Origin of the sequence: Micromonospora parva (genome assembly GCF_000718515.1) — a bacterium.
Lineage (GTDB): Bacteria > Actinomycetota > Actinomycetes > Mycobacteriales > Micromonosporaceae > Micromonospora > Micromonospora parva.
Genome location: NZ_JNZS01000033.1, coordinates 1 through 57,671 on the forward strand (window position 1 = coordinate 1; position 57,671 = coordinate 57,671).

47 protein-coding genes (1 of these 47 running past the window's edge) are annotated in these 57,671 nt (G+C 71.6%); 14 read left to right on the forward strand and 33 right to left on the reverse strand.

Features of this window, described 5'->3' with window-relative positions; all coding sequences use genetic code 11:
- Positions 1-183: 183 nt before the first annotated feature.
- Positions 184-1,125, reverse strand: a complete 942-nt coding sequence (locus tag IF22_RS0129675) for a hypothetical protein (protein ID WP_030337637.1) — start codon at positions 1,123-1,125, stop codon at positions 184-186.
- 285 nt (positions 1,126-1,410) lie between these two features.
- Between IF22_RS0129675 and IF22_RS0129680 the strand changes: the two genes are divergently transcribed.
- Both IF22_RS0129680 and IF22_RS0129685 read left to right on the forward strand, forming a co-directional pair.
- Complete coding sequence (locus IF22_RS0129680) at positions 1,411-2,391, forward strand: daunorubicin resistance protein DrrA family ABC transporter ATP-binding protein (protein WP_030337638.1); 981 nt, start codon at positions 1,411-1,413, stop codon at positions 2,389-2,391.
- A complete protein-coding gene (locus tag IF22_RS0129685; RefSeq protein ID WP_030337639.1) occupies positions 2,388-3,215 on the forward strand; it encodes an ABC transporter permease in 828 nt (275 codons plus the stop codon). The genes IF22_RS0129680 and IF22_RS0129685 overlap by 4 nt, the downstream gene beginning before the upstream one ends.
- Before the next feature lies 1 nt (position 3,216).
- Here the strand turns inward: IF22_RS0129685 and IF22_RS0129690 are convergent, their stop codons facing one another.
- The gene (locus tag IF22_RS0129690) at positions 3,217-6,396 is read right to left on the reverse strand and encodes an ATP-binding protein (RefSeq protein ID WP_030337640.1); all 3,180 of its coding nucleotides are present in this window, start codon (positions 6,394-6,396) and stop codon (positions 3,217-3,219) included.
- Between the two features lie 111 nt (positions 6,397-6,507).
- Here IF22_RS0129690 and IF22_RS0129695 point away from each other — a divergent pair, with 111 nt between their 5' ends.
- The 6 genes from IF22_RS0129695 (at position 6,508) to IF22_RS0129720 (ending at position 13,498) form a co-directional block, all read left to right on the forward strand.
- Positions 6,508-7,341 carry an ABC transporter ATP-binding protein gene (locus IF22_RS0129695; protein ID WP_030337641.1) on the forward strand — a complete coding sequence of 278 codons (834 nt, stop codon included), beginning with the start codon at positions 6,508-6,510 and terminating at the stop codon, positions 7,339-7,341.
- 32 nt (positions 7,342-7,373) lie between these two features.
- A complete protein-coding gene (locus IF22_RS0129700; RefSeq protein WP_030337642.1) occupies positions 7,374-8,357 on the forward strand; it encodes an ABC transporter substrate-binding protein in 984 nt (327 codons plus the stop codon).
- A gap of 5 nt (positions 8,358-8,362) precedes the next feature.
- Positions 8,363-10,462, forward strand: coding sequence for an iron ABC transporter permease (locus IF22_RS0129705; RefSeq protein WP_030337643.1), 2,100 nt, complete (start codon positions 8,363-8,365; stop codon positions 10,460-10,462).
- A 28-nt stretch (positions 10,463-10,490) separates the two neighbouring features.
- Positions 10,491-11,396: a siderophore-interacting protein gene (locus tag IF22_RS0129710; protein ID WP_030337644.1), complete on the forward strand. Its 906-nt coding sequence runs from the start codon at positions 10,491-10,493 to the stop codon at positions 11,394-11,396.
- A 125-nt stretch (positions 11,397-11,521) separates the two neighbouring features.
- On the forward strand, positions 11,522-12,982 hold the full coding sequence (locus tag IF22_RS0129715) for an SDR family oxidoreductase (RefSeq protein WP_030337645.1): 1,461 nt from the start codon (positions 11,522-11,524) through the stop codon (positions 12,980-12,982).
- A 39-nt stretch (positions 12,983-13,021) separates the two neighbouring features.
- The gene (locus IF22_RS0129720; protein WP_030337646.1) at positions 13,022-13,498 is read left to right on the forward strand and encodes a heme-degrading domain-containing protein; all 477 of its coding nucleotides are present in this window, start codon (positions 13,022-13,024) and stop codon (positions 13,496-13,498) included.
- A gap of 75 nt (positions 13,499-13,573) precedes the next feature.
- Here the strand turns inward: IF22_RS0129720 and IF22_RS0129725 are convergent, their stop codons facing one another.
- A complete protein-coding gene (locus tag IF22_RS0129725) occupies positions 13,574-14,950 on the reverse strand; it encodes an FAD-dependent oxidoreductase (RefSeq protein ID WP_030337647.1) in 1,377 nt (458 codons plus the stop codon).
- A gap of 302 nt (positions 14,951-15,252) precedes the next feature.
- On the opposite strand from IF22_RS0129725, the gene IF22_RS0129730 reads away from it, so the two are divergent.
- Positions 15,253-16,587: an alpha/beta hydrolase gene (locus tag IF22_RS0129730; protein WP_030337648.1), complete on the forward strand. Its 1,335-nt coding sequence runs from the start codon at positions 15,253-15,255 to the stop codon at positions 16,585-16,587.
- A gap of 67 nt (positions 16,588-16,654) precedes the next feature.
- Here IF22_RS0129730 and IF22_RS0129735 read toward each other — a convergent pair whose 3' ends face one another.
- Positions 16,655-17,875: an MFS transporter gene (locus IF22_RS0129735; protein WP_036412593.1), complete on the reverse strand. Its 1,221-nt coding sequence runs from the start codon at positions 17,873-17,875 to the stop codon at positions 16,655-16,657.
- A gap of 41 nt (positions 17,876-17,916) precedes the next feature.
- On the opposite strand from IF22_RS0129735, the gene IF22_RS0129740 reads away from it, so the two are divergent.
- Positions 17,917-19,011 (forward strand): ROK family transcriptional regulator, encoded by a 1,095-nt coding sequence (locus IF22_RS0129740; RefSeq protein WP_030337650.1) that lies wholly within the window; start codon positions 17,917-17,919, stop codon positions 19,009-19,011.
- A 19-nt stretch (positions 19,012-19,030) separates the two neighbouring features.
- On the opposite strand, the gene IF22_RS0129745 is transcribed toward IF22_RS0129740, so the two are convergent.
- From IF22_RS0129745 to IF22_RS0129755, 3 genes are all read right to left on the reverse strand, one after another.
- Positions 19,031-19,414 (reverse strand): MerR family transcriptional regulator, encoded by a 384-nt coding sequence (locus IF22_RS0129745; RefSeq protein ID WP_030337651.1) that lies wholly within the window; start codon positions 19,412-19,414, stop codon positions 19,031-19,033.
- A gap of 139 nt (positions 19,415-19,553) precedes the next feature.
- Positions 19,554-19,754 carry a nuclear transport factor 2 family protein gene (locus IF22_RS0129750; protein ID WP_030337652.1) on the reverse strand — a complete coding sequence of 67 codons (201 nt, stop codon included), beginning with the start codon at positions 19,752-19,754 and terminating at the stop codon, positions 19,554-19,556.
- 146 nt (positions 19,755-19,900) lie between these two features.
- A complete protein-coding gene (locus IF22_RS0129755) occupies positions 19,901-21,160 on the reverse strand; it encodes a L,D-transpeptidase (RefSeq protein WP_030337653.1) in 1,260 nt (419 codons plus the stop codon).
- A gap of 185 nt (positions 21,161-21,345) precedes the next feature.
- Between IF22_RS0129755 and IF22_RS0129765 the strand changes: the two genes are divergently transcribed.
- Positions 21,346-21,882: a hypothetical protein gene (locus IF22_RS0129765; RefSeq protein ID WP_156057978.1), complete on the forward strand. Its 537-nt coding sequence runs from the start codon at positions 21,346-21,348 to the stop codon at positions 21,880-21,882.
- Positions 21,883-22,110: 228 nt separating this feature from the next.
- On the forward strand, positions 22,111-23,244 hold the full coding sequence (locus tag IF22_RS33445) for a DUF1996 domain-containing protein (RefSeq protein ID WP_081884160.1): 1,134 nt from the start codon (positions 22,111-22,113) through the stop codon (positions 23,242-23,244).
- Between the two features lie 114 nt (positions 23,245-23,358).
- Here the strand turns inward: IF22_RS33445 and IF22_RS0129775 are convergent, their stop codons facing one another.
- The 16 genes from IF22_RS0129775 to IF22_RS0129855 all read right to left on the reverse strand — a co-directional run bounded on the left by IF22_RS0129775 (position 23,359) and on the right by IF22_RS0129855 (position 43,883).
- The gene (locus IF22_RS0129775; RefSeq protein ID WP_030337656.1) at positions 23,359-24,312 is read right to left on the reverse strand and encodes a cyclase family protein; all 954 of its coding nucleotides are present in this window, start codon (positions 24,310-24,312) and stop codon (positions 23,359-23,361) included.
- A 113-nt stretch (positions 24,313-24,425) separates the two neighbouring features.
- Complete coding sequence (locus IF22_RS0129780) at positions 24,426-24,704, reverse strand: hypothetical protein (RefSeq protein WP_030337657.1); 279 nt, start codon at positions 24,702-24,704, stop codon at positions 24,426-24,428.
- Complete coding sequence (locus IF22_RS0129785) at positions 24,701-24,880, reverse strand: hypothetical protein (RefSeq protein WP_030337658.1); 180 nt, start codon at positions 24,878-24,880, stop codon at positions 24,701-24,703. Before IF22_RS0129785 ends, IF22_RS0129780 begins: the two co-directional genes overlap by 4 nt.
- A gap of 582 nt (positions 24,881-25,462) precedes the next feature.
- Complete coding sequence (locus tag IF22_RS0129795) at positions 25,463-26,662, reverse strand: helix-turn-helix domain-containing protein (protein ID WP_036412600.1); 1,200 nt, start codon at positions 26,660-26,662, stop codon at positions 25,463-25,465.
- 40 nt (positions 26,663-26,702) lie between these two features.
- Complete coding sequence (gene fxsT, locus IF22_RS0129800; protein ID WP_156057981.1) at positions 26,703-29,126, reverse strand: FxSxx-COOH system tetratricopeptide repeat protein; 2,424 nt, start codon at positions 29,124-29,126, stop codon at positions 26,703-26,705.
- Between the two features lie 163 nt (positions 29,127-29,289).
- Positions 29,290-30,267, reverse strand: coding sequence for a hypothetical protein (locus tag IF22_RS0129805; RefSeq protein ID WP_030337662.1), 978 nt, complete (start codon positions 30,265-30,267; stop codon positions 29,290-29,292).
- Between the two features lie 32 nt (positions 30,268-30,299).
- On the reverse strand, positions 30,300-31,835 hold the full coding sequence (locus IF22_RS0129810; RefSeq protein WP_030337663.1) for an OmpL47-type beta-barrel domain-containing protein: 1,536 nt from the start codon (positions 31,833-31,835) through the stop codon (positions 30,300-30,302).
- Between the two features lie 8 nt (positions 31,836-31,843).
- Positions 31,844-35,788: a ThuA domain-containing protein gene (locus IF22_RS0129815; protein WP_030337664.1), complete on the reverse strand. Its 3,945-nt coding sequence runs from the start codon at positions 35,786-35,788 to the stop codon at positions 31,844-31,846.
- 23 nt (positions 35,789-35,811) lie between these two features.
- Positions 35,812-36,816 (reverse strand): multicopper oxidase domain-containing protein, encoded by a 1,005-nt coding sequence (locus IF22_RS0129820; protein WP_030337665.1) that lies wholly within the window; start codon positions 36,814-36,816, stop codon positions 35,812-35,814.
- Positions 36,817-37,109: 293 nt separating this feature from the next.
- Entirely contained in the window at positions 37,110-37,949 is an 840-nt protein-coding gene (locus IF22_RS0129825; protein ID WP_030337666.1) for an amino acid ABC transporter ATP-binding protein, read from the reverse strand.
- Positions 37,950-37,953: 4 nt separating this feature from the next.
- Entirely contained in the window at positions 37,954-38,748 is a 795-nt protein-coding gene (locus tag IF22_RS0129830; RefSeq protein ID WP_030337667.1) for an amino acid ABC transporter permease, read from the reverse strand.
- A gap of 102 nt (positions 38,749-38,850) precedes the next feature.
- On the reverse strand, positions 38,851-39,669 hold the full coding sequence (locus IF22_RS0129835; RefSeq protein ID WP_030337668.1) for a basic amino acid ABC transporter substrate-binding protein: 819 nt from the start codon (positions 39,667-39,669) through the stop codon (positions 38,851-38,853).
- A 176-nt stretch (positions 39,670-39,845) separates the two neighbouring features.
- The gene (locus IF22_RS0129840; protein ID WP_030337669.1) at positions 39,846-40,523 is read right to left on the reverse strand and encodes a hypothetical protein; all 678 of its coding nucleotides are present in this window, start codon (positions 40,521-40,523) and stop codon (positions 39,846-39,848) included.
- Positions 40,524-40,632: 109 nt separating this feature from the next.
- Positions 40,633-41,544, reverse strand: coding sequence for a sulfotransferase family protein (locus IF22_RS0129845; RefSeq protein ID WP_030337670.1), 912 nt, complete (start codon positions 41,542-41,544; stop codon positions 40,633-40,635).
- A gap of 3 nt (positions 41,545-41,547) precedes the next feature.
- Positions 41,548-42,603, reverse strand: a complete 1,056-nt coding sequence (locus IF22_RS0129850) for a sulfotransferase (protein WP_051708866.1) — start codon at positions 42,601-42,603, stop codon at positions 41,548-41,550.
- Positions 42,600-43,883 (reverse strand): glycosyltransferase, encoded by a 1,284-nt coding sequence (locus IF22_RS0129855; protein WP_156057984.1) that lies wholly within the window; start codon positions 43,881-43,883, stop codon positions 42,600-42,602. Before IF22_RS0129855 ends, IF22_RS0129850 begins: the two co-directional genes overlap by 4 nt.
- 260 nt (positions 43,884-44,143) lie before the next feature.
- Between IF22_RS0129855 and IF22_RS0129860 the strand changes: the two genes are divergently transcribed.
- Positions 44,144-45,106 (forward strand): sulfotransferase family protein, encoded by a 963-nt coding sequence (locus tag IF22_RS0129860; RefSeq protein ID WP_030337673.1) that lies wholly within the window; start codon positions 44,144-44,146, stop codon positions 45,104-45,106.
- Positions 45,099-45,878, forward strand: a complete 780-nt coding sequence (locus IF22_RS34060; protein ID WP_030337674.1) for a sulfotransferase family protein — start codon at positions 45,099-45,101, stop codon at positions 45,876-45,878. Before IF22_RS0129860 ends, IF22_RS34060 begins: the two co-directional genes overlap by 8 nt.
- Before the next feature lie 1,241 nt (positions 45,879-47,119).
- On the opposite strand, the gene IF22_RS35535 is transcribed toward IF22_RS34060, so the two are convergent.
- From IF22_RS35535 to katG, 10 genes are all read right to left on the reverse strand, one after another.
- Positions 47,120-48,253, reverse strand: a complete 1,134-nt coding sequence (locus tag IF22_RS35535) for a sulfotransferase family protein (RefSeq protein ID WP_167337353.1) — start codon at positions 48,251-48,253, stop codon at positions 47,120-47,122.
- Positions 48,250-49,845: an oligosaccharide flippase family protein gene (locus IF22_RS0129875; protein WP_156057987.1), complete on the reverse strand. Its 1,596-nt coding sequence runs from the start codon at positions 49,843-49,845 to the stop codon at positions 48,250-48,252. Before IF22_RS0129875 ends, IF22_RS35535 begins: the two co-directional genes overlap by 4 nt.
- 31 nt (positions 49,846-49,876) lie before the next feature.
- Complete coding sequence (locus tag IF22_RS0129880) at positions 49,877-50,884, reverse strand: Wzz/FepE/Etk N-terminal domain-containing protein (protein WP_030337677.1); 1,008 nt, start codon at positions 50,882-50,884, stop codon at positions 49,877-49,879.
- A gap of 24 nt (positions 50,885-50,908) precedes the next feature.
- Positions 50,909-52,366 carry an O-antigen ligase family protein gene (locus IF22_RS0129885; RefSeq protein WP_156057990.1) on the reverse strand — a complete coding sequence of 486 codons (1,458 nt, stop codon included), beginning with the start codon at positions 52,364-52,366 and terminating at the stop codon, positions 50,909-50,911.
- Between the two features lie 179 nt (positions 52,367-52,545).
- Positions 52,546-53,862, reverse strand: a complete 1,317-nt coding sequence (locus tag IF22_RS0129890) for a glycosyltransferase family 4 protein (protein ID WP_156057993.1) — start codon at positions 53,860-53,862, stop codon at positions 52,546-52,548.
- A 232-nt stretch (positions 53,863-54,094) separates the two neighbouring features.
- A complete protein-coding gene (locus IF22_RS0129895; protein ID WP_030337680.1) occupies positions 54,095-54,973 on the reverse strand; it encodes a sulfite exporter TauE/SafE family protein in 879 nt (292 codons plus the stop codon).
- Complete coding sequence (locus IF22_RS0129900; RefSeq protein ID WP_030337681.1) at positions 54,970-55,569, reverse strand: rhodanese-like domain-containing protein; 600 nt, start codon at positions 55,567-55,569, stop codon at positions 54,970-54,972. Before IF22_RS0129900 ends, IF22_RS0129895 begins: the two co-directional genes overlap by 4 nt.
- A 92-nt stretch (positions 55,570-55,661) precedes the next feature.
- Complete coding sequence (locus IF22_RS0129905) at positions 55,662-57,062, reverse strand: MBL fold metallo-hydrolase (protein ID WP_030337682.1); 1,401 nt, start codon at positions 57,060-57,062, stop codon at positions 55,662-55,664.
- A 192-nt stretch (positions 57,063-57,254) separates the two neighbouring features.
- Entirely contained in the window at positions 57,255-57,524 is a 270-nt protein-coding gene (locus tag IF22_RS0129910) for a metal-sensitive transcriptional regulator (protein ID WP_030337683.1), read from the reverse strand.
- A gap of 141 nt (positions 57,525-57,665) precedes the next feature.
- A protein-coding gene (katG, locus tag IF22_RS0129915) for a catalase/peroxidase HPI (RefSeq protein WP_030337684.1) crosses the window boundary here: on the reverse strand, positions 57,666-57,671 show its 3' portion. 2,271 nt of this gene lie beyond the right edge of the window; 6 of the gene's 2,277 nt are visible here — the last part of the coding sequence; its start codon lies beyond the right edge, outside the window — the gene reads right to left on this strand; the stop codon is at positions 57,666-57,668.

Sequence of the window (57,671 nt, forward strand, 5' to 3'; positions counted from 1 at the left end):
CCGCGCCCCCGCGCCCCCGCGCCCCCGCGCCCCCGCCCCCGCCCCCGCGCCCCGCGCCCCGCGCCCCCGCGATCTTGCAGTTTCGGTTGCCGAGAGGCGTGGAATGACCCCTATGTCGGGACAGAAAGTGCAAGATCGCGGCGTGGGGGTGGGGTGGCCTCGTGGGGCCGGGGCCTCGCTCGCTCAGCGGGGGATGATCTCCTGGTCGGCCAGGACAATCAGGTCGTCGGGGCTGGCCGACAGCGGCGCCGTCGCCCCGTCGAGCCACACGAGATAACCCACCGGCGGACCTGACCGACCCCACCGGGCACCGGTGATGGTGGCCGACTTCCCGTGATGTGGCTGCGGAAGCAGGCGTACCCGGGTGCCCGGCGCGTGTCCGTCGTCGGCGACGATGAGCAGCGCGTCGAGGATCTGCCGGGCACCGGCGACCGGCAGCCCCGGAACCCACGGCTCGCCCGCGTGTCCCAGACGCGGCGTCATCATCGTGCTCAACAGCGCGGTCTGCCGGACCGCCTCCTGGCGGACCTGCCCGTCCGCGCTCCGTTCGGCGATGGTCAGCGCCCTCTGGATGCGCGACCAGAGGGCCATCGGCTCCTGGTCGAGCAGGCGACGGGCCTCGCGGTCGATGTCGGCGCAGGCCGTGTCGAGCGCGGTGTCCTCGCCGAGTTCCGCGATCCAGGCGAGGTCCCCCACCTCGGGCAGCAACCCTGGCGACTCCGCCACGACCACTATGTACAGCATCGCGAGCAGTTCCTCGCGGCCCTCGCCGTGATAGAGCGGGCCGACTCCGCTGCCGGTACGCCCCCGGCTGGGCGGGAACCGCTCGACGAGATGCCGCGCCCGGCCGTGTGGCAGGATCGCGGCCCGCCTGCTGTCCGACAACCGCTCCGCGAACGACCGCCGCTCACGACGTTCGACGAGCAGTTGGCGATGCGGGTCGAACCCGATCGGATAGATCGTCCGCCCGTACCTGGAGAGGGTTTCGCCGGGCCGGAGGCCGACCGACTCCAGTTGCCGGGCGGCCTCCGAGTAGGCGACGCCGGCCCGGACGGCATGTTCGCGGATGGCGCGCTTGCGGGCGCGTCCCGGGGCTGGGGTCCGTCGGGGGATGGAATCAGACATGACGCCTCCGGTGCAGCCCCACGCACTCCACCGAACAGGCGGCGCGACCGGCACGCCGGGAGTCGACAGATCGGCGCGGAGTCGGAGACTCTTGGCCCCGGGCATGCGGTTGGGCGTGGGCCACCACATCGGGCGCTGGCAGGCGCTCTGCCGTCGTCAGCATATCGTGCCGCCGACCGTCGGCGTGGCGGTGCGGGCCCCGGCCGCCCTCACCCGCGCGCCCGATGTCAGCCCATGTCGGTGGCGTGTCAGGGCGGTGTCAGCCGGCCCGCGCAGACTCGGCGCATGACAGCTGACCTGGTGATCGAGGCCGAGGGCCTCGTGAAGACATTCGGGAAGACGAGGGCGCTTCAGGGCGTGGACCTCGCCGTACCCCGCGGGACGGTGCTCGGGGTGCTCGGCCCCAACGGCGCCGGCAAGACCACCGCCGTGCGCATCCTCTCCACCCTGCTCACCCCGGACGGCGGAACCGCCCGGATCAGCGGTTTCGACGTGGTCCGGGACGCCGAGCGCGTTCGGCAGAGCATCGGCCTCACCGGCCAGTACGCCTCGGTCGACGAGGACCTGACCGGCCGGCAGAACCTGGAGCTGTTCGGCACCCTGCTGGAGCTGGGCCGCTCGGGTGCCCGGCGACGGGCCGCCGAACTGCTCGACTGGTTCGACCTGACCGACGCCGCGAACCGGCCGGCGAAGACCTACTCCGGCGGCATGCGGCGGCGGCTGGACCTGGCCGCCAGCCTGGTCGGCTCCCCCGACGTGATCTTCCTGGACGAGCCGACGACCGGGCTCGACCCGGCCAAGCGCGAGGACATGTGGGACGTGGTCCGGTCGCTTGTCAACAACGGCTCGACGGTGCTGCTCACCACCCAGTACCTGGAGGAGGCCGACGCGCTCGCCGACGCGATCACGGTGATCGACCACGGCCGGGTCATCGCGCACGACACCCCGGAAGGGCTCAAGCGGGTGGTCGGCGGGCAGACCCTGGAGGTTCGCCCGTCCGACCCGGCGCACCTGCCCCGTACCGCGGAGATCCTGACCCGGGTCGGTTCCGGCGCGCAGGCCGACGAGATCCGCAAGGGCGTGCTCGCGGTGCCGGTCAGCGACGACGCGGCCCTGACCGAGAGCGTCGCGCGGTTCGCCACCGCCGGCATCGCCGTCACCGAACTCTCCCTGCACCTGCCGAGCCTTGACGAGGTGTTCTTCACCCTCACCGGGCGTACGGCGTCCGACGACGACACCACCCGCCCCACGGAGGTCGCGGCATGAGCACCCTCACCGACACAGCGCCCACGACCCGCCGCGGGCTGTCGACGACCGCCCCGAACCCACGGCCGTTGCGGCTGGTCCGGCACTCGTTGGCGCTCGCGAAGCGCAGCCTCATCAAGACCTGGCGTACGCCCGAGGCGCTCATCGACGTCACAGTGCAGCCGGTGCTGTTCCTCGTCATCTTCGTGTACATCTTCGGCGGCGCGGTCGCCGGCTCGACCCACGACTACCTGCAGTTCCTGCTGCCCGGCATTTTGGCGCAGACGATCGCCACCGGCGCCATCGCGATCGGCGTCAACCTCAACACCGACATCGCCAAGGGCATCTTCGACCGGTTCCGGTCGTTGCCGATCCCCCGCTCCGCGCCACTTGTCGGCGCGGTCCTCGGCGACGTCGTCAGGTACGTCATCGTCACCGTGTCGACCCTCGCGATCGGCTACGTGATGGGTTTCCGGATCGACACCGACCCGTTCCGGGCGGTCGCCGGATGTCTGCTCGCGGTGCTGTTCGCGCTCTGCCTGAGCTGGTTGCCGGTGCTGGTGTCGATGAAGGTGCGCACGCCGGGCGCCGTCCAGGGTCTGATGTTCGCGCTGATCATGCCGCTGAGCTTCGCGTCGAACGTGTTCGTCGACGCGGACACCCTGCCGGGCTGGATGCGGACGTTCGTGGACGTCAACCCGATGACCCACCTGGTGGCGTCGGTACGCGGGCTGTTCCTCGGCACCCCGCTCGGCTCACACGTGTGGTGGACGCTCGCCTGGTGCGCCGGCTTCGTGGCGCTGTTCATGCCGTTGGCGCTGCGGGCGTACCGCAAGAAGATCTGAGTCAGGCGAGCAGGTCGTCCATCAGTTCGCGGATCCGGTTGACGGCCGCGGCGGGCGGCCGCTCGCGCCACCCGGTCAGCAACGGCTCACGCTGCTCCTCGTCCCCGAGGATGGCGTTGAGCCGTTCGCTGATCCCGGTGGGGAAGAACATCTCGATGTGGGTGCCGATCCGCTTGGCGAGGACTGACAGTTCGCGGGCGGTGTCGGCGTCGCCCCGGTACGCCGCGAGTTCCGCGCCGCCCGACGCCCACGCCCCGATCACCGGCAGGTCCCGTGAGTTGAGCGCGTCGTCGCGGGTGAGCGACAGCATCGCGGTCGCCTGGACGGCCGGGTCGTCACCCGACGCCGGTCGCGCCTCGGCAACCCGCAGGCAGAGGACGGCCGCCGCGGCCCGGAGCATCGCCCGCGGCTGTGGCTGCGGCCCGGCCCAACCGGCGAGGATGCGGGTCATCTCGTCGACGTGGGTGAGCGCCTCGTCGTAGCGCCCGCGCTGCCAGGCGAGGTGCCCCAGGCCGAGCACCGCCTGCGCGGCGTCCATCTGGTCGGCCTGGCCCGGTGTGGCGGTCTCGCCCAGTCGCCGTTCCGCCTCCGCGTCGCCGGTGAGGGCGAGCTGCACGTCCAGTCGGAGCCGGATCGACCGCGCGTCCTGCGCGGCGCCGACCAGCTCCATGTGGTGCACGCTGCGCGTCAGCCACTCGGCCGACCGGGCGTCTCCGCCCGGGACCAGGAACTGCCCGACGGCACCTGCCGCCATCGCCATGCCCCAGTGGTCGCCGACCACCTCGAAGCGGTGGTACGCCTGCTCGGCGTCACTGATCGACGCTTCCGGCTGGCCGCCGTTCTCGCGTACCGCCGCGCGTGCGAACAACCCGAGCCCCTGCACGTACGGGTCCGGGTGGGCGACCAGCTCGGTCGCGTTCTTCAGGCTCTGCTCCAGGTCGGACGTGTCGAAGCCGGGCAGCGCCGCCGCGAGGGCGGTCAGCCGGGAAGACACCTCGGCGGGTCGTTCGGCCTGGACCAACCGCAGGGCCCGGCGGGCGAGCACGGCGGGCCGCAGGTCGGCGCTGATGCCGGCGTTCACGCTGATCACCACGCACGTCCAGGCCAGCCGGTCGGCGTTGGGCAGTGGCCGGCCGCTGGCCGCACCCCGCAGGATCGCCGACCGCAGCCGCCGCCGGGGGTCGTCGATGTGCAGCAGTCCGCGCGCCCAGCCCAGGACCTCAAGGTGCAGGCCGCGCACCGACCAGAGGTGGAACAGCGCGGTGGCGACGTCGACCGAGGCGGGCTCGTCGTCCTCCCGCATCGCCCAGCGCAGGCCCGCGACCAGGTTGTCCTGCTCGGCGGCGCACCGGTGCAGCGCCTCCACCTGGTCAGGTCCGATGAAGCGGCCGGCGAGCGCGACGGCCTGTTCCCGCGCCCAGCCGACCAGGCCGGCCATGGCCCGGCCCCGGTCGCCGGCCGCGTCCAGCCGGGCTTCGCCGTACTCACGGACCGTTTCGAGCATCCGGTAGCGGGGCGGACCGTCCCCCTCGACCAGGGTCAGCAGGGACTGCTCCACAAGGGTCGCCAGGCCGCGACGGACGTCCGGGACCTGCGCGACGGCGGCGGCGAGGTCCGCGGTGAACGGCGCGGGAATGACAGCTACCCGCTGGAGCAGGTCGCGGTCGTCCTCGGCGAGCAGTTCCCGGCTCCAGTCGACCAGCGCCCACAGGCTGGCGTGCCGCTCGGGTAGACCCCGCAGGGCGTCGTCGAGCAGCGCGAACCGGTTGGTCAGCCCGGCGAGCACGTCGTCGATCGGCATGTGCCGCAGTCGCGCGGCGGCCAGTTCGAGCGCCAGCGGCAGGTTGTCGAGCCGGTGGCACAGGACGAGCGCCCGTTCGGTATCCCAGGTGGGCACGGCGCCGCCGGCCCGTGCCCGCGACTCGACGAGCGCGAGCGCGTCGGGGTCCGGCAGCGCGGTCAGCCGGTGCACCAACTCGCCGACCAGGCCCAGTGGGGCGCGGCTCGTCGCGAGCACCGCGACCTCCGGCGAGGCCGCGGCCACCAGGTCCGCGACGACGACGGCCACCGCGTCGAGCACGTGCTCGCAGTTGTCCAGCACCAGCAACCCGTCCAGGTCCGGCGCGACGGCACGCAGCCGCTCCCCGGGGTTGAGGACCCGACGTTCCAGACCCAGGTTGCCGCCGGTCGCCGTGGTGTCCGCGCCACCGAGCGCGGCGAGCACAGTGGGCAGCACCTCGTCCGGCGAGCGCAGGCCGGCGAGTTCGATCACGCGCACCGCCCGTCCGGCCGCCGCCGTACGCCTGGCCACCTCGGCGGCGAGCCGGGTCTTGCCCGCCCCGCCGGTCGCCACGATCGTCACGACGGGTGCCTCGGTGAGAGCGCCGGTGATGGTCTCGACGTCCCCCTCCCGCCCGACGAGGGCTGCCATCGGACGACGCCACGCGGCGGGCAGCGTGATCCGCGCCGGTTGCCGGGGTGGCGTGGCGACGGGCGGGGCGGTGAGTTCCCCGCGCAGCAACGCCAGGTGGGCGGCGGTGATCACCGGTGACGGGTCGGTGCCGTACCGGTCGGCCAGGTCGGCGCGCAGCCGCTCAACCAGCTCCAGCGCCTCCGCCTCCCGCCCCTGGGCGGCCAGCACCCGCACGAGCAGGGCGGCGGACGGTTCGTCCGGTGGCGTACGCGCGACGAGCCGGCCCAGGTCGGCCTCGTCGAACGGGCCCACGCCGGCGAGTGCCGCCTCGGCGCGCAGCGCGGCGACGTCGGCGAACAGGCGGGTGTCCTCGGCGCCGACCAACTCCGGCACCTCGGGGAACAGGGCACGGGCCTGATCGGCCAGGCCCCGGGCGGCCCGGACGTCACCGCACCGGAGCACGGTGCGCGCCTGGTCGGTGAGCGCGCGCGCCTCGACCGCGTCGACGGTGATCTCCTCGGCGGGCAACCGGTATCCGCCCGGCACCGCGACCACTGGCAAGCCGAGGCGGCGTACCCGGGACACGAGCGCCTGGACGGCGCCTGTCGCGTCGTCGGGTGGCGCGCCGTCCCAGACGGCGTCCACGAGCAGGGTGACGGAGACCGCCCGCCCGCGCGCGTCGACGAGCTCGCGGAGCACCGCCGCGAGCCGTTCACCCCGAACGGGCTGGCCGTCGACGGCCAGGGGGCCGAGGGTCGCGATCTGCACAGACCCAGCATCCCCCACGTGCGCACGGACCCGATGACCACCGGTGCGCCCGGCTGGTCACGGCCACGACCGGCTTGACAGGTGATCGTTTGGTTAGGTTAGCCTAACCTCATGCAGAACGAGTTGGCGTCGGCCAACGGAGCTTGCCGCCTGTCCGGCGTCGACCTCCGTCTGGGTTATCACGGTGTGCCGGTGGTGCACGGTGCCGTGATCGACCTCCGCGAGGGCGCCGTCACCGCACTCGTGGGGCCCAACGGCAGCGGCAAGTCCACCCTGCTGCGGGCCCTGGCCCGGCTGCACCCGATCGAGGCCGGCACAGTGCACCTCGCCGACGGCGTCACCGCCGCCGGTCTCGCCGCCCGGGAGTTCGCCCGGCGGGTCACCCTGCTCGCCCAGAGCCGGCCGGTGCCCAGCGGGGTCACCGTCCGCGACGTCGTCGGCTACGGCCGCCACCCCTACCGGGGGCGCTGGCGCACTGAGGACCCGGACGGTCCCGCCGCCATCGCACGTGCCATGGACGTCACCGGCGTCGCCACGATGGCCGATCGCCCGGTCGACGAACTGTCCGGAGGCGAGTTGCAGCGGGTGTGGTTGGCCACCTGCCTCGCCCAGGACACCCCGGTCCTGCTCCTCGACGAGCCCACCACGTTCCTCGACCTGCGGTACCAGGTGGAGATCCTCGACCTGGTCCGTGACCTCGCGGACGATCACGGCGTCGCCGTCGGCGTCGTGCTGCACGACCTCAACCAGGCGGCGGCCGTGGCGGACGAGGTGGTCCTGTTGCACCAGGGCCGGGTCCGCGCCACCGGCACCCCGGCCACCGTGTTCACCGAGGACGCCCTCACCGAGACCTACGGCATCCGCATCGAGGTGACCACCGATCCGGTCAGCGGACTGGTCACCACCCGCCCCGTCGGGCGGCACCAGATCCGCGCCCTGGTCTGAACACCCCTCATCCCCAGCAGAGAAAGACCGTCATGACCCGTACCCGTTTCACCGCCCTCATCGCCGTCGTGGCCGCGCTGACACTCGGCGCCTGCGGCACCACCGAGAACGCCGCCGCCCCCGAGGCCTCCGCCCCGGCGTCCGGTGGCCCGGTCACCGTCACCGACAGCCGGGGTAAGGAGATCACCCTCAAGGCGCCGGCGACCAAGGTCGTCGGCCTTGAGTGGGGCGAGGTCGAGCTGCTGGTCAGCCTGGGCGTCATGCCCGTCGGTGTCGCCGATCCCAAGGGCTACGGCACCTGGGTCACCTCCGCGAAGCTCGACCCGACCGTCAAGGACGTCGGCGTCCGCGGCGAGCCCAGCGTCGACTCGATCGTCGCCCTCCAGCCCGACCTCGTCGTGATGGAGGACGACCGGGGCGGCGCCATCGTCAGTCAGCTGGAGAAGTTCGTGCCCGTCCTGGTCGCCAAGGGCAGTGACGCCACCGACAACCTCGGCCGGATGCGCACCGACCTCAACATGATCGCGAAGGCGGTCGGCAAGACCACCGAGGCGCAGAAGCTGCTCGCCGACTTCGACACGGCCATCGCCGACGGCAAGAAGAAGATCGCGGACGCGGGGGCCGCCGGCCGCCCGTTCGCCATCGCCGACGGCTGGAAGGAGGGCAGCACCGTCAGCATCCGGATGTTCGGCGAGGGCGCGCTGGTCTCCCAGATCGGCATCCAACTCGGCCTCACCAACGCCTGGACCGGCAAGACCGACGAGGTGTGGGGCCTGGGCCAGACCGACGTCGAGGGCATGACCGTCCTCAAGGACCCGAACACGCACCTGTTCTACAACGCCTCCGACGGCGAGGACGTGTTCGCCGACGGGCTCGCCGGCAACGCCATCTGGACGTCGCTGCCCTTCGTCAAGCAGGGCAACCTGCACAAGATGCCCAACGGCATCTGGACCTTCGGCGGTCCGCTCTCCGGCAAGCAGTACATCGACGAACTCGTCAAGACGTACGCGGTGTGAGCGTGCTGAACGCGCCCCCTCGCCCGGAGCCGGCCATCCGGCCGGCTCCGGGCGGGCGCCCCACCGCGCCCCGCGTCGCCGGTGTCTTCGTCGCCGCCATCCTGCTGCTGCTCGTGGTGACCGCGGTGCACCTCACCCAGGGCACCTCGAACGTCGGCGCACTCGACCTGCTGCGGCTCGCCACCGGCGCCGACGACGAGGCGGCCCGCGTCCTGGTCGCCTCCCGGTTGCCCCGGCTGCTCGCCGGGCTGACCATCGGGGTGGCGCTCGGTTTCGCCGGGGCGGCGTTGCAGTCGATCGCCCGCAACCCGCTGGCCTCACCGGACACCCTCGCTGTCAACGCGGGCGCCCACCTGGCGATCGTCGCCTTCGCCGCGTTCGGCGTCTCGCTGCCCGCGCTGCCCGCCGGCGGCCTCGCCTTCTGCGGCGGACTGGCCGCCGCCGGCCTGGTGATGGCCATGTCCTCCGGTGGGCAGGCCGGCACCACCCGGCTGATCCTCGCCGGCTCGGCGACCGCGCTGGCACTCGGGTCGGTGACGACACTGCTGCTGCTCCTGTTCGAGCAGGCCACCATCGGGCTGTTCGCCTGGGGGAACGGCTCGCTGGTGCAGAGCGACCTGACCTCGCTGACCCAACTCGCCCCGGTGATCGTCGGTGCCGTCGTCGTGCTCGTACTGCTCGGGCACCGCCTCGACATCCTCGCCCTCGGTGACGACACCGCCACAGTGCTCGGCCTCGACGTGCGGCGCACCCGAGTCACCGTGCTGGTCCTCGCTGTGCTGCTCTCCGCCGCGGCCGTCACCCTCACCGGCCCGGTCGGCTTCGTCGGCCTGTGCGCCCCGGTGATCGTCCGGCTGCTCGCGCCAGTGGTGCCGGGGGTGCACCGGCACCGCGTCCTGCTGCCGCTGTCCGGCATCGCCGGGGTCATCATCGTGCTCGGCTCCGACGTGCTGCTGCGGGCCGTGCTGGGCGGGCAGGCCGGTGTCGACATCCCCACCGGCGTGGTCACCACAATGCTCGGCGCGGCGATCCTCATCTGGCTGGCCCGCCGGCACCGCGACGCGGGTCCCACCCGTCGTCCGCCCGGTGGGCACGCGGCGGTCCGCTCCGCCGCCTTCCACCGCGGCGTCGTCGCCGTCGCCGCCGTCCTGACCGTCGCCGCCGTCACCGTCGGCATGCTCGCCGGGGACACCTGGGTGCTGCTCGGCGACGTGCTCAACTGGGTCAACGGCAGCACCGGGCCGGCGTACACCTTCGTGCTGGACCAGCGGTGGCCGCGCGTCGCCGCGGCGGTCCTGGCCGGCGCGGCGCTCGCGGTCGCCGGCACCACGGTGCAGGCGGTCTGCCGCAACCCGCTGGCCGAGCCGGGCATCCTCGGCATCACCGCCGGGGCCGGGCTCGGGGCGGTCGGGCTGCTCACCTTCGTGCCGTTGGCCGGTGTGTGGGCCGTCTCCGGCGTCGCCGGGCTCGGCGCGATGGTGGCGTTCGCGCTGGTCTACGGCCTGGCCTGGCGCGGCGGGCTGAGCTCCGACCGGCTGGTGCTGATCGGCTTCGGCGCCTGGCAGGGCGGCCTGGCGGTCATCACGTACCTGGTCGTCGCCTTCGACCCGTGGAACACCGGGAAGGCGTTGACCTGGCTGTCCGGCTCCACCTACGGCCGGATGCCCGCCCAGGTGCTGCCGGTGCTGATAGCCCTGCTGGTGTTCACCCCGGCCGTGGTCGCCGCCCGCCGGGAACTCGACCTGATGGCACTGGACGACGACACCCCCCGGGTGCTGGGTGTCCGCCTGGAACGCACCCGGTTGATCGCGCTCGGCGCGGCGGCACTGCTCACCTCCACCGCCGTCTCGGCCGTCGGGGTCATCGGCTTCGTCGGCCTGGTCGCCCCGCACGCCGCACGGGCACTCGTCGGCGGCCGACACTCCCGGGTGCTCCCGGTGGCCGCCCTGCTCGGCGCGGCGCTGGTCAGCATCGCCGACACCCTCGGCCGGACGGTCATCGCTCCGGCCCAGATCCCCGCCGGCCTGGTCACCGCCATGATCGGCACCCCGTACTTCATCTGGCTGCTGTGGCGCTCCCGCGCCGTGGCGAGCACCACCCGGTAGCACGCCCACCCGAGTCGAGAGAGGCACCATGACCGAGACCCTGCCCATCGCCCCGTGGCGCGTGTTCACCGTCACCGTCCGCGCGGTACGCCGACTCAGCCCGTCCTTCACCCGGGTGACCTTCACCGGGGCGGACCTGGACCGTTTCGCCGACAACGGCTACGACCAGCGGATCAAGTTGGCGCTGCCGCTGGCCGGTCAGCGCGCGGCGACCCTGCCCCACGGAGCGGACTGGTACGCGCAGTGGCGGGCCCTGCCGGAGCACCTGCGCAATCCGATCCGTACCTACACGGTGCGGGCGGTCCGACCACACCTGGCCGAGGTCGACGTCGACCTGGTGCTGCACGGCGACGGTGGCCCGGCGACGCGCTGGGCCCGGCGGGCCACCGTCGGCGACGAGATCGCACTCGTCGGGCCGGACGCCGGCTACGACGGCAACCACGGCGGGGTCGAGTTCCGACAGTCGGCCGGCAGCACCCTGCTGTTGGCCGGGGACGAGACCGCCGTGCCGGCGATCAGCGGCATCTGTGCCCGGCTCCCGGTGGACGCCCGCGGCACTGTCGTGCTGGAGGTGCCGGAAGCGGCCGACGTGTTGCCGCTGGTCGCGCCGCCCGGCGTCGAGGTCCGCTGGCTACCTCGGGGCACCGGCGGGTACGGCAGCCGGCTGGTGCCCGCCGTCACCGCCGCGGCCGGGGAGCTGCTGGCCAGCGAGGCGTCGAGGGCCGCCCAGCCCGTGCCGGACGTGGACGTGGACACGGAGATCCTGTGGGAGGTGCCGGAGGAGGTGCCCCCGGTGCCGCTGTACGCGTGGCTGGCCGGGGAGGCCGGCGTCATCCGTACCCTGCGCCGGCACCTGGTCGCCGAGCGGGGGCTGGACCGGCGGGCGGTGGCCTTCATGGGCTACTGGCGTCTCGGCCAGGCCGACGTCAGCTGACCGCGCCGCGCACCGGCCGGGCAGGCGCGAGGTGCGTCGGAGGCCGTGAGGCGCGTACCGTTTCGGGTCGGACTTGGGGCGGGCCGGCTGGAGCCGGCCCGGGATACGGGACGAGACAACGACGCATGACGGTGGACAACATTACCGAAAACGGTCAGCACGGTATTGACCGGAGCCGGCTGGAGGCCTGCCTCAGCGTCTTCGATGAGTTGGAGGCACTTCCCTCCGACCATCCCGACGTGGTGCGGGTGCAGCGGGCCACCGCCCGGCTCTACAAGGTGATCAAGCAGCGGCGGCGGGAGGAGCGGCGCGACGCCATCCTCGCCGCCGACCGGGCGGTGACGGAGGCCACCGCCACCGGCGCTCCCGGGCGGATCGACGACGAGACGCAGGGCATTCCGTTGGCGTCCTCGGTGGCGGGCGAGACGGCGGGCTTCCTGCACAACCCGCGCGGGTGCTACGTCTGCAAACAGCGCTACCGCCAGGTGGACGCGTTCTACCACCAGCTCTGCCCGTCCTGCGCCGCGCTCAACCGGGAGCGCCGCGACGCCCGTACCGACCTGACCGGCCGGCGCGCGCTGCTCACCGGCGGACGCGCCAAGATCGGCATGTACATCGCGCTGCGGCTGCTGCGCGACGGCGCGCACACGACGGTGACGACCCGGTTCCCGCACGACGCGGTCCGCCGCTTCACCGCGATGCCGGACAGCGGGGACTGGCTGCACCGGCTGCGCATCGTCGGGATCGACCTGCGTGACCCCGCCCAGGTGATCGCCCTCGCCGACGACGTCAGCAGCCAGGGCCCTCTCGACATCCTGATCAACAACGCGGCGCAGACCGTCCGCCGGTCCCCCGGGGCGTACGCGCAGCTGATCGCCGCGGAGGCGGCGGCCCTGCCGGACGGTCCGCTGCCGGAGCTGATCACGTTCGCCAAGCCGGACGGCCCGGGCGGCCCGGTGGGCAGCCTGACCGCCGGGCCCCAGTCGACAGCGCTCACCCCGCACGCGTTGACCGCGCTGGCACTGACCAGCGGCTCGGCCTCACCGGACCGGATCGCGGCGTCCACCGCCATCGACGCCGGCGGGCTGGTGCCCGACCTCGACTCGGTCAACAGCTGGGTCCAGCGCGTGCAGGAGGTCGATCCGGTCGAGCTGCTCGAGGTGCAGCTGTGCAACGTCACCGCGCCGTTCGTGCTGGTCAGCCGGCTGCGCCCGGCGATGGCCGCCGCGTCGGCCCGGCGCAAGTACGTGGTGAACGTGTCGGCCATGGAGGGCCAGTTCGGCCGCGGTTACAAGGGGCCGGGGCATCCGCACACCAACATGGCCAAGGCGGCGTTGAACATGCTGACCCGCACCAGCGCCGAGGAGATGTTGACCGACGGCATCCTGATGACCAGCGTCGACACCGGCTGGATCACCGACGAACGCCCGCACCCGACGAAGATGCGGCTGGCCGACGAGGGCTTCCACGCCCCGCTGGACCTGGTCGACGGCGCGGCCCGGGTGTACGACCCGATCGTCCGCGGCGAGCAGGGCGAGGACCTGTACGGCTGTTTCCTGAAGGACTACGCGCCCTGCGCCTGGTGATCGACCGATGATCGCCTCTGCACCATGAGGAGAAGAGACATGTCAGCTGACAGTGCATCGTGGCCGACGCTTGACGAGCTGCTGCGCGAGGAGAGCGAGCTGGAGCTCGCGGGCCTGTCCGAGACCGACGCGTACGAGCTGGGGATGCTCGCCGTCACCGCCGCCACCGAGCAGCGGCTGCCGGTCTCGGTGGGCGTGTGGCGGGCCGGACGGCAGCTGTTCCACTGTGGTCTGCCGGGGTCGACGGCGGACAACGACGCGTGGCTGCGCCGCAAGGGCCGGGTGGTGATGCGGTTCGAGCACTCGTCGCTCTACATGGCCCGACTGTGCCAGGACAAGCAGGTGACGCTGGCCGAGCGGTTCGGCCTGCCGGCCTCGCGGTACGCGGCGGCCGGGGGCGCGCTGCCCCTGCGGGTGCGCGGCACCGGCGTCGTGGGCTGGGTCGGTGTCTCCGGGCTGCCGCAGCTGGACGACCACCGCTTCGTGGTCGACATCCTCCGCAAGCTCCCCCGCTAGGGCCGTCCCGGCGGCCTCGCGACGAGGCCGCCGGGCACCGATCAGCGGCCTCGCGACGAGGCCGCGGGGCACCGCTCAGTGGGCGCGACGGTTGGCCCGCAGTGCGCCCAGCAGCACGCTCGGCCGGGCCAGTGAGCTGGGGTGCTCGCGCATGGAGACGACGTCGTTGAACCGTCGCGCGGTCGGCACGTCGGTGACTGTCGCGGCGATGACCTGCCGGCTGGCCCAGCTGGAGAGCCGGTGGCCGCGCGGGTAGGGCCCGTCGACGTGGGGCAACGCCAGGTCCGCCGAGGTCGACAGTGACCAGGCGGCGTCGACCACGACCTTCTGGAGCGCGAGGTAGTGGCGCGCGGGCGCCCGCAGGTCCGGGTGGGACCGGAGGTACGTCGACAGGCACGCTGCGTGCAGGGCCGCCGCCGTCATGCCCTGCCCGTACACCGGGTTGAACGACGCGACCGCGTCGCCGACGCTGACCAGGCCGGCCGGGAACCGCTTGAGCGCGTGGAAGTCCCGTCGCCGGCTGTCGGCGTGGTGGTAGGTCTGGACGTCGCCGATCATCTCCTGGTCGGCGACCTCGCCGAACTCCGGTGGGAACTGCTCCCGCAGGCGGCGGACGAAGTCCTCCGCGGTGCGGCCCGGACGGTCGTCGCCGTAACCGGCCATCATGGCCATCCACCGGCCGTCCTCGATGGCGAAGAACGCCGCCCCGGCCACGTCCAGCCCCGTTCCCGGTGTGTTCAGGGCCAGCACGACGGTGGAGGCCGGGGTGGGCTCCGGACGACGGAACAGGGCGGTCGCGTAGTTGAGGTGCACTGTCATCCGCCGGGTGACCGGTCGCTCCCAGTCGGCCCGCTCCAGCCAGTCGGACAGTTTGCTGGACCGCCCCATGGCGTCCACCACGAGGTCGCCGCGCTCGACACCGGGCACCCTGGCGACCTCGCACCGGACCCCGGTGACCGCGTCGTCGTCGAACGTGAGGCCGGTCGCACGGGCGGTGATCGTCTTGACGTTGGGCAGTCGGAGCACCTGCTGGCGGATCAGGCCCTCCAGCAGCGGCCGACTGCCCGCCAGGCTGTCGGCGTCGTCGGGGACGACGACCTTCAGCCGCCCGTCGAGGTAGTTGCGTCGGGCCGTGGGCGGCGCCTCGATCGCGCCGCGTGCCAGTGCCTCGTCGCGGAAACCGGGAAACAGCCGCTCCAGCTGGAAGAGGCCGCCGGGCAGCAGCGCGTGCAGCTGCGTCCCCTGGGGTACGCCGGGACGCGCGCCGGTCACCTGCGGGTCGTCCCGGTCGATGATGACGACGGTGTCGGCGTGGTCGGACAGCACCCGGGCGGCGAGCAGACCGGCGACGCTGCCGCCGACCACGACGGCCCTTCCCATCGTCGGTGCCGGCTGGTCAGGGGGTCGAGCCGCGTTCAGCTCAGCGAAGACCCGGGATGGGGAGAGGGACATCGTGCTCTCCAAGGGGGTAACGAGGTGTGTGCCCTCCCCGGTCACTGCCCGCGTCCGTGCGCGGGGCAGGCCGGTGGACGGTCGTTCGACGTGATGCCCGCCGATCGTCGCACAACCAAACGAACGGCAACGACCTGTGTCTGCCAGCTGACGCCGTGTCGACCGACGCGTCAAGGGGCTCGGTGTACGGACGGGGCGTCCGACCCGGGTCGGCGGACCGTGCGGTGTGGACCATCGCGCCACACCCTGACACGATACTTGCGCTAGCAGTGCAAATACTTCGTCCGTCAGGTGGAGGATCGATGCACACATCTCGCCGGAGACTGCTCTCCGTGCTGGTCGGGGTCGGAGTGGCCCTCGCCGCCAGCCTGTCCGCCGTCGCCGTCCCCCGCGCCGCCGAAGCCGCCGCCGCACCGACGTACCGTCCGGTGATCTTCATCCACGGCAGCGCGGGGTCGGCGGCCCAGTTCGAGTCCCAGGCCAAACGGCTGGCCAGCAACGGCTACCCGATCGACATCATCGAAGCCCACGAGTACGACTCCCCGAACGTCGCGGCGGTCCTGCCCCAGCTGTACGCGGGACTCGACGCGCGGATCTCCCGCCTGCTGGCGACCAGCGGCGCGGACCGGGTCGACCTGGTCGCGCACTCGCTGGGCACCTTCGTCACCCAGGGCTACCTCACCAGCTCGCCGGAGCGCGCCGCCCGCGTCGCGCACTACGTCAACCTGGACGGGCGCACCGCCGCCGCCCCGCCGGGTGGTGTGCCCACCCTGGCGATCTGGGGCGAGGGCGACCCGGCCCGCGCCATCGTCGGCGCGACCAACGTGCACCTGTCGGACCAGTCGCACACCCAGACCGTGTCGTCGGCGGAGTCGTTCACCGAGGTCTTCCGATTCCTGCGGGGCCGCGCGCCGCACACGACGCGGATCGTGCCCCAGCTCTTCGGCACCGCCCTGGTCTCCGGACGCGCCGTGCTCTTCCCGAGCAACGTCGGCGTCACCGGTGCCACGCTTGAGGTCTACCCGGTCAGCCCGCTGACCGGCGGCCGGCTGTCACACCGGCCCGCGCATCGGCTGTCGCTCGGTGGCGACGGCTCGTTCGGCCCGCTCCCGGTGCTCGCCACGGCCCGCTACGAGTTCGCCATCGTGCGCCCCGGCGCGGCGACGCACCACTTCTACTTCCAGCCGTTCCTGCGCTCGGACTCGTTCGTCCGCCTCGCGACCAGCGTGCCGGGCGAGGGCCTCAGCGCCCTGGTCGACACCAGCGACCGGCACACGGCGCTCACCATCCAACGGCAGAAGGAGTGGTGGGGCGACCAGGGCGACGCCGGTGACCGGCTCTGGATCAACGGCAGGGATGTCCTGAACGCGGCGAACACCCCGCGCGCCAAGCGGACGATCGGCATCTTCGCCTTCGACGACGGCAGCGATGGCGTGACGGACCTGACGGCCCCGCTGCCGGAGTTCTTCAGCCAGACCTTCATCACCGGCATGGACGTCTTCATCCCGGCGACGCCGGCACACCTCGGCCTGGTGCGGATCACCGTGGGTCAACGCGGTGGTGGCCATGAGGTGATCAACGTGCCGAACTGGAAGTCGAGCACCGACCGGGTGACGGTCACGGTGGACGACTTCTGACGGCGTCCCCCGGGGCGGCCCGGCCACCTCGAACCGCGAGGATGGCCGGGACCCGCCCGGGGGGTTGTCAGACGGTGGCCGGGACGCGCACCCGCTGTCGTCGTCCGACGGCGAAGCTGACCAGCCCCAGGACCAACCCGACGACCGCCAGGACGACGCCCACCCGGGCCGGCGCGAGGTAACCGAGGCCGGCGGCGATGGCAACGCTGCCCAGGGCGGCGCCGAGGCTGTTCGCGATGTTCATTGCCGACTGGTTGAGCGCCGCGCCCATCAGCTGCGCTCCCGGTGCGACGGTGATCAGGCGCGCCTGGAGGACCGGACCGAGATAGAGGCTGGTCGCGCCGACCAGGAACGCGCCCACGAACAGACCGACGCGGGTCGACGCCACGAGGCTGAACACGGCGATGCTCACGATCATCGCCACGAAGCCGATGACCATGCTGCGCCGCAGGTCGCGGTCCGCCAACCAACCGCCCAGGGCATTGCCGACGGTCATCCCGAGACCCACCGCCACCAGGGCCCACGGCACCGTCGCGGCGGAGAGACCGGTGACGTCGGTGGTGACCGGCGCGATGTAGGTGTTCACCGCGAAGAAGCCGGCGAAACCGACAGCGCCGGTCGCGGCGACCAGCCAGACCTGCGAGGTCCGCAGCGCCCGCAGCTCGGCCGCCGGCGAGCCGTCGACCGCCGCGGCGACCTCCGGCACGACCGCCAGCACCGCCAGCAGGGTGAGCAGGAAGAAGCCGGCGATGACCAGGTACGCCACCCGCCAGCCGGCCGCCTGCCCGAGCCGCGTGATGAGGGGTACGCCGACCAGGTTGCTCACGGTCAGACCACCGAGCACCGTGGCGAACCCACGCGCCTCGTTGCCGGGGCCCATCAGGGTCGCCGCGAGCAGACCGGCCGCACCGAAGTACGCGCCGTGCGGCAGCGCCGCCGCGAACCGTGCCACCAGCACCAGGTCGAAGGTGGGGGCGAGCGCGGAGGCGACGGTGCCGACGGCGAACAGCACGAGCAGCCCGAGGACGAGCTTCTTGCGGGGCAGGCGCGCGCTCAACGCGGCGATCAGCGGCGCGCCGACGACCACACCGAGCGCGTACGCGGTGATCATCCATCCGGCGCGGGCGACCGCGTCCGACGACGACTGCGCGTACTCGTGCGGAAGCAGACCGCGGGCGATGTCGGGCAGCAGCCCCATCGCCACGAACTCGGTCAGGCCGACCGCGACGCCACCCAGTGCCAGCGCGGCCAGTGCCGCCAACCGCCGACCTCTGCTCAACTCGATCACCGAAAAAATTTAGCAACAGCGTTGCGTAATAGGGTGGTGAGATGACTCGCGTCACTGCCGACGTCACCTTCCTGCGCGGCTACAACCAGGCACTGGTCATGGCGGTGGGGCGTACCGCCGGCACCTTCGAGCGCGCCACGGTGGTCGAGGCCACCGGCCTGACGCCACAGGCGGTCTCCAAGGTCATCGCCCGGTTGACCGCCGACGGCCTGATCCGCCCCGCCGGTGTCCGACGTCCGGGCATCGGCAAGCCCGCCGTCGTCTACGAACTCGTCCCGGACAGCCGGTACGCCATCGGCGCGCACGTGGCCCGGCGCACACTGCGGCTCGTCCTGGTCGACCTGGCCGGCACCGTGCACCACTCGGCGGTCAGCCCACTGCCCCGCGACTTCACCCCGGAGCAGCTCCTCGACGCCCTGGCCACCGGCGTCGACACGATGGCCGGCGTCGGCGACCTGCGGGGCCGGCTCACCGGGCTGGGCATCGGCATGATCGGCCCACTCGACCACGCCAACGGCCTGGTCCGCGACGCCCACGGCCTACGGCACTGGCACGACGTACCGCTGCGCGAGATCGCCGAGAAGCACCTGGGTCTCCCCGTGCACCTGGACAAGGACGTCACCGCCGGGATCACGGCGGAGGCCTGGCGGCACGGCGCGACGTTCGGCGACGCGGCCCTCATCATGGTCGAGTCCGGCATCGGCGCGGGCTTCTGGCTGGGCGGCGCGACCCACCGGGGGGCGCACACCAACGCGGGCGAATTCGGCCACACCGTCGTCGACCTGACCGGGCCCCGCTGCGTCTGCGGCCGGCACGGGTGCCTGGAGATCGTGCACCAGCACGCCGCCGAGGCCGGGGACGTCGCACACGCCGCCCGGGTGCTGGCCGTGGGCGTGGTCAACCTGCTCCAGACCCTCGACCTCGCGCACGTGGTGCTGGCGGGCGCGGACCTCCTCCGGCACCCGCAGACCTACCTCTCGGCGGTCACCGGAGCCGTGCAGGCCGACGCACGGCGTGCGGCCTGGCTCAGCACGAGGGTGACAGTGTCCAGCCTGGGCGCGGACGTGATCGCCGCGGGCGCCGCGATACAGGTCCTCGACCAGCACTACGGCATCCCGGCGCTGGCAGCGAGCTGACCGCCGACCACCGGCGCCGCTACGAGTCCGGCGTACCGGTGTCCGTGTAGGCGCAACCGCTGGCCGGGCCCTCGCTGAGCGCGATGACCCTGTCGAGCCGCTCGCGCGCCTGCTGGAGTTGGGTGATCTGCCGCTCGATGCGGTCGCGTTCGGCGCGGAGCATGGCCCGCGACTGCGGTGTGTTGACCTTCGCGTCGACGCACGGCAGCAGGTCCAGGATGGTCCGGCTGGACAGGCCGGCGGCGTACAGCATCTGGATCAGGCGTACCCGGTCGATGGCCTCGTCGAGGTAGTGGCGCTGGCCGCCACCGCTCCGGGCGGCGGTCAGCAGGCCCTGCTCCTCGTAGTAGCGCAGGGCTCGTACCGACACCCCGGTCTTCGTGGCGAGTTCCCCGATCCGCATGGACCCCTCCCCCGGCTGGTGACGCCAGTCACCCAACCTCGCCCCTCACATGAACGTCAGGTTTCACCGTAGCTCGTATGGTGCTCGTCCCCAACCCGGCCGGGAGCCCGTCAGGCAGGCGCCGCGACGGCGCGGTGCCTCACTGGCAGACCCGCCACTCGCCGTCCTCCTTGACCAGCGTCATCACCTGGCTGAACTGCGCGCCGGTGACCTCCTGGACCGCCTCGACGTGGGCGGTCGCGGTGACCCGACCGTTGTAGTTGCTGATGTTCACCCCGGTGATCTCGTAACTGCGGACCTTCAACTGCGCGCCCTGGACCCGGGCGAAGTAACGCAGCACAACGCCAGCAGGGCGCCGACGACGATCAGGACGGTTCGAAGCGTCCGGTTGGGCCTCGGGCCGAGCACCATCATCGGCTCGTACGTCATGGCCCGGAGGGTAGAGCCGCCGGACAAGCGGTGCGTCCGCCGACGGACGCCGGTGGTTCAGCCGCCGGCGGCGGACGGCCCCGGCGTCGGTGCACCGTCCGCTACCGCGCGGGCCGGCGGCGTCGCCGCCCGAAGATCCGTGGGTACGGGTAGTGCGCTGCCCTTGATGAACTGGGCCCAGCTGGTGTTCCAGGCCGTCCAGCCGTTGCCCGGCTGGAGCCGGACCTCGGTGCCGGTGACGGTGACCAGGTCACCGACCTGGGTGACGCCCATCAGCCAGTCGGCGTTGGCCGGCGAGATGTTCGTGCAACCGTGCGAGACGTTTCGGTGTCCCTGATCCGACACCGACCAGGGCGCCCCGTGGATGAACTCGCCGCCCCAGGTGAGCCGTTGGGCGTCAGCGACGTCCACCACGTAGCCGCCGTTCGGCTCGCCGCGCGTGTCGAACGTGGTCTGCTGGTGCTTCTCCATGATCACCATCTTGCCGCTGGACGTGGGGGTGCCCCGCTTGCCCAGGCTGACCGGGATCGTGCGGATCAGCTTGCCGTCGCGCAGCACGCGCATCTGCTTGGTGGCGTTGTCGATGTCGAGCGCCACCTGCCGTCCGATCCGGGACGTCGCGGTGCGGTCGGCGTCACCGATGTGACTCCCGCCGATCGGTAGACCCGCCAGGCCGGCCCGGACACTGATGGTCGTGCCCGGCCGCCAGAGGTCGCGAGCCCGGTAGTAGACCTGACTGCCGTCGTCCACCCAGGACCACACCCCCGGCTGGGGTGGGTTCGTGGTGACGAACAACCGACGCTGCACGTCGGCGCGGGCCTCGCGGGCGATGGGTGGCTCGAAGCCGATGGTCACTGGCATGGCAGTGCCGTAGGTCCGCTTGTCGGCGATGGACAACGTGCTGGTCACCTGCGGCTTCGTCGACGCCGCCGCAGTGGTGAAGGTGGTGGTGCGGGTGGTGGTCCGCCCGGAGTCGGCGGTGGCGGTCACCATCGCGGTGTAGGTGTGCCGCGGCCGCAGCGCAGCGGTCGGCACCCAGGCCGAGCGGTCCTCCCGTGGCTCCGCGCTGACCAGCGTGCCGGTGTCGTCGACAAGGCGTACGGCGGTGATCTTCCCGCCCGTGACGAGCGGCACCACCTCGGCGCTGAGCGGCACGTCCCGGGACAGGTCGGCGGGCGCGACGGTCAACTCCGGCGCCGGGGCCACGCGCTCGGCGGGGCGGGCGGCAGGCTTCCGCTCGGCGGTGCACCCGCCGAGGACCAGAGGTGTCGCCGCGACGGTCACCGCCACCAGCGCCATGCGCCTTCGTATCCCCATCCACCGTCCCCCGGCCTTCGTGTTCTCCGTGGCGGCAATTCTCTCCGCGCCGACGACGCGGTGCGCTGTTTCTCGGGAATCACGCAACGAAGGTGGGACCGTCCGGCGGAGACGGCCGCCGGTGCGCCGCCCTTTCGTGACCCGCGGGACAACGAAGCGTGATGGTGCCATGGAATGCTGCCGACATGCGGAGAAGACGACGTCCATGGATTCTGCTACCGCTCCCCCTCCTCCTGCTGACCGCCTGCACCCCGGCGGATGAGCCGCTGGTCGCTCTCGCCGTCCAGGATGGCCGACCGGTCGGCGTGCTGGTCACCTGCGACGACGATTTCGCTCAGCTCGGCGTGTTCGAGAACGACCACCCCAACGATGCGTCCGCTCGCCCCCTGGTCAGGTGGAGAGTCAACGGTCCGCCCGCGACCGAGGTCGTGGAGGTCGCTCTGCTGGGCCAACCGCCACAGGGCTGGAAGGTCGCTGACCCTGTCGACCTCCCGGCGGCGGAGGCAGGCATGGACGTGGACGTCGAGCCACTCACCGAACTTCGACCCGAGGTCACCTACAGCGTCAGCGGGTCGAGTCGCCGTGACGCCATCTCGGTGGACTTCACCCTCGCGGACCTGCCGCGCATCGGGCCGGACCAGGTGCTCGCGCCGCACGGACGTGACTCGACGAAGGTCGTCTCCCGGGACGCGTTCCTGCGCAAGGCGCGCGACAGCTGCTGACCGGGCCCCGCCGACCGGCCCGGAAGGTGGAGTGCCGCCGCAGCCGCCGATTACAGTTTTTCGAAGAGAGACAGAGAATTGAGATGGAGTCGACATCGAAACGACTCCACAAAGCCGAACAGGCGATCGCTGAGCGCTATTTAAGCGAGAATTAATCGTTTCAGTAGGAAACGAGCAGGGGGTCGACTCGTATTCTTCGGGCTCGGAAGAAAGGTGCGCCCCCCATTGATGAATCTCCTATCCACCCCTCGACACCGCCGTTGGGTCACCGCCCTGCTGGTGGTGAGCGTGGCGCTCGTCGGCGGCTGCAAGGAAACACCGGCCACTCCTGGCGCGTCCGGCCCGTCCAGCGACACCGGCACCGGCTCGCCCGGCCCGGCCGCGCCGACGGCCACCGCACCGGGCGACCCGTCGGCCACAGCGGGCGCCCCGGGCCCGTCGGCCACCCCGTCCGCGCCGGGCACACCGGCGACCCCGGCGACCAGCACCGCCCCACCCACCGTCTCCGGAGGCTGGATCACCATCGACGCGGCCGCGCAGGCCGCCGCGACGAAGGCGTTCTTCGCCCGCAAACCCAAGCCGGTGACCGGAAACCCGGTCGCGGTGCCCGAGTTCAACGTCGGCTGTACGACCAGTCACCACAACAGCGACGACCCGATCGTGCTGCCCAAGTTGGTGGGCGCCTCGCACAACCACACCTTCTGGGGCAACAGGTCGACAGACGCCACCTCGACCGCCGAGTCGCTGCGGGCGTCGAAGGCGACCACCTGCAACTCGCCGGACGACCAGTCCGCCTACTGGGTGCCGACGATGTACCAGAACGGCAAGGTCGTGGACCCGAAGGAGGTGACCGTCTACTACGGTTCCCGTCTGAAGGACCCGAGCAGAACCCAGCCCTTCCCGTTCGGCCTGCGAATGATCACCGGCGACGCCAAGAACCAGGTCGACACCCCGGACAAGCAGGGTAACCATTTCTGGTGTGCCGGCATCGGCGGCGAGATCGGCCGCAGCGCCGACAAGACGTTCCCGGTCTGCGCCAAGACCGCGAACATCGTCCGGCAGATCACCTTCCCGGACTGCTGGGACGGCAAGCACCTGGACAGCCCCGACCACAAGGCGCACATGGCCAACGGGGACCACACCGGGGCCTGCCCGAAGAGCCACCCGGTGCCCGTGCCGTCGGTGTCCTTCGTGATCTCGTACCCGTTGAGCGCGAACACCGACGGCATCACCCTCGCCTCCGGCACGTCGTTCTCCATGCACGCGGACTTCTTCAACGCGTGGCGGGACGAGGCGCTCGCCGCACGGGTGCGCAACTGTCTCGACCAGGGCGTGAAGTGCGACTCGGCAGGCAACTTCTGAGCTGACCTGGCCCGGCCGAGCGTCGCGGGTCAGCGGTCGGAGAGCGGCGAGGTCTCCGGTGGATGGTTCGGCGATCCTGCCGAACCGGGCACCGGAGACCTCGCGCCAGCCGGGTCAGAAGGTGGCGATCGGGTTGACCGGGCTGCCGGACGTGCCGGCGAAACGGACCGGCGCGACCGCCAGTTGGAAATCCCACTGGCCGAGTTCGGTGGCCGTCGCCGCGCACGCCTCCAGGTCGCAGTTGTCGAGCAGCCACAGGCCCATCGCCACCAGGCTCACGGCGTGGACCGGCATCAACACGGCGTCGTACCCCGAAGGCTGAACGTCCTGGGGGGTGTCGGCGCCGATCAGCGCGACGCCGCGTTCGTGCAGCCACGGCAGGCAGGACGCGTGCCAGCCCGCCTGGGTGAAACCGCTGGCCGCGCCGTTCTCGTGCCGGAAGCGGCCGTAGCCGGTGCGCAGAAGGACCGCGTCGCCGGGTCGCACCCGCACGCCCTGGCGACGCTCGGCCTCGTCGAGATCGTCGGGAAACACCCCCTGCCCCGGCGTCAGCCATGGCACATCGCGGGCCGCCGCGACGTCCAGCAGGACACCCCGGGTGACGATCCCGTCCGCCGCCGCCGTGACGGCCGCCCACGCCGAACCCGTCGCGGCGTCGACAGACGAGTGCGGCCGTCCGTTGTACAGGGCGCCGTCCCAGAAGATGTGGCACGGCGAGTCGAGGTGGGTGAGGGTATTGCCGTGGAACGTGATGCCGAGCCGCTCGGATGAGAAACCCCAGTGCCGGTCGGCGTGGAAGTGCGCCGGCATGTTCTCGGCGCCCGGCATGTCGGCGGCGCACGGGCAGACCGTCGTCGACCGGTCCATGTCGCCCGGTACGGCGACCTCCCACGCGCAGGACACGCTTCTGCCGTGGCGTACGGCCCGCGCCGCCGCCAGCCGCACGTCGTCGGTGATGTGGTTCAGCGTTCCGCGCTCGTCGTCGTCGCCCCACCGTCCCCAGTTCGACAGCGTGTCGAAGTATCCGAGCACGTCGTCCTGGGTCGGGATCGGTCGCCCGGTCGTCATCCCCGCATCGACTCCTCTGCTCACGTGGTGCGCGACACCGCGGCTCAGGGTATCCGGCCGCGACACAAGCACAGGCCGGGTGGCGGCACGGGTCCGGCCAGGGCGTCGGTCGACTAGGGCTCGGCTCGGGCGGACCGGCACTGTTGCTGCACTGCTGGATTCGGCAGGTCGGCATCCCTGGTCCAGCCGAGGAACCGGCGGTGCAGCACGCCGGCCGGTGTCCACGGCATGTCCTCGGTCGCCTGCACGAGGTAGGACCCGAGGTAGAGGGCCAGCGACACGGGAGCATCCGCATACTCCGCGCGCAGCTCGCGTTTGCGGGTCCGGCAGGGCCAGGGCAGACCGCAGCCACCGCAGCTCCAGATCGGCATGACCGGACCGTGCACGGTCACCGCACACCCGCCAGGAAGCGATCCGTGATCGCCCGCGCCTGCCGGCTGGTCGCCCAGTCCACCTGCCAGCACGGGTACGGCGTGAGCCGTGCCCACCACGCCCGGCAACCAACACACATGCCGTCCAGCCCTCGGACGTGCACCGCGAGGATCGTCTGCTCCTGGCCGCCGTTCACTCCTCACCCACCTGCGGCCAGTGACCCCGACTGATCGGAATCCGGTGCCGGCCACGGCAGGGCAGGTCGGCTCCGCAGCGGCAGATGCGCCGCCAGAGCTGCCACGACCACACCGGCCGATGCCGCCGGGCAAAAGTCAACGCGGTGGCCGAGAGGTACTCGTCGTACGAGACGCGCCGGCTGCTCACGGTTGACCGACTGACCGAGTTGGTTACGCGTCGGGTCACCGGAGATCCTCCGGTCGGTATGCGCTGAGTTGGTCTGCTGATTCGTGATGGCCCGGGCACCGCCGCAGTTGCCTCGCGTGGTCGAGCAGACGCTGCTGCGCCGCCGCCTGCTCAACGTCCTGGTACCACTGTCCGGTCCCGGGCGGTGGCGGTGGCTGAGGCCGCCGAAGCAGCCACCGCATCAACGCGCGCAGCTCAGACCAGATCGACACAGACTCGCCCCCTCGATCGACCAACAGGGGCGGCGATGAGACTCTGTCCGGTCTCAAGCAGGCACAGGCTCGCCGCCGCCAGTGATCGGGACGCTACGAGTGGCCACCCGCTGTGGCAGGGAGAGTTTGTACCTCAGGGAGGGTTACCCGATCATGCCGATGGCGAGGGCCAACTCTCGGGCGTCCTCACCGACCGTGCCCGGCCGGTTCGACAGCTCCAGGGCGACAGTGCGGGCGTACGGGTTGTGTCGTACCGTGTCGACGCTCTCCCGCAGTGCCCGGCCGAGCAGGTGCACCGCCGCCACCTCCCCACGGTCCAACATGTGCGCCCGAGCGGCATCGATCAGCGCGGCAGCCCGGCGGGTCTGCGAGGGCAACGCCCGATAGTCGGTGGCGTCGGCCCGCCGCACCGCCTCACCCGCGCGGCACAGGTCCGTCTCGATGGAGACCGCGTACGCCGCGCACGCCGCCGATCCGAACATCAGCCACGGATGGACGTACCCATCGTCGAGCCGGCTCGCGGCCGAGTCGGCGGCATCCCAGGCCCGCCACGCCCGACCGGCCCGGCCAGCCTTGCTGTGGCCCAACGCGATACCGAGCTGCACCTGACCCCACCGCGCCAACTGCTCGCCACCCGCCGCCGGGTCAACCAGACCCGCCGCCTCGACCAGCACCTGCTCGGCGGCATCCACCTGATTCGCGCCCCGATAGACGTGCGCGTAGTACCAGGCAGCCACCGCCATCGCCGCCGGGTCGTCCGCGTCCCTGGCCGCCGACATCGCCCGGTCGGCAGCCAGCCACACCAACTCCGGCAACGGCTGGTGCGCCAGATACAACTGCACCAGGTGATACACCCGCGCCAACTCCACCAACGCCAGCCGCCGGTCCCCGCCGTCAAGCATCCGGGCACTCCGCTGCGCATCCGTCAGCAGCCCCGGAAGCACCGCCGCCACCGCCGTACGCTCAGTCGTCGACCGATGCCACAACGCCCACGCCTGATCCACCAGATCACGCATCACGGCAACCGGCGTCACCGCGCCCACCGGCATCGACGCCCGCTGCATCACCGCAGCCACCTTGCCGACCTCGGAATGCCCAGCCCTGGTCACCGACGCCACCGGCAACGACTGATCACCCGTCAGCTGCGCAAGATCCGGGATGTCGAGCACCTCGGCCAGCCGTAGCAACATGGGCAGGCGGGGCGGCAGTAGCCGGCCATTCTCCAACGCCTTGACCCACTCCGCGCTACGCCCGACCAGCCCGCCAAGAACCGGCCGAGTCTTCCCCACACGCTCGCGATACATCCGCAGGCGTGCACCAAAGGTCGCGGAATCGCTCATCATCGTCTCCCAGGTAGCGGTCTGGGCAGCGGATCACCAGCCGTTACGCCAGCGGACCACCACGGTCGACGGTACTCCCGCCCACTCGGAACAGGTGGAGTACGCCGCGACGTCGGCCCCAAACGAACCCGCGCGACTTGGGCAGGCTCGCGATGTTCGCTTGAGCGGTGCGCGTGTAGGGATGTTCCGGCCCAAGGACACGGGTGTAGTCCGACACGACGGCGCTGAGGATCAGGCGGGCCCGCCGACGCCGCCCGGTGGTTGCCAGGGCCAGGCCGAGGTTGCGCCGGGCGTTGAGTGACGACGGGTGATCGATGCCGAGGACGCGCTCCCGGTCTACAACCGTTCGCTCGAACAGCGCTAGTGCCTCGGTGTGACGTCGACCGGCGAGCAGCGCCCGTGCCAGGAACAAGCGGAGTCGGATCGCCTGCGGATTGTCGTGCGGTAGAACATCGTCCATACGCCGCACGAGAGCACGGAGTTGGTCGATCGCCTCATCGTGTCGACCAGCGGCCGAGTACGCGGCCGCGCGGTACTGCGGCCACCAACTGAGGTGGACGTCGGCTCGTTGCTCGTCGGTCTCGAGGGTCGCGTTCTCCTCATGCAGTCGGACGCCTTCGTCGGCCCGCCCCGCCCGCACATAGCTGCGTGCCAGCTCACCCCGAGCGTTGATCGTCGAGCCATGGTCAGGGCCATAGACCCTCAGGTTCTCCGCGAGGTTCTCCTCGAACAACGGGACGGCTTTGACGAGGTCGCCCATCGAGCGGTAGGTGCTCGCGAGATTGATCCTCGCGGCCATGGTGGACGGCGCGTCCTCGCCGCAGACACGAATGCTCTCGACGAGGTTGTACCGATGGATGGTCAAGGCGCGGTCCAGTTGACCCCCGCATTCGCAGCAGTAGCCCAGGCGGTTGCGGGCGCTTACCGTACTCGGGTGGTCGTGGCCGGCCAGGCGTATCCGGTCCGCCAGGGCCTGCTCAGCGTAGGGGACAGCCTCACTAGGACGATCGGCTGTTACATAGGCGTCCGTCAGTGCCTGTCGCGCCAGGGCGATGGATTCGTCATCAGACGGCGCGAGCGCCCGGTGCTCGGTGAACACCGTGATGCCCGTGGCCACCGCACGGCTGAACTCCCCCATGCTGGTCAGCCGTTCGACGCTCCACCGCCGCAGCCGTAACAGCTCACCGCACATCTCATCGTCCTCGCCGTCGCTCACCAGAACCGTTTGCGTCTCGGCCCAGACCTCGGCGATGTGGTCCACCAGGTCGACGCCGGAGTCGGGTTGCGCTTCCGTGGCACGGGTCAACAGCGTCAGCGCATCCCGGACCACGTCGCGGATTCGTCCCTCCGCTCGGGCCCGCGCCAACACCACCTGGCGGGTGAGCCGATGCATCGCCACCCGTGTGCCGGTGACGTCGAAGCCAACAACGGAGGCGTTCGCCAGCCCGCCCAAGGCCTCATCGACGCTCGCCGGCTCGGTGTGCAGGTTGCGCAGTAGGTCACGACGAACTCCCGCCTCCGACAGCACGGCCATGAGATCGATCAGACGGCGGGCCAGCCCGTTCGGATCGCTGTCCTCAACCTCGTTGACCGACAGCAGCGTGGCTTCTTCCAGACTGCGTGGATAGTCGTCACCGGGCACGCGGGGAAGCAGCGACCTCAGTGGCATCGATCGAAAACCGGCCAGGTACTCGGCGAACGACCACCGGTGGCGGCGGATCACGGCACCCGCCTGCGCCAGTGCGAGCGGCAGTTGACCCAACTCCCGCGCGACCAGCGCGGCGGCTCCCGGGTCGTCGAGGTCCGCCCGCGAGCACAAGAAGGTCACCGCTTGCGCGGGCGTGAAGACCTCGACGTGCACCGTGACGCCGAAGACAGCGAACTCCTGATTCGTTGTCGTGATGAGCGTATGGACATTTCCGCGCTGCGGCATCCATCGAGCGATCGCGTCGGCATCGAGCGCGTTGTCGAACACGATCACGGACCGTTCCGGTTCGTTCTCAAGCCAGCGGAGTGCGGTGCGCGCGGCCGGCTCGGTGTCGACAACCTCGTCCACCGCGCCCGCCTGCCGCGCGAAGTCAGCAAGCGACGTGACCACGGCAGCGACGTCATCCGCGACGACCCAGACCACCCGGGGGACGTTCGCGCGCAATTGGTCGCGCACGTGCGTGGCCGCGAGATGCGTCTTCCCGACCCCACGCCCTCCCATCAGTACGCACACCTTGCTGGTCGCCAAGACCGTCCCGACCTCAGCCAACAACTCCACACGACGCAGGTGCGACACCGGCTCACGCGGGACGTCACCGACGACGAGCGGACCGCGTGAACCCCCATTGCCCCTCACCGCCGCAGCGGGCGGGGTCGACACAGACGAGGCGGGCGTCCGTCGCAATTGCAGGAAAGCGGCAACGGTCCCCAGAACGGTGAGGGCCGCGCTCAACGCGCCGATGGCTACCTCCGCATCCACGGCATCTACGGAACCACAGCCGGTAGCGACTCGGGTACATCCGATCGATCACCGTCGTGGCGGTTGACGCGGCACCGCTCATGCGTCCCGACGCCCAGCCCTTCGGCGTGCCGCTGGGCCGGACGCCTGGATGGCGTCCGGCCCAGCGTGCGGGGTGGAGCTACTAGAGCCGGGCGGCGCCCGCCTCGGTGGCCTCCTGCACGGCCGAGGTACGGCGTACCTCGGCGCGCTCGTCGCCGGCCTCCTCGCGGTCCGGTGCGGCCACCCGCGCCGCCCGGTTGGTGGTGGCCGCGGCCTGGTCACCGGTCACGCCGCCACGGATCCGGTTGTTCGCGGCGACCTGGGCGGCCGGGTCGTTGGACGTCACCGCCAGCTGACCGTTGATGATGTTGTCGTCGACCGTGACGCCACCGGTCGTGCTGGTGACGCTCACGTCCCCGCCCCAGTAACCGCCGGAGGCGCAGCTGTCGAGGGTGCCGTTCGGGCCGAGCTGCACACCACCCAGGTTGCCGGCGAAGGTGGCCCGGCCCTGGACGGCACTGCCACACACCACGCTGCCGGTGGCGCTGTTGAGCACCGACAGCGTGCCGTCGACGAACGAGTCGTGCAGGTCGGTGTAGTAGGTGCCGGTGCTGCTGACGTTGCGCTGCACCTGCGTGCCCCGGTCCAGCCGGACCTCGCCGGCACTGACGTTGACGTGCCCGCTGACCGTCGACGCCTCGGCGAAGAGGAAACTGTCGATGGTCGTGGAGCCCTTCGGCCGGACGGTGAGAGTGCCGGTGCTCGCGTCCTTCAGGAAGATCCCGTAGCCCCCGGCGGCGAGCACCACCTGGCCGGCGACTGTCGTCTCGGTGGCGTCCAGGTACCCGTCGGCCGCGACGCGCACCTCGCCGCTGATCCGGCCACCGGTCACCACCAGGTTGCCGCCGGCCGCGACGGTGACGTTGCCGGTGATCGTGGTGCCGGTCAGCGCGCAGGACTCGCCGGCGGGCACGAGCAGGTCGTTGGGCACGGTGACCGCACCGCCGGTACCGATGCAGTGGGTGACCAGGTCGGCGTGTGCGGTGGGCGCCACGGCCAGCACCGAGGCCGCGATGACGGCGCTCACGGTGGCCAGCTTGGCGACGGTACGTCCGGGCATCGTGTTTCTCCCTGTCGATGAGGTTCGAGGACTCATGCGCCGACGTCCGATCGGGCCGCGGCCCGGACGATGGCGCCCTGCTGCCGCCGGTCGAGCGTGCCGCCGGTCACCAGCGCGGCGGTGACCGCTTCGACGTGTCGGACGAATTCGGCGTGGCCGGGGTAGTCGGCGTGTTCGTCGATCAGATCGTTGATGGTGCAGCCGTCGCCGGTGTCGACGTTGCGGACACCGGTGTCGTCACCGTCGATGACCACCGTGGCCCGGGTGTCGGACTCCGGGCAGGCGTCGGTGCCGTCGGCCACCACGGTGAACGTCGTCGACTGCTCGGCGGCGGCGTTCCCGGCGGTGTCGGTCGCCCGGAAGCGCACCGTGTGCGCCCCGGTGGCGCGAACGGTGACCGGAGTCGAGTACGCGGCCCAGGCACCGGTGTCGAGCGCGTACTCCACGCTCGCCACACCCGAGTCGGCGTCGGTGGCGGTGACGGTCACCGTCGCGCCGCCGACGTACGCGCCGTCGTCGTTCCGGTCACCGGTCACCGTGGCGGCGACGGTGGGCGGGGTGGTGTCGGCGGCCTGCGGCTCGACGACGGTGAAGTGTTCCATCTGCTCGGCCGAGGTGTTGCCGGCGACGTCGGTGGCCCGGTAGTGCAGCATGTGCATCCCGACCGCGGTCACGACGATCGGGTTCGTGTACGCGGTGAAGGCAGCGCCGTCCAACGAGTACTCGATGGTGGCGACACCGGATCCGGCGTCGGTGGCGGTGAGCGTGGCGGTGGCCGTACCGACGTAGTTGCCGTTGCCGTCGCCGTCGCGGTCGCCGGCCAGCGTGGCCTTCACCTCCGGCGCGGTGGTGTCCTGCTCCCCGGCCTCGACGATCCGGAACTGCACCGAGCCGACGGCGCTGGTGTTGCCGGCCTGGTCGGTGGCGCGGAACTGCACCGCGTGGTCGCCGACCGCTGTCACCCGCACCGGTTCGGTGTACGGGTGGAAGCTGGTGTCGTCGACCTGGTATTCGACGGTCGCGACCCCCGAGTCGGCGTCGGTGGCCGTCACCGTCACGGTGGCCGCGCCGAGGTAGTTGCCGTCCTGGTCCTGGTCGCCGGAGACGGTGCCGGTCACTGTGGGCGCGGTGGTGTCACCGCCCCCACCGCCGTCGGTGACCACCAGCTCACCGACCATCGAGCTGTGGCCGGGGATCGAGCAGAAGTACCGGTACCGGCCCGGGGTCAGCGTCACTGTCGCCTGGTGGCGGCCGTCGTTGGCGTCGAACGGGCTGGCCAGGATGTTGACTGTGACGTCGTGGTTGTAGCCCTCGGTGCTGGTGTCGAAGGTCAGGGTGTGCGGCATCCCGGTGGTGTTGCCGGTGGCCGCGCTGTTCTCCCAGATGATCGTGGTCGCCCCGGCCACCGCCGTGGTGGGCGCGGACTTGTAGCGGGTGATGCTGTCGTCGGCGGTCCAGGTCAGCACCTGGTCGGCGGCGACGCGCGGGGCGGCGGAGGCGGGCACCGCTGCCAACGGGATCACCGTGAGCAGGAGCGCCGCCAGCGCGGCCTTCAGTCGTCGGGTCATCGTCTCTCCTAGAGTTCCCGCACGCGGATGTTGCGGAACTCGGCCAGGTCGTTGTCACCGTGGTTCTGCAGGCCGATGAAGCCGCGCAGGAACTGCCGCAGGTCCGTCGGTGGGTCGCCGGCACGCGACGACTGCTTGCCCGGGGTGTTGTCGAACTCGTTGATCACCACACCGTTGCGGATCATCGTGTAGTGCTGCCCGACGGCGCGGATTTCGTAGTCGTTCCACTCGTTCTTCGGGGTGACGCCGGCCTGGGCCAGCGGCACCGGGTCGAAGTTGTAGACCGAGCCGGTCTTCTGCGGTTCACCGGTGTCACCGTCGTAGATCTGGATCTCGTGTCCGCAGTAGATCGCCATCCAGGCCTGCGAGGTCCGGGCCGAGCCGACGGTGCCGCAGCTGCCCGGCGGTCGCTGGTCGAGGGGGGTTCGCAGGTCCGGGAACCGGATGAAGACGCCGGTGTTGGCCCGGCCGGTGCCCGGGGCAATGTCGCGGAACTGCACCTTCAGCGAGAAGTCGCCCAGCTCCTTGGTGTGCCAGAGCATGCCCATGCCACCGCTGGAACGCAGCGACCCGTCCGGTTCGATGCCGAACTTCCCGTCCGGCGCCTGCTGCCAACCGCGCAGCGACTCGGCGGTGCCGTCGAAGAGCGGCTCGTACCCGGTGTGGCCGTCCCGGCCGATCTCCGACGCGGCGGCCAGCCGGGTGAGGGTGCCCGACTCGCGGGTGTTGAGCAGATCGTCGTCCTGCAACGCGCGGGCCACAGCGGTCACGTGCCGGACGAAACCGTTGTGGTCGGCCCAGGTGCTCTCGTCGTCGATCAGGTCGTTGGCCGTGCAGCCCTGCCCGACCGTGCGACTGGGCACCCCGGTGTCCGTGTCGCCGAGCCACACCGTGGGCCGGTCGTCGGGCACCGCGCAGCCCACCGTGACAGTGCTCTGCACCGTCGCCGTCTCACCGTCGGCGTAGGTGACGGTCAGTTTCGCGGTGTAGGTGCCGACCCGGGCGTACACGTGCCGGGGGTCCGCCTCGGTCGACGTGGCGCCGTCGCCGAACTCCCAGCGGTGGCTGACGCCGCCGGAGCGGGAACCGGTGAAGGCCACGGTCAGCGGCTTGTTCTGCACGGCGACCGAGGTCGCCGCCGGTGCCGGGGTGGGCGCCCCGCCGGTGTACGTGATCCGGATCAGCTTCTGGTTGGCGTGCAGGCTGAAGAACCCGCCGCCGTAGTCGAGCAGGTAGAGCGCGCCGTCCGGGCCGAACTTGGCGTCCATCCAGCTCTGCAACCTGGTGTCGCCGTTACCGCCCGGGATGATGGCCCGCAGCGACTCGGCGTACACCGGCGGGGCGGCCTGTGGCACGCCGGCCGGGTCGACGGTGACCGCCACCCGGTTGGCGGCGTTCGACTGGTCGCCGATGAACCACTTGCCGTCCCAGTGCTCCGGCCACGCCACGCCGCTGTCGGTGTCGACGAGGTCGCGGTGGTACGTCGGGCCGGACATGATGGCCTGGCCGCCGCCGCGCAGGTACGGCTGGGTGTAGGTGGCGTCGGCCGCGACGTAGGTCGGCAGACCGCTGCCGTCGGTGCGCTTCGGGAAGACCGGGCCGCCGCCGTCCGGCGAGTACCAGATCATGTTGTCCCGGGCCGCCGGGATGTCCACCAGTCCGGTGTTGCGCGGCGAGGTGTTCTTCAGGTTGTCGCAGTCGTACCAGCCGGTGAGCACTGTGGCGTCGGTGTTGCTGCGGTCGCGGTACGGCTGCCGGTTGCCCATGCAGTACGGCCAGCCCTGGTTGCCGGCCGAGGTGATGATGGTGGCCGTCTCGTACTTCGCCGGGCCGAGGGTGGGACTGGGCGACGAGGCGTCCGGGCCGACCCAGCCGGCGGTCAGCCACTGGTGCTTCGGGTCGATCTGGAGACGGGCGATGTTGCGCACGCCCATCACGTAGATCTCCGGTCGGGTCTTCTCGGTGCCCGGCGGGAACAGGTTGCCCTCCGGGATGGTGTACGTGCCGTCCGGCTCCGGGTGGATCCGGATGATCTTGCCGGCGAGGTCGTTGGTGTTACCCGACGTGCGGCGGGCGTCCTGGAACGAGATCCCCTCGTACTCCTGGGTCCAGTTGTTGCCGGCGTAGCCCTGCGACCCCTCGGAGGAGTTGTTGTCGCCGGAGCCGACGTAGAGGTTGCCCTTGGCGTCGAACGCCATGCCGCCACCGGCGTGGCAGCAGCTGTGGACCTGCACCGGGAACTGCAACAGGTCCTTCCGGGTGGCCTGGTCGATGGTCTGCGCCTGACGGTCGTAGGTGAACCGCGAGATGGTGCGCTGACCGACCCGCTTCACCCGGTCGACCGACTCGTGCGGCATCCAGTAGACGTAGAGCCAGCCGTTCTCGGCGAACGCGGGGTCGGGCACGATGCCGAGCAGGCCCTCCTCGTTCTTCACCAGCTCGGAGCCGCTGCCCCGGTTGCCCATCACCTCCAGGGTGGTGAGCAGCTTGGCCTGCTTGGTCCGCGGGTCCCAGGAGTGGATGGTGCCGCAGCCCTTGCCGACGTTCGGGTTGTTCCAGTCCGCGATCGGGCCGCTCGGGCAGGCCGCCTTGCCGACGTAGAAGACGGTGCCGTCGGGCGTGATGGTGAGCCCGTGCGGCTCGCCGATCTGGTCCAGCTGGCCGGTCTGGTTGGCGGCGGTGAGTCGCTCCACCTTGTAGTTCGACGCGATGGTGGCCTGGCAGTCGCCGCGTACCCGACCGGTGGTCCAGTTCAGCGCGCCGGTGAGGTGCGCGCGGAACGCCTCCTCGCCGTAGCTGCCCTCGGTGTGGCCCATGCCGGTGTAGAACGACCGGCCGCCGTCGTAGTCCCGGCACCAGGACACCGGGTGGAACGGGCCGTTGGCGGCCGCCCCCGGGTTGTAGTGCCGCTCCTCCACCTGGGCGAGCGTGTGCACCGTGCCGATCGGGTTCGGGTCCCAGTTCTCCCAGCGGTCGGACCGGGTGATGGTCATCGGCAGCGACGCGGTGGCCGGGTGCTTGCGGTCCAGGATGTTCACCACCGCGCGGTTCACCGCGGGCGGCTCCGGGGCGGTGGTGCTGCCGGTGAACAGGCGCAGGTCGGCGAGTTGGACCAGCGGCTCTCCGCTGTTCGCCGTGACGTTGAGCCGGTAGCGGGTGAACTCCTGCGGCGTGGCGATGTCGAACCGGCGGGTCTGGAAGCGGTCCGGGAAGATCTGCCCGGTGCGACGGTCCAGGTCGGTCCAGCTCTGCCCGTCGGTGGAGCCCTGCAGGGTCCAGTCCTTCGGGTCCCGGCCGGCGGAGTCGTTGGCCGAGGTGAGCGCGTACCCGGTGACCCGCTTCGGCGCGGCCAACTCGTACGCCACCCAGCCGGTCGGGGTGCGGACCAGCCACTTCGTGTTGGCGTCGCCGTCGGTCAGCTTCTCCTTGGTCTCGTTGGGCGGGTTCTCGCCGCTGGCGGTCACCCGGGCCACCGGCTCGGCCACCGGGATGGCGCCGGCCGGTCGGGTGCCGATCAGGCCGGTGAACCAGGTCGAGTCGACCTGGGCGCGGGCGGCGTCGGCGATGCCGACGAAACCGCCGCCGGCCTTCATGTAGCTCTGTAGCGCCGACTCCTGGTCGCGGTTGAGCGCGGCGCCCGTCGCGGAGAGAAAAACCACGCTGCGGTACGCGGACAGCCCCGCCGTGGTGAACACACCGGGGTCGGTGGTGGCCGTGACATCGATGTCATGACCGGCAGCAAGCTGTTTGATGGTGTCGACCGCACGGGACACCGGGTCCTGCTGCTCGGCCACCGGCCCGTGGAACACCAGGACAGCTGTCCTCTGTGGTTGCGCCGCCTGCGGGGCAGCGGCCGTTCGTGGCGCGGCGGCGGCCGCGGCCGTCGTCGTCGCCGGGAGCAGTGTCGCGAGGGCCGCTAAGGCGGCGAGGGTTCGTCGTAGGTTTCTGGTCATGCCCGTCCCCACTTTCGGTTCGGTCAGCTTCCGTGCGTGTGGGTGTGGCCCTGGAACCGGTGGATGGCCTCTTCGGCGCCCGGCGGCATGCTGCCGTCGGCGTTGCGCACCAGGAAGATCCCGGCCATGCCGCCGTCGGAGTGCGTCTGCACGTGGCAGTGGTACATCCAGGCGCCGGGTCCGACACCCTCCCCGGCCAGCACCTGGAAGCCGAACGAGCTGCCGGGGTTGAGGTCCTTGTTGTCGACCACCAGGCTGGGGTCGCTCGGCCCCTCCAACATCCCGGTGCGGTTGTCCGCCCACCGGTGCGCGTGCAGGTGGAAGGTGTGGAACAGGTTGCCGTGGCCGATGGCGATCCACTCGACGCGCTCGCCCAGGTTCGCCTCGAACATCGGGGTCGCCGGTGCCATCTTGTTGTTGATCATCATGTCGTGGAACACGGCGGTGAACTGCTTCGACGGCAGGATGTCGCCGCGCCGCCGGACGATCAGCGCGCCGTACAGTCCCTTCGCGACACCGCCGGTGCCGTGGTCGGTGCCCATCGCGTGATCGTGGTAGTGCCAGTAGCCGGCGCTGCCGGGCATGTACCGCCGGCCCGCCGCGGCCACCATCTCGTGCGAGCGCCAGACGTACGTCCGGGTCTCACCGGGATTGTTGAACGAGGCGTTGAACGGGCTGCCGTCGGATTCGGTGCTGTAGTCCACCCCGTGCGGGTGGATGGAGAGCCGCTGGTCGGTGGTGTTGACCAGGGTGATTTCCAGGGTGTCACCCTCGTACATCTCCAGGATCGGGCCCGGAACGGTGGCCTGACCGGGTGCCAGGCCGTACCCGAACAGGTTGCCGGGCAACTGCTCGGCGTAGATGGTGATCTTCTTGGTGACACCGGCGGCGGCCCGGGCGGGGCTGCCGCCGAACGCGCTGCCGATCGCCGGGGCGGACGCGCCCAGTGCCCCGGCGGCGAGCGCACCGGTGGCGATCAGCGATCTACGGGACAGGTGGCGGTGAGGGCCACCAGCGTGATCGTCCATTGGTCTCCGTTCCCGACCGGGCGAAGACGCGACGAGGACAGGGTGCATCGACCCGAGCGCGGGGGCGGTGGCACGACTGAGGGTGAGGCTCGTCGCGTGCTTTGCTCGGAAGACTCAAAGCTTTCGATGGATGACAGCAACTTATGTAATCCATCGACGAAAGTACAGCTCTGATTGCAAAAAGATTACCTTGACATCACGACGTCTGTCGATTGACATGAAGCTGACACACAAGCGGACGCCGGGCTGCCGTCACTGCGGCAATCCGGCGTCAGCCGTACGGGAGATGTCTGTCAGAGCTGGTGGCGGTCGTCCGCAGGCAGGCTCGGGGCCTGCGGTGGCTCGGGCGCCTGGTCCGGCTGGCCGAGCTGCGCGACGTGGGTCGGGTCGAGGACCCGGGAGAGGAACGCGCGGGTCCGTTCGTGCTTCGGCGCGCCCAGCACCTCCTGCGGCGGCCCCTGCTCGACCACCACGCCACCGTCCATGAAGACGACCCGGTCGGCGACGTCACGGGCGAACGCCATCTCGTGGGTGACCACCATCATCGTCATGCCGTCCTCGGCCAGCTTGCGCATCACGGTGAGCACGTCGCCGACGAGTTCCGGGTCGAGCGCCGAGGTCGGCTCGTCGAACAGCATCAGCTTCGGCTCCATCGACAGCGACCGGGCGATCGCCGCGCGCTGCTGCTGCCCACCGGAGAGCTGGGCCGGGAAGGCGTCGGCCTTGTCGGTCAGCCCGACGCGCTCCAGGTTGGCCCGGGCGATCCGCTCGGCCTCGGCCCGACCCCGCCGGAGCACCCGACGCTGGGCGATGGTGAGGTTGTTCAGGACGGTCAGGTGCGGAAACAGGTTGAACGACTGGAAGACCATGCCGATACCACGGCGAACCTGGTCGATCTCGACGTCCGGGTCGGTCATCTCGACCCCGTTCACCCAGATCGTGCCGGCCGTCGGCTGCTCCAGCAGGTCGACGCAGCGCAACAGTGTCGACTTGCCGGAGCCGGACGGCCCGATGACGCAGACCACCTCGCCCTGGCCGACCTCGAAGTCGATGCCCTTGAGCACCTCGAGCGGACCGAAGGACTTGTGCAGGTCGCGGATCTCCACGGCGGGGCGGGAAGGCGTGGTCGTCATGGGGTCACCGAGCCTTCGCGTAGCGGAGTTCGAGGCGTCGTACCACCTGCGACAGCGGCAGGGTGATCACCAGGTAGGCCAGGCCGGCCACCAGCAGTGGCGTCGCGTTCACCCGGTCGTTGAGCATGTCCCGACCGAACTTGGTGATCTCGATGGTCTGCGCCGTCACGCCGAGCACGTAGGCCAGTGACGAGTCCTTGGTGAGCAGGATGAGCTCGTTCGTCAGTGGCGGGATCACGATCCGGAACGCCTGCGGGATGACGATCGTGCGCATGGCGGTGAAGTGCGACATGCCGAGGGTCCGCGCCGCCTCCATCTGCCCCTTGGGAACGGCCTGGATGCCGGCCCGGATGGTCTCGGCCATGTACGCCGCGGCGGTCAACCCGAGGCCGATAGCTATCGAACCGAACACCCCGCCCGGAATCTCGCGCTCCGGGAAGGCGATCGGGATGCCGTACCCGACGAGGAAGAGCACCAGCAGCGCGGGTAGACCCCGGAACAGCTCGATGTACGCCGTCGCCACCCAGCGGTACGGCGCCACCCGGGACAGCCGCATCAGCGCCAGGATGGTGCCGAACACGAGGCCGAAGGCGAACGCGCCGAGTGTGTAGAGGACCGTGTTGCGCAGCGCCACGGTGATGATCGTCGGGAACATCGACGTGATGATGTCGACGCGGAAGAACGCGTCGGCCAGCCTGCCCCAGTCCGCGGCGAAGGCCACCACGGCGATGACGGCGATGAAGATCAGGTACTGGATCCCGAGGGACAGCCGCTCCCGCTGGCGGCGTCGCAGCTTCACGTTGGCTCGTTGCCTTCCCGGAGGTCTACCGACACGGAGGGCGCGCGGGACGCGCGCCCTCCGGTACTACGTGGTGCTCAGGCGCTCGGCCGGCTCTGCGGCTCAGGCGTTCGGCCGCTTGCCGATCCACTTCTCGTAGATCGTGTCGTACGTGCCGTCCTGCTTGGCCTTGGCCAGCACCTCGTTGATCTTCTTGAGCAGCTCCGGGTTGGCGTCCTTCTTGACCGGGAAGCCGTACTGCTCGCCGGTGTCGAACTCGGCGGCGACCTCGAACCCGCCCGGGTTCTTCTTCAGGTACTCGGTCCAGACCGGCAGGTCGTTGATGGCGGCCTCGACCTGGCCGTTGGCGACGGCCTGCTGCAGGGCGGCGAGGTCCTCGAACTCGACCAGCTTCAGGCCCTTCTCCGCCTCGAGCTTCTTGGCGTAGTCACGACCGGTGGTGGCCGCCTGGACGCCAAGCTTCTTGTCCCGGAGGTCGTCCAGCGACTTGTACGTCTTGCCGGTCTTCACCAGCATCGCCTGGGTGGCGTCGAAGTAGGGATCGGAGAAGTCGATGACCTTCTTCCGCTCCTCGGTGATCGTCATGCCGGCGGCGGCCGCGTCGCACTTGCCGGTGTTGAGGTCCTGGCCGGACTTGATCCCCTCGAACGGGGTGTCGATGATCGTCTGCTCGACGCCGAGCTCCTTGGCGACCAGGTCCATGATCTCGACGTCGAAGCCGGTCACCTTGCCGCTCGCGTCCTTGGACTGGAACGGCGGGTACGGCAGGTGGGTGCAGACGGTCAGCTTGCCCGCCGCGACCAGCTTGACGCCGCTGGCCTGGACCTCACTGTCGTCCTTCTTCGCGCAACCCGCGGTCAGTGCGAGGGCGGCGACGGCCACGACGAGGCCGGCCTGACGGACGGCGCTTGGGAACCTCACGGCTGTGTCCCTCCGATTCGGCTTCCCTTGCACAGAAAGCCAATCTGGTTCATAGACTTTGCGATAAGCGACCGTACCCGATCGGGCGCGTCGCCCCCAGATCACGCCGTGGTCACCCGGGCGACGCGACACCTGGGTCACCGCCGGCGAACCGGACACTCACGCAGCAACCTGCCTCAACCACCGGTTCCCTCGGCCGCCCCGTCCGGGGTGAGGGCCCCACCGTGCGGGTCTGTGTCCAGGAACACGTGCTGGTGGCCGTGGCCGGCGTCGACGCTGACCTGGTCGAGCTGGGTCGCCGCCACCGACCAGATCGTCGCGGCCTCGGCCGCCTGCCGGGCCGCGACATCCAGCACGGCCGCCCGCTGCGCGGCCGGAACGCCGGCGGCCAGCGCGTACGCGTCGACAGCCAGCGACGCCTGCTGGACCGCTGCGCGCAGCCCGCCGCGCGCCACGTTGGTGGCGGTGGTCCCCGACGGCGGGTCGGCGAACGGTTCGGCCGCCCGGCGCATGACCTCCTGCCACTGGCGGGTCTGCGCGGCGTCCGGTGCGCGTCCGCCGGTCGTCTCCGTCTTGATGGCGGCCAGGACCGGGGCGACCTGGTCGCGGACGCGCCGCGCGGTCTCGGTCAACTCCACGATCTGCTGGGCGTCCCGCTTCGCCTCGGCCTGCTTGATGCTCGCGATGGTCGCCTCGGTGGCGTCCGGACGGCCCACCTGGTAGCCGACCAGTCCACCGAGCAACGCGGTAACCAGTGCGATCACGCCCGCGACGGCCGCGTACCGCGCGGTGCGGCGACGACCCACAGCGGCAGTGTCCAACTGGTAGGAGGGTCGGCCGGTGCGGCGCGCCATCGCATCTCCTCACATCGATGGGGTGGGGCCAAAGATTAGCCGCCCCTCGTGACGTCAGTCGATAGCGCCGCCGATACCCGCACCGGCACACCCGTGTCGGCGGGAACCGCTAGACCGGATAGCCCCACTCGACCAACGGCTTCTCCAGCACCCGTTCGATGGCGGTGACCTGCGCCGGGCTGAGTTCGCCCCGGTACGCCTCCGCCCGGCCCACGGTGAAGTCGTACCGGGAGAAGCCCTTCTCGAAGGCGGTCGACCAGCGCAGACCGAGGAAGTCGAGCATCCGGGCGACCTGCTCACGTGGCTGCTCGACCAGGTCCTCGTAGCGCACGTCGAGCCACTGGTCGGCCGGGTGCCGCAGCCGGGCCTGGGCGAAAGCCTCCATCAGCATCTTCCACCCCAGCGCGGCGAGCACCGGGAACGAACGGCCGGACTCGATCCACTCCTCCCGCAGGTCGGACGGGAGCGGGCCGTAGATCCAGTTGTCCGGCCCGCGCCACCCGTCCCACCAGCCCATCTGGAGCCACGAGTTGGCCACCGCGCGGCCGTCGCGGACCACGTTGACCACCCGCAGATCCGGGTACGCGGCGTGCAGCAGACCGGTGCGCGGCCACCCGGTGACGTGCTGCACCAGCTGTTGACAGCCCTGCCGGGCGATCCGCTCGTCGAAGAAGACCCGCAGCCGCCGGGACACGAACGGCGTCAGGTCCTCGGCGACCAGGTCCCGGCACGGCCGGGAGAAACCGGCGAGCACCTGCCGGTCGAGCAGGTGGTACGCCTCCGACGGCGCCACCCGGAGCCGACCCCGCTCCAGCAACCGTCGACTGTGTCGCAGCGAGGTCATCCCCGCCGGGCGTGGTGCCGAGCGCCGGTAGAGCAGGCCGTTGAACCGGCCCTTGGGGTTGAGCCGGGCCAGTTTGTCGTCCAGGCCGGAGACGAAGCCGACAGCGGGATGCCGGGAGAGCAACTCCTGGACCAGTGTCGAACCGCAGCGACCGGTGCCCACCACCAGTGAGAGCATCGTTCAGCCTTCCTGCCGGGTGGCGGGTGACGGGGAGACGGCCGGGTCCGCGGTGCGGCGGACGGCTGAGGAGGGCCGCTGCTCGTCGTCGGCCCGCTGGCGGAGCTGGGTGGCCGCCGGGCGGCGTAACGGGTAGCCGAAGCGGGTCAGGGCCACGGCGGTCAGCCCGGTCACCACTGCGTACGCGCGGGTGGTGAGCCCGGTCAGCCACTCGGTGTCGGCGACCACCTCGACCAGCCCGGTGCGGTGCCGCGAGGGGTTGCCGGCCACCGAGTGGGTGGGCCGGAGCCGCACCGTGGCCGGCGTCGGGAACGGAAGCTCGTCGGGGGTCGCGCCGACGAAGCCGGCGATCTGGGCGGTGGTGCCCGCCGGGTCGGCCACGAAGTCCTCGTACCGCACCCGCAGGTAGCGGCCCGGCGCACCGCGGCGACCACCCCACAGGCGTACGGTCGCGGTGTTCCAGACCAGCCAGAGCAGCGCGGCCTTGCCGACGGGTGGTCGGCTCATCAGCTGGTCGTCGGCGGGACCGTCCAGGAGGCGTCGACGACGCCAGGAGTACGCGGTCGCGCGCGGGTCACGCACCACGTGCAGGACGTACAGGTCGATGCCGGGCAGGCTGCCGAGCAGGGCGCCGTACGGCGGCAGCTTGGAGGAGTCGACGATGACACCGTCGGACCGGCCGGGCAGTGCGTGTTCGGCGATCGAGGCGTAGAGCCGGGCCAGGTGCCTGTCATCGGGGTGGCCGGGGACCGGCGGCTGGCCGCGACGGTGGCGGCGCAGCAGCGCTGGCAGCCGCCGCAGCCGCAGCCGCTGGGCCAACCGGGCGGCGATCCCGGCCGGGTCGGCGTCGCCCAGGTCGGCGCGCACGCGGGCCCAGAGCGGGCAGTCGCCCACCGGGGAACCGCAGCCGCACTGCCGGTTCTCCAGGATGCCGCGCCGCCACAGGTACCGCAGCTCGCCGGCCGCGAAGAAGCCCGGCAACTGGCCCAGGACGGTGGTCACCAGGGTGCTGCCGCTGCGACCGCTGCCGGCGAGGTAGAGCACCCGTACCCGGCTCACCGGGCCGCTCCCCCACCGGCCGTGGCGCGACCGGTCCGCCGCCGCGCCGGCAGCGCCGCGGCGGCCTCGGCGTACAGCCCGCGAATGCGCTCCAGGTGCCGGTCCGGCGCGAACTGGGCGGCGATCTTCGTTCGGCCGGCCCGGCCCATCCGGTACGCCCGCTGTGGGTCGGCCAGGATGTCGGTCAGCGCGGCGGCGAGGGCGGTGGGCTCGTCGGCGGCGACGATGCGCCCGTCCACCTCGGACTCGACCAGCTCGGGCAGCCCACCCAGATCGGTGGTCACCACCGGGACACCGCAGGCGAACGCCTCCAGCACCGCCATCGGTTGGTTCTCGTGCCACCGGGACGGGACGGCGACCACCGCCGCCGACCGGATCAGCTCGTGCAGGCGGGGCTTGTCGAGCCGACCGTGGAACCGGACCCGGCCGGGCACCCGCCGGGCGGCGAGCGCCTCCAGCTCCGGGCGGACCGGGCCGTCCCCGGCGACGTCCACGCAGACGCCGTCCGGCAGCGCGGCGGCGGCCTCGATCAGCACGTCGACGCCCTTCTCCGGGGCCAGCCTGCCGGCGAAGACGACACCGCCGCCGGGCGTCTGCTTGGCGGTGACACCGGTCAGGTCGACGAAGTGGTTGACCACCCGCAACCGGTCCGGGTAGACGCCCGCGCGGCGCATCACGTCGGCCAGGAACCCACTCGGGCTGACGAAGAGCTGCACCGGGTCGTACGCGTTGAGCCGCCGGTGCAACCAGGACTCGACGGCGAGCAGACCGCTGCGTGACAGCGAGCCGTCCTTGCAGCGGCGGCGGGCCGCCTGCAACGGGCCACCGGTGACGCACGCCTGGCAGGGCCGGCCCCGGTCCAGCAGTTGGTAACTCGGGCAGGCGAGCTTGTAGTCGTGCATGGTCAGCACGCACGGCACCCCGGCGGCGCGGGCCGCGGCGAGCACCGACGGGGAGAGCTGGTGGTAGATGTTGTGCAGGTGCAGCACGTCCGGCCGGAAGTCGTCGATCACCTGGGCCAGTCCGCGCCGGCTCGTCGGCGACCACAGCATCCGCCCGACGGCCACCGCCCGGGGCCGCACCCCGCTCGGCGCCGGCTCCAACTCCACTTCGGACGGGAACCGCGCGGCGTACGGCAGCGGCGACTCGTTCTCCGGGTGGCTCATGCCGAAGTAGGCGACAGTGTCGCCGGCGGCCCGTTGCAGGTCGGCGAGATCGAGCAAGTACCCCTCGGCACCGCCACGGCGGTAGAGGAACTTGTTCACATGCAGCACGCGCATCGACTCGGCCTGCTCACGTCGATCGGGCGAATCGGGCCCCGAGGTGATGACCGAGATCCGCCCGCCCCGGCCACGGCCCACGGTATGCAGGCCGGGTCAGCGAGTCCAGTTCACATTAGCCATGTGGCTGAACGGGTGATCTTCGTCTGCCCGTGCGGTCCGCAGCCTGGCCTCCCGCCATGATCTCCCGATAGCCTGGCTGCCGCCGGTCGTACCCGCTCTGCTGCGGGGCCGGGCCGGTGCCCCGACAAGGAGGACCCGTGGCAGCCGACGACGAGGTCTCCGCGCTCGCGTACACCGCGCGGCGGGTCCGGCGGCACCTGCGCTGGGCGCGTACCGAGGGGATCGGACGGCTGATCGAGGAGGACCGCCTCAACCCGGTCGACCGGATCGGCACGGCACTGGCGAAGCGACGCTGGCGGCGGCGGACCGGCCGCACGCCCGGCTCGGCGATGCCGGTCTACCTGGTCGGCCTGCAACGCTCCGGCACGAACATGCTGGTCCGCGGCCTGGACGCCGCACCCGAGGTCGAGGTCCGCAACGAGAACGACAGCACCCTCTTCCACCGCTTCCAACTCCGCCCGGACCCGGTGCTGACCGCCGTCATCCAGCGCAGCCGTCACGCGTACGTCCTGGTCAAGCCGCTCTGCGAGAGTCACCGTGTGGACGAGTTGCTGGCCCTGCCGGGGCTGACCCCCGGGCGCGCGCTCTGGGTCTACCGCGACGTCGACGACCGGGCCCGCTCCGAGGTCGCCAAGTTCGGGGACGCCAACCTGCGGGCCCTGCGGGCGATCGCCGACGGCAGCATCGGGCGACGGTGGCAGGGGCAGCGCCTCGACGCCGACGCCGTCGAGCTGATCCGGGCCCACGACCCGCAACGGTTGGATCCGCACAGCGGCGCGGCGCTGTTCTGGTACGTCCGCAACTCGCTGGTCTTCCGGCTCGGCCTCGACCGGCGCAGCGACGTGTTGCTGTGCCGCTACGACAGCCTGGTCGCGGACCCCGCCGCACAGCTTCGGCGGCTCTGCGCCTTCCTCGACTTCCCGTACCACCCACGGCTGCACGCGCACATCGGCCCCCGCCAGTCACACGGTGCGGCGGAGCACCGGCGGCTGCCGATCGACAGGCGCGTGCGGGCCCGCTGCGACGAGCTGACCGACCGGCTCGACCGCGCCGCGGCCGACGCCCGACCCGAGACCACGAAGGCGGCCGACAGTGGCTGAGACCGGAACCCGTACCGCGCCGATCTTCCTGGTCGGCTGCCAGCGGTCGGGCACCACCATGGTGCGTCTCGTCCTGGACTCACACTCGCGGATCAGCTGCGGCCCGGAGACCCGGTTCCTGCCCGACCTGCGACGGATCGTCGGCCGGGACTGGGAACGGCTGGCCCGCTTCGGGTTTCCGCGCGAGGACTGGCTGCGCCGGATCCGGGACTTCTTCGGCGGTGTGCACGCCGACTACGCCGCCGCCCGGGGCAAGGCCCGGTGGGCCGACAAGACCCCGCTGTACGCGATGTCGCTGGACTTCGTCACCGAGGTCTTCCCGGACGCCCAGATCGTGCACCTCATCCGGGACGGCCGCGACGTGGTGGTCTCGCACCGCAAACGGTTCGGCTACTGGTCCGCCGTGAAGTGCGTGGTGAAGTGGCCGCGCTACATCCGGGCCGCGCGGGCGGTCGGCGCCACCCTGCCGGCGGACCGCTACTACGAGCTGCGCTACGAGCAGGCGGTCAGCGAGCCGGAGAAGACGATGCGGGCCCTGTTCGAGTTCCTCGGCGAACCGTGGGAGGACGGCATCCTCGACTACGACAGCAAGCAGCACGACGTGGCCCAGAAGTACACCACCGAGGCGGAGCGACGACGGGCGGCGGCGAGCGTCACCGAACCGATCTACGGCTCCCGGGTGGGCACCTACCGCCGCGAACTCGACCCGTTCCTGCGCCTGCTGGTCTGGGTCTTCTCCGGTCCGACCCTGCGCGCCCTGGGTTACCGGTGACCCGCCCGAGCCGGCGGCGCGCGATCGCCACCGTCGCCATCGCCGCCACCCTCCTGCTCACCGCCGGCTGCACCGGCGGCGACAACGATCCGCCGCCGGCCGCCACCCCCTCCGCGACGGCGGCACCCGCAACCGGCGCGCCGGCGCGCACCGGCGAGCAGGTGAGCAACCCGTTCGGCGCGCACTGGGACTGGTCGCGGTTTCAGCAGTTCGGGCCGTACCTGCGCCGGCTCGCCGGTTCGGCGACGTACGAGGAGATCTCCTGGTGCGAGATCGAACGGACCCCCGGTAAGGCGGACTGGGCCGGGCTGGACGAGATCGCCACGCGCAGCCGGGACCTGGGCATCACACTGCACCTGAAGATCCGCACCGGTGTGTGCTGGGCGACCGGTGGCACCGCACGCTACACCCGGGGCGCGGCCAACAAGACCGAGTCGGCGATGCCCACCGACCTCGGCGCGTACCAGCGGTTCGTCGGCGAGGTGGTGCACCGCTACGGCCCGTACGGGGTGCGGGAGTACGCGATCGAGAACGAGGTCAACGCGCCGAGCTACTGGGCCGGCAGCCCCGAGGACTACGCGCGGCTGCTCCGGGCCGCCGCCGAGACGATCCGCGCGACCGACCAGAAGGCGCGGGTGGTCGACTCCGGCATCAGCAGTGTCGCGTACGGCATGGGTGTCGCCGACCGGCTGCTGCGCGCCGATCGGGTGCCCGAGGCCGTCGCCGCCTATCAGGCGTACTTCCAGCGTCGGGTCGGCACCCGGGGGCAGCAGATTCCGGCGGTGACCGGGGAGGCGCAGCTACGTCGGGCGCTCGGCACCGAGACCAACAGCCGCAACCTGCGTTTCCTGGCGGTGACCGAGTCGCTGCTGACCGACCGCACCGTCGACGTCCGGCAGGTGCACTTCTACGAGCACTTCAGCGGGGTGGCCCCGCTGCTGGACTACCTGCGCGCCACCACACCGCCGGGCACCCCGATCCAGGCGTGGGAGGTCGGTCAGTTCTGGCGCGACGGCGACGGCGACCCGGCCAGCCGGGCCACGGAGATGGTCAAGACGGTCACCCTGCTGGCGGCCGGTGGGATCGGTGAGATCAGTTGGTTGCCGTTGGCGTACAACCCGAACAACGCGGCCGGCAGCGAGGTCCGCTACGGCCTGCTCGACCCGGACGGCACCGAACGGGAGGCCGGCCGGATGCTGGCGGCCCTGGCCGACGCCGCCCGGGACGCCACCGTCACGCCGCTACCCGCCTCGGTGGCCGGCAGGCTGAACGGGGTCGCGTTCGTCCGGGGTGGTCAGAGCACGCTGGTGCTCTGGTCGGCGTCGAACACGCCGGTGACGGTGCCCGCGGCACCGGGCGCCCGGGCCGGGGCGGTGGGTTCCCCGCTGGGCGTGGCCGGCGGCGGCACCACGATCACCGACGTGCCCGTCCTGCTCCGCGCCGACCAGCCGGTGGACCGGGTCCTCGCCGCCGTCCGCTAGGGCCTGTTTCATAAGGGTGGCCGAGCCGAGGCGGAGTCCGGGCGGCGATCCGGCAAGGCGCGGTTTCGTCCGGATACCGGTGTCGTATCCGGACGAAACCGCAACGCCGCCGGTCGTCGTCTCCCGCAGGGCCGGGGTCAGCTCGGAGACGCCCGGGTCGACCCGGCGGGTGTGCCGGGTGAACGCCTCCGGGGTGAAGGCCGGCAGGCCGAGGAAGCGCACGATCTCGCCGTACGTGCCGGCCGGGTCGGCGTTCAGGTCTTCGGTCCGGGCAACGTGGATCCGCTCCCGGGGGACGTGCGCGAACCACCGGTTCAGCTGCTCGGCGTAGCGGCCCCGGGCAGCGTACGAGTGGTTACGCAACGCCCGGTGCGCGGCCGGGCTGTCCGGGCCGCGCCGCGTCGCCCTCGCCAGCCGCTCCTCCTCGGCGTCCAACGCGTCGGCGAAGGAAAGCGGTTCGACGCCGTACGAGCGGGTGTGCAGGTAGTGCGAGTAGGCCCGCTGCACCGGGTCGCGCAGCAGGACGACGAAGCGGGCCTGCGGCAGGGCAGCCGCGACCCGGGCCGGCACGCTCGGATGGAACAGGTAGTAGGGGCTCGCCTCAAACGTGCGCTCCCCCGGGGCGAGGCGCGGGAAGTGCCCCCGGTACCACCGCGCCCCCCGAGCGTGGTGGACGCTGAAGTACTGCAACTCCTTGCCGGTGGGCACCCGGACCCGGGGATGCGCGGCGAGGTGGTGGTACAGCGACGTGGTGCCGCAGCGCTGCGCGCCGATCACCAGGAAGTCCGGCAGCGGTCCCGGCTCCCCCGGTCGCGCCGCCCGTCCCCAGGCCCGTGCCGTGCGCACCCCCCGACGCAGCCGGTCGGTGACCTGACGCCGTGCGCCGCCGCTCACGAGCGCGCCCCGCGCTGGCCGGCACCCGCAGCGGCACCCACCCCGTCGGCCGGTTCGGCGGGGTCGGCGGCGGCACGTCGACCGCCTCGGCGGGTCACCGCGCGCAGCACCATGACGTCCTCCCGACTGAGCCCGAGGGCGAACACCACGGCCAGGTACGCCACCATGATCGCGGCGAGGCCGACAACGAGTTGCGCGGTCCACCCCTCGACCAGCCAGCGCACACCGAACCCCACACCCATCGCGACCAGCGCGGCGACCAGGCCCTTGACCATGCCCGCCGTCACCGGCACCGTGTGCACCTGCGCTCGCACCTGCCAGACCCGGGCGACGTTCACCGCCGCCAGCGACACCGCCCAGGCCACCGCCGCGCCGAGAATGCCGTACGCCGGGATGAGCCAGAGGTTGAGCAGAACGTTGAGCAGCAGGGCGGCGAGGTTGTCCATCATGTTCACCGAGACCCGGCCGGACATGTTCAGCAACGTCCCGCAGGGCCCGGTCGCGGCGTTGACCAGCTGACCGAGCGCCAGCACCACGGTGACCGCCGCGCCGCCGGCCAGGCCCGGCCCGCCGACCAGCCGCAGCAACTGCTCCGGGAAGACCAGTAACGCCACGAAGGCCGGCAGCGACAACCGCAGCACCCAACCGGTGGCGACCCGGTAGATGCGGCGCACCTCGTCCAGTCGACCCTGGTGGTAGAGGTGCGCCAGGTGCGGACCGAACGAGGCGTTGACCGGTGCCAGCACGAACACCGCGATGGTGACCAGCCGGGTCGCCACGTGGTAGACGCCGATCGCGTCGGGACCGTAGTCGAAGAAGCCGAGCAGCAACGCGTCCACCCAGATCAGCCCGGTGGACGACAGCGAGGAGACCCAGCTGACGGTGGAGAACCGGAACAGCTCCCCCGGCCGGTACGCGGGCCGGGCGGCGGGCACCCGGCGCACCATCCGGGCGAGCGCCACCAGGGCGAACGCTGCGGCGCTCCAGCTCGCCACCACCAGTGCCCAGAACGCGCCGGTCAGGCCCGCCCCCAGGGCGAGTGCCAGCGCGGTGAGCGCCAACCGGGCGGCCGGCTCGTAGACCTGGCCGATGAGCGCGTAGGCCCGTTGGGTGCGCCAGCCCCGGGTGGCCGCGAGCGCTGCCTCGCACACCGTCGAGGCGGGCAGGCACAGCGCCACCAGCCGTAGCCCGGTGGTGAGCTGCGGGTCGTGCAGGGCGTCGGCGAGCCACGGCGCGCCGACCGCCAGACCAAGGGCGATCACCGTGGACGCGGCCGCCGAGATGCCGATCCCGAGCCGGATCGCGCCCCGGAGGGCGGCCGGCTCGTCGTCGGCGAGATGCACCGCCACGAACCGGGTCAGCCCGGCCCGGAAACCGGAGAGCGAGAGCAACCCCAGCAGCGACAACACCGCGTAGACCTGGGCATACCGGCCGAGTTCGGGTACCCCCAGGGCCCGGGCCAGCAACAGCATGACCAGGAAGAGCGCCACCTGGCTGAGCACGGCGCTGGCCAGGTTCAGCACACCGCCGCGGGCCATACCGCGTACCTGCTGGTCGCCGGCATCCGGCGCGGCCGGCGGCCGGCCGGTCACCTCGCGCACCCGGCGGCCCGTTCTCCGATGGTCACGGCCGTGCCGCGGTCACGGTCTCCGCCGGCAGCGCGGGGGCCGCGGTGCTCGCGGCCGCCGGGCGGGTGGCGGCTCGGCCCCGCGAAAGCAGTTCGAGTACGCCCACCAGCAGCACGCCGAGCAGCAGACCCGCACCGCCCACCGGCAGGGCGGTACGCACCAGCTCGGTCAGCCGGCTCACCTCGTGCGCCTCGCCGATGCTGGTCACCTGCTTCGGGTCGGCGGCCTGGGCCTGCGCCCGCGCCGCCTGCAACCCCTCCCGCGCCTGGGACAGCGCGTTGGTCGCCGCGTCCCGTTGGGCGAGCAGCGCCTGGTAGTCGGGGAGTTTCGGCCCCAGCTCGTCGAGCTTCTTCTGGGCGGCGGTGATCGCGCTCGTCGCCGCGTCGACGCCACGGCCGTTGCCGACCGCCTGCATGGAGAGCTGCTGCTGGCGCAGGCTGGTCAGCTCGCCCAGCGTCGCCTGGTAGATCCGGTCCGGCTGGGAGACCTTGTTCGCCTTCTCCCACTCGCCGATCGCCCTGGTCGCCGCTGTGACATCGGCGTTGGCCGCCTCGACCTCACCGGTGGCGATGCCGACCTGGGAGGAGAAGAGGAACGCCAGCGCCCGGGTGGTGGTGGCGGTCAGCACCGGCGCGACGGTCGCCCGGTCACCGGCGGTGTACGTCACCTCCAACTGGCTGCTCGCGCCGACCTGGCTGATGGCGAGCCCGTCGCGCAGCCGCTCCGGCGGCACCCCGGTGTCAGCGGCCACGTCGGCGAGGACCCGGGGTGAGGTGACCGCCGCGCCGAACGCCGCGACGAACTGGCTCGCCGCCTGCGTACCGGTGTACTGCGTCCCGGCCGTGCCACCCACCAGGGCCGGCGCCGCCACGTACGCGGTTCCGCTGAACTGCTGTGGCGCGAGCAGGACGATGGCGGCCGCGGCCCCGGTGGCGAGTACCGGCACCCCCACGAGTACCCAGAGGCGCCGCCGGGCGACCCGCAGGTAGTCGACGATCTCCACTTTTTCCCCAATGCTGTCGTTCAGTCAAACCGGGACGGACGTGCGTCGTGGCTGCTCGCCGGTCAGGTGCGGAGCCGGTTGGCGGGCGATCACACTGGCCGCCGCGGCGAACGCGACGAAGTACCAGAGGGTGACCACGTTGGATATCACGTTGGAGGCGGCGCTGACCGCCACGAAGGCGGCGGCGCAGCCGGTGAACCCGACCGCGACGCCACGCTCGAAGCTGCCCGGAGGGGCCCGCCGCAGCGCGGTCCGGGCGGTGTACAGAAAGGCGAACAGCATCAGCAGGTACGCCCCGAGACCCAGCAACCCGGTCTCCACGTACGCCCGCAGGAAGTCGTTGTGCGGCTTCTTCGCCTCGTCGGTCTCGCGCTGGGTCATGTTCGGTCCGATGCCGGTCACCGGGTTCCGGTCGGCCAGCGTGACGATCTCGGTCCAGTAGCTGATCCGCCACTGCAGGGTGTTTCCGGTCGGGTCGCCACCGACCGCGCGGGACACGCCGAGTTGGGCGAACCGTTCGCCGACGGCGGGCACCAGTGCCACCCCGGCGACCGCCACCACGCAGAGGGTGACCAGCATCCGCTTGCTGCGATGCAGCACCGCGACCACGATCAGGCCGATCGCCGCGCCGAGCAGGGCGCTTCGGGTGTTGGTGAGCAGCAGGAACAGCAGCGAGAGCGCGAGCAGCACGCCGAGGGACGCCCGCAGTCGACGGTCCAGGAAGCGGTACACCGCGAACCCGAAGATCACCATGAACATCAGGTACCGGCCGAACGTGGTCGACTGGCTGAACGTGCCGCTGATCCGGGTGAAGTCGCCCTTCACCTCGGCCGGCGGGTTGCCCAGCAGCGACAGGACGACGGTGTAGCCCAACGCCAGCACCAGTGAGGCGTAGCAGGCGAGCAGGACCCGACGGATCGCCGCGGTGTCCGGCATGAGCTGTTCCAGCACCACGAACATCACCACCACGGTGAGGATCCGCAGCGCCTCCAACAGGCTGTTCGCCGGTCGGCTGGCACCGAGGGCGCTGACCACGCTGCTGGCACCGACGAGCAGCATCGCCCAGCTCAGCGGGGAACCGCGCAGCCGCCCGTGCCGGCTGAGCTGTGCGGCCAGCCAGAGCCCGGCGGCGAGGAGGAACAGCACCGCGAGCAGTGTGGAGGGGTCCGCCGCCCGGGCCGTTCCGGCGGAGTTGGCCTGGCCGGCGCTCGGTCCGGTCAGCTTGAACAGGTCCACGCAGGAACGCACCGCGAGCATCAGCAGCACGTACCCGGCGAACCGGGTCAGCGCGAGCACGGCCACCGCGATCCCCGCTACCACCGCGAGTGGCAGCACCATGCCCCGACGGTCACCGGCCGCCATGGAGACACCGGCGATTACCGCCACGACCGCGGCGGCCAGCGCCGCGCCGCCGGTGAGGAGGCGGGTCGGGTCGAGCCGCCTGGTCATGAGCGGAGTGACCTGCTGCGTGTGTTGTTCCACTGATCCCACTGAACTGAATCGGCGCTGCCCGGCCGCTGCCGGGCGCGGCCAACCGATGTCCTCCCGGCACAAGATCGGTTCAATCTAGCCCTGTCCCCTCGACGGTAGAAGGGGCCGTTGCGCCGACTGTTGCGTCCTCCGCCGGGTTGACCCCCGCTCCCCCGGCGAACACCGCCCGGTCAGTCGGCGGCCGCCGCGCGTCGTGCCCTGCCCCGTCGTCCCGGCTCCGGTGCCAGGCGAAGGTAGAGCTGCTCCAACTCGCGGGCGGCGGTGTCCCAGCTGTACCTGCCGGTGACCCGCTCGCCCAGTGCCACGGCACCGGCCCGTTCGCCCGGCAGGTCGGCGAGCAGCGACGTCAGCGCCCGGAACAGGTCGTCCTCGTCGCCGTCGCGGAACAACCGCCCTCCGGCGGCGTCGGCGCTCAGCACCTCGACGTGCGGCGCGATGTCGCTCGCGACGATCGGCAGCCCGTACGCGGCAGCCTCCAGCAACGTCAACGGCAGCCCTTCCAGCCGGGACGGTTGGACGAATCCGGCCGCACCGGAGTACAGCTCGGCGAGCAGGTCGCCGTAGGCGAACCCGGTGAAGACGATCCGGTCGTCCGCCCCGGCTTCACGGCGCAGCCGGTCCACGAAGTCGTCGGTGAACGACGACCCGCCGACGATCGCCAGGCGCATCGGGGTCTCGGTGCGCCGGAAGGCCCGGATCAGCAGGTCGGCCGCCTTCTCCGGCACCAGCCGCCCGACCAGCAGCAGGTAGCCGCCGGGGGTCAGCCCGAACCGGTCCTGGATCTGCCGGGTCCGTGCCGTTCGGGCCGGGTTCACGCCGTTCGGGATGTAGGTCGTCGGGCTGCCGAACCGGGTGCTGTAGTGGGCGGCGAGCCCCTGGGAGACGGCCACCCGCTGGTGCGGGACGTACCCGCTGAACCAGTGGGCGCTGCCCAGCACCGCCCGGGCGGCGAGCCCCCACTTGCCCCGCTGGTTGTCCAGTCCGTGCACTGTCAGCACCACCCGCGCCCGGGACAGGGCGCGCGGGAGCGGGGCGACCAGGGCCGGCCCGAGCCCGTGGTAGTGCACGATGTCGGGCCGCGCGGTCATCGCCGCCATGGTCGAGGTCGCCGCGTGCACGATGGCGTCGAGGTGCTTGCTCGCGATCGTGTGGGTCTGGCGCAGCCGCACCCCCCGGTAGCCGTCGGCGGGTGTCTCGCCGTAGCTGCGGCGGCAGTAGACGGTGACCTCGTGCCCGTAGCCGGCGAGCCGGCTGGCCATCTCCTCCACGTGCCGTTCGATCCCGCCGTAGGTCGCCGGCATCCCCTTCTGGCCGATCATCGCGATCCGCAGCGGACGCCAGCTCGCGCCCGCTGCGGCGCTGTCCCGTCCGGCGGCCCACGCGTCGAGCGCCTGCCGCGCCGCGACACCCTCGCCCCGCTGCCGGGGAATCGCAGAATGTCCGGTGCCCTGGTCCACATTGTCGGTCTGCAGGTCGGGGTGGGCCACGATGACTCCCTGCGTGACTAGGTGCGCGCCCGCGCCCGGGCAGATCAACACCTTGCCATGAACGGGCCCGTCCGCCAGCCGATCATCCAGACAAAAAAATCATCGGTGGGATTCGTGGCTCGTGACATGCCATCCGGATGACATCTACGCGGACGGCTGTCAAACCAGGTCGACCAGCGGATGAACAGCCGCAACGGCTTGCGTCCCACCGCGCGCGCCAGGCGGCCGGGTGTCAGTGGCGGGGCGACGATCCGCTCGGTTCGGACGCTCTCCTGGTGTGCAGGACGGTCAGCGTCACGGTGATCGCGGCGGCGACGCCGACGCCGGCCCAGAGCAGCGGCCTGGTCCGCAGGTCGTCGGGCAGTTGCTGACCGAGGACGAAGACGCCCATCACCACCACGAACCAGCCGAACGCCTTGCGCAGGATGTCCGCCGGGATCCGCTCGGTGAGTCGTCCACCTGCCAGGCTGCCGGCGACGGCAGCGACGGTGACCGCTGCCGCGAGGCCCCAGTTGATGTCCACTCCGGCCAGATAGCCGGCCAGGCCGGCGAACGACTTCATGGCGATGACCACCAGCGAGGTGCCGACCGCTACCGGCATCGGCAGGCCACCGAGCAGCGCCAGGGCGGGCACCACCAGGAAGCCGCCGCCCGCGCCGACCAGGCCGGTCACCAGGCCGACCACCACACCGTCGAGGATCACCCGTGGCACCGGCAGCTCGTGTGGCACCACGGTGCCGGCGGCCTCGCGTCGGCCACGGATCATCGCCACCGCGGTGGCCAGCATCATCACCGCGAACCCGGTGAGCAGGATTCCGGCGGGGATGAGCCCGGCCAGGCGACCACCGGCGTAGGCGCCGGTCATGCCGGCGAGACCGAAGATCAGGCCGGTGCGCCAGCGCACCCGGTGGGCGCGGACGTGCGGGATGACGCCCACCAGGCTGGTGGCGCCGACGACGAGCAGCGACGTCGCGATGGCCTCCTTCGCGGGCAGATCGGCGACGTAGACCAGCAGCGGTACGGCGAGGATCGAGCCGCCCCCGCCCAACAGCCCGAGGCTGACCCCGATCAGCACGGCCAGCCCGACGGTCAGCGCCACTGTGGCGGTCATGCCCGCTCCACGGGGCTCCCACGCAGCTGGCCCATGACGGTGTCGAGGTCGCGGCTGGCACCCCGGTTGTAGGGCAGCTTGCCGAGCAACATCCCCATGGCGCAGGTGTTGGTGACGGCAGCGACGGTCAAGCCGGCGCCGATGGCCCCGGCCACCCACTTGAGCTGCGGCACGAACACCGAGGCGAGAATGCTGACCAGCACGATCGAGCCGGCCACCAGGCGGACCTGACGTTCGAGGTCCCAGCGGGGCACGCCCCGCGTGACCGGCGCGTCGGCCGCCTGCCAGGACATGATGCCGCCGTCCAGCACCGTCAGGTTGGGCAGGCCGACCCCCGCCAGGGCCTGCTGGGCCTGGCGGGCGCGGGCACCGGAGCGGCAGACCAGAACGACGTCCTCGTCCAGCTGGTCGCGCAACTCCCGGCGGTGCTCCTTGAGCAGGTCGAGCGGCACGTTGTAGGAGCCGGGGATGTGCGCCGTCTCGAACTCCGCCGGGGTACGCACGTCCAGCACCCGGGGCGCATGACCGGATTCGATCAGTTCGCGAAGGCCGGTGGCGTCGAGCGTGGCAGGGCGCGCGGTCTCGGAAGTACTCACTTACTCCGCTTTCTTGGATGGGGTGTCAGCTGTCACGGCAGGGGAAGCCGGCCGGCGGCGGTGGCGTCGGCCGGTGGTGCGGACTGTTCCGGTCAGGCAGCGGTGACCAGGTCCAGGCCGGCGGTCCGGGCGTGCCCGAACGCGTCGTCGACCACGACCACCTCGCGGCCGGCGTTCGTCAGGAGAGAGGCGGCGACGGTGGCCCGGTAGCCCGAGCCGCAGTGCACCCAGACGGTGCCCGTCGGGACGTCGGCCAGCCGCCGGGGCAGGTCGGGCAGCGGGATGTGCGCGGCGCCGTCAATGTGGCCGGCCCGCCACTCGTTGGTCATCCGCACGTCGAGGATCACGTCCGCGCCGGGCAGACCGGCCGGGATCTGGCCCTTCCGCGCCGCCGCGAGGGCCCCGAAGTCCGCCATCCGCAGCTCGCGCAGCTGACCGGGGTCAGTCGCCCAGCGCGTGGCGTCGCCGGTGGCCTGCGCGGCGGGACGGTCGATACCGATGCGGACCAGTTCACGTTGGGCGTCGGCGACCTGCTGCGGTGTCTCGGCGAGCAGGGTGATCGGCACCCCCCACTCGATCAGCCAACCGAGCCAGGTGGCCATCGGACCGTCCAGACCGAGACTGACAGTGCCGGCCAGGTGCGAGGCGGCGTACGCCTTGCGGTGGCGCAGGTCCACCACCCACTCCCCTGCTGTCATCCGCTCGCGTAGTTCGGCGGCGTCGGCGCGGGTCACCGGCGTGAGGTCGACCGGGGCCGGGCCGGCGGCGTTGGCCACCCCCATGTGGGCGTAGTACGCCGGGTAGGCGTCGAGGCCGGCGAGGGTCTCGGTGACGAAGTCGTCAGCGGCCAGGCGCAGGACGGGGTTCTTCTCCTTCTCCCGGCCGATGGTCGACTCTGGAGCGTCGGCCTGACTGGCCGAACAGAAGCTGCCGAACCCGTGCGTGGGCCACACCTGCGCACCCTCGGGCAGCAGATCCGCCAGCCGTTTCGCCGAGGCGTGCTGCTGCTGGGCCAACTCGTGGGCGTGCTGCTGGCCCAGCAGGTCGGTACGGCCCGTCGTGCCGAACAGCAGCGACCCGCCGGTGAAGACGCCGGTTGCCTCCCAGCCGCCGTCGGTGGCCACGTCCAGGACGTACGACAGGTGGTGGAAGGTGTGGCCCGGCGTGCCGATCACCCGCAGGCGCAGGGAGTCGGAGACGCTCACCTGGTCGCCGTCGGCGACCGACGTCCGCGCGAAGCCGACCTCGTCGGCCCCTGCCACCAGGTAGTGCGCGCCGGTGATCCGCGCGAGTTCCAGCCCGCCGGAAACGTAGTCGTTGTGCAGGTGCGTCTCCAGGACGTGGGTGATCCGCACGCCCTTCTCCCCCGCCAGGTACATGATCCGGTCGATGTCGCGCTGGGGGTCGACCACGATCGCGACCTGCCCGTCCGAGGCCAGGTAGCTGCGATCGCCGAGGGCGGACGTGGCGACGACGGAAACCTCAACTGACATGTCCTGCGCTCCTTTCCGGATACCCCGGGGGGTATGTGGACGACACACTGCTGCCTGGTTCTTCACCCACACTGTTCCCGCCCACACCATTGCCAGTCGGCGCGGCGGACCCTCGGGCACGATGAGCCCGCCGCGCCACACCTCGACGGGACGGTCCGGGCCCGCCCCCGAGAGGGCGAACCCGGGAACGCCTCAGGCGAGAGCCAGGAAGAGCTTCTCGAGCTCCTCCTCGGTCATCTCCGGCTCCTCGCCACGGTCACGCGCGGCCCCACAGTGCCGCATGCCCGACGCGATGATCTTGAAACCCGCGCGGTCGATCGCCTTCGACACCGCCGCCAGCTGGGTCAGCGCCTCGCGGCAATCCTGACCGTTTTCCATCATCTCGATAACCGCGTTGAGCTGCCCACGCGCCCGCTTGAGCCGGGTCAGCGCATCCGAGGTCATCTCCGGTCGAAGCTTCATCGGCACCTCCTGGAGGCAACCATACCCCCGGGGGTACCCACCCTGCCAACAGTAGCCGAGAAAACGGCCATATCGGGTGTCATATGCCGAAAGAGCCCCGGCCGATCACAGCGGATCGGCCGGGGCTCTCGGTGCTACCTGTCAGGC

Excerpts from the sequence above, each read along its gene's own strand:
- IF22_RS0129720 (WP_030337646.1), top strand. The coding sequence starts at position 13,022 with ATGTCAGCTGACAGTGCATCGTGGCCGACGCTTGACGAGCTGCTGCGC.
- IF22_RS0129700 (WP_030337642.1), top strand. The coding sequence starts at position 7,374 with ATGACCCGTACCCGTTTCACCGCCCTCATCGCCGTCGTGGCCGCGCTG.
- IF22_RS0129765 (WP_156057978.1), top strand. The coding sequence starts at position 21,346 with ATGCGGAGAAGACGACGTCCATGGATTCTGCTACCGCTCCCCCTCCTC.
- IF22_RS33445 (WP_081884160.1), top strand. The coding sequence starts at position 22,111 with ATGAATCTCCTATCCACCCCTCGACACCGCCGTTGGGTCACCGCCCTG.
- IF22_RS0129685 (WP_030337639.1), top strand. The coding sequence starts at position 2,388 with ATGAGCACCCTCACCGACACAGCGCCCACGACCCGCCGCGGGCTGTCG.
- IF22_RS0129795 (WP_036412600.1), bottom strand. The coding sequence starts at position 26,662 with ATGATGAGCGATTCCGCGACCTTTGGTGCACGCCTGCGGATGTATCGC.
- IF22_RS0129840 (WP_030337669.1), bottom strand. The coding sequence starts at position 40,523 with ATGGCGCGCCGCACCGGCCGACCCTCCTACCAGTTGGACACTGCCGCT.
- IF22_RS0129730 (WP_030337648.1), top strand. The coding sequence starts at position 15,253 with ATGCACACATCTCGCCGGAGACTGCTCTCCGTGCTGGTCGGGGTCGGA.
- IF22_RS0129815 (WP_030337664.1), bottom strand. The coding sequence starts at position 35,788 with ATGACCAGAAACCTACGACGAACCCTCGCCGCCTTAGCGGCCCTCGCG.
- IF22_RS0129855 (WP_156057984.1), bottom strand. The coding sequence starts at position 43,883 with ATGCGCGTGCTGCATGTGAACAAGTTCCTCTACCGCCGTGGCGGTGCC.
- IF22_RS0129810 (WP_030337663.1), bottom strand. The coding sequence starts at position 31,835 with ATGACCCGACGACTGAAGGCCGCGCTGGCGGCGCTCCTGCTCACGGTG.
- IF22_RS0129775 (WP_030337656.1), bottom strand. The coding sequence starts at position 24,312 with ATGACGACCGGGCGACCGATCCCGACCCAGGACGACGTGCTCGGATAC.
- IF22_RS0129740 (WP_030337650.1), top strand. The coding sequence starts at position 17,917 with ATGACTCGCGTCACTGCCGACGTCACCTTCCTGCGCGGCTACAACCAG.
- IF22_RS0129910 (WP_030337683.1), bottom strand. The coding sequence starts at position 57,524 with ATGAAGCTTCGACCGGAGATGACCTCGGATGCGCTGACCCGGCTCAAG.
- IF22_RS0129755 (WP_030337653.1), bottom strand. The coding sequence starts at position 21,160 with ATGGGGATACGAAGGCGCATGGCGCTGGTGGCGGTGACCGTCGCGGCG.
- IF22_RS0129805 (WP_030337662.1), bottom strand. The coding sequence starts at position 30,267 with ATGCCCGGACGTACCGTCGCCAAGCTGGCCACCGTGAGCGCCGTCATC.
- IF22_RS0129725 (WP_030337647.1), bottom strand. The coding sequence starts at position 14,950 with ATGTCCCTCTCCCCATCCCGGGTCTTCGCTGAGCTGAACGCGGCTCGA.
- IF22_RS0129745 (WP_030337651.1), bottom strand. The coding sequence starts at position 19,414 with ATGCGGATCGGGGAACTCGCCACGAAGACCGGGGTGTCGGTACGAGCC.
- IF22_RS0129715 (WP_030337645.1), top strand. The coding sequence starts at position 11,522 with ATGACGGTGGACAACATTACCGAAAACGGTCAGCACGGTATTGACCGG.
- IF22_RS0129675 (WP_030337637.1), bottom strand. The coding sequence starts at position 1,125 with ATGTCTGATTCCATCCCCCGACGGACCCCAGCCCCGGGACGCGCCCGC.
- IF22_RS0129695 (WP_030337641.1), top strand. The coding sequence starts at position 6,508 with ATGCAGAACGAGTTGGCGTCGGCCAACGGAGCTTGCCGCCTGTCCGGC.
- IF22_RS0129905 (WP_030337682.1), bottom strand. The coding sequence starts at position 57,062 with ATGTCAGTTGAGGTTTCCGTCGTCGCCACGTCCGCCCTCGGCGATCGC.
- IF22_RS0129820 (WP_030337665.1), bottom strand. The coding sequence starts at position 36,816 with ATGGACGATCACGCTGGTGGCCCTCACCGCCACCTGTCCCGTAGATCG.
- IF22_RS0129680 (WP_030337638.1), top strand. The coding sequence starts at position 1,411 with ATGACAGCTGACCTGGTGATCGAGGCCGAGGGCCTCGTGAAGACATTC.
- IF22_RS0129825 (WP_030337666.1), bottom strand. The coding sequence starts at position 37,949 with ATGACGACCACGCCTTCCCGCCCCGCCGTGGAGATCCGCGACCTGCAC.
- IF22_RS0129845 (WP_030337670.1), bottom strand. The coding sequence starts at position 41,544 with ATGCTCTCACTGGTGGTGGGCACCGGTCGCTGCGGTTCGACACTGGTC.
- IF22_RS0129710 (WP_030337644.1), top strand. The coding sequence starts at position 10,491 with ATGACCGAGACCCTGCCCATCGCCCCGTGGCGCGTGTTCACCGTCACC.
- IF22_RS0129895 (WP_030337680.1), bottom strand. The coding sequence starts at position 54,973 with ATGACCGCCACAGTGGCGCTGACCGTCGGGCTGGCCGTGCTGATCGGG.